This is a genomic window from Paenibacillus sp. Y301, assembly GCF_059445505.1.
In genome coordinates, this window is record NZ_JCAIUL010000020.1 from 1 (window position 1) to 57671 (window position 57671).

Sequence of the window (57671 nt, forward strand, 5' to 3'; positions counted from 1 at the left end):
AGTTGTTCTCGGCGACAACTTCTATATCATATCATGTCCGGTTCGTTTATGCAAGCTTTATTTTCGTTTACGTTTCATTTGAGTTTGGCTTGCCGATTCAATAAATGTATTATTTATTGGCCGGACTAATAATATATCATGTACGAATAATGATTGCAACACTTTTTTAATGATTAAATTTTATATATTTCAATCTTCACTTTAAACAAGAATCCGGCTTAATCTCCAATAAGGAAACTAAGCCGGAACTTGTATCTATTTACTTTGATAAACCAATGACTGAGTCGTTCTTATTTTTCCTTTTGTGTACGCATATGAGGGAAAAGAAGAACGTCACGAATAGATGCTGAATTGGTAAGTAACATTACTAATCGATCTATACCAATACCAAGTCCACCTGTTGGTGGCATACCATATTCCAGTGCACGGATAAAGTCATCATCCATTTCATGTGCTTCATCATTACCTTGTTCACGTTCCACCAGTTGCGATTCAAAACGTTGACGTTGATCAATCGGATCATTCAACTCCGTAAATGCATTCGCATGTTCTCTTGCAACAACAAATAACTCAAACCGATCTGTAAAGCGTGGATCTTCTTCGTTACGCTTCGCAAGCGGCGAGATCTCTACAGGATGTCCAGTAATAAATGTTGGTTGAATTAAAGTCTCTTCTACGAACTGTTCAAAGAAAGCATTTAAGATATGACCAAACTTATTATGTGCTTCCACAGGAACCTTGTGTTCTTTTGCCAAATTACGTGCTTCTTCATCTGTCATATGAACACTAAAGTCTACACCCGTTACTTCCTTGACAGCATCAACCATAGATACTCGACGCCATGATGGTGTTAAATCGACTTCTACACCTTGATAGTCAATAACTGTTGTACCCAGAACTTCTTTAGCTATATGAGCGACCATTGTTTCAGTCAAATTCATGATATCTTTATAGTCCGCATAAGCCTCATACAGTTCTATCATCGTAAATTCCGGATTGTGACGAGTCGAAATACCTTCATTTCGATACACACGTCCAATTTCGTACACCTTTTCAAGTCCACCAACGATTAGACGTTTCAAGTGAAGCTCTATTGCAATACGCATATATAGATCCATATCAAGTGCATTGTGATGTGTTGTAAAAGGTTTCGCAGCAGCACCACCAGCGATGGAGTGCAATGTAGGTGTCTCCACTTCCAAATATCCGAGTGAATCTAAGTAACGACGCATGGATTGAATAATTTTTGAACGCATTATGAATGTCTGTTGTACTTCTGGATTAATCATCAGATCAACATAACGTTGACGGTAACGAAGCTCAACATCCTTAAGACCATGGTATTTATCAGGTAGTGGGTAAAGTGACTTAGAAAGAATCTCTACATCATCAACTTTGATTGTTGTTTCTCCAGTCTTTGTTTTAAACATAAGACCTGTTACACCAATAATGTCTCCTAGATCAAGTAAGCGGAATGCGCTAAATTTCACTTCAGGAACAGAATCCTGACGCACATATATTTGTATTTTTCCACTTAGGTCCTGAATTTGAGCAAAAATAGCCTTACCCATGCCACGTTTAGCCATAATACGGCCTGCAACACTAACCGGAACTGCCATTTCTTCTAATTCATCATGAGTAAACGGATCATACTTTGATACAAGTTCGCCTGCATTATGTGTTCTGTCGTATTTTTTACCAAATGGATCTATACCCATTCCGCGTAGCTCGTCCAATTTGTTGCGACGAATCTGTAGCAATTCACTGAGTTCGTTCTCCTGATTGATTATCTCTTCCGACATGCAACTTCATCTCCTTAGTATCCCTTGCGATTTAACCATTGTGCTTCTTAACTACTTAACTTATCAAAGGTATGTCATCTGTCATTTATATATATTCAAGAGAAACACCATCACCAGCCTTATAAGGCGGTGGTATCTGCTCTGTGAGAAATATAGTTAAAAAGGGTGAAACTTACATCTTACTTATATCTTTAAAAAAGGCTTCCCATTAGGAAGCCTTTTAAACAATCTTCACTCATTATACCTTACTTTTTAATATCAATAATCTTATATTGAATAACACCTGCTGGAACAGTAACATCAACAATGGCACCCCGTTGTTTACCAAGAATGGCTTTACCTACCGGGCTTTCATTCGATATTTTGTTGTTTAGCGGATCAGACTCAGCTGTACCTACAATTAGGTACTCCACTGTATCTCCAAACTCTACATCTTCTACAGTCACCGTAGCACCTACACCTACAGAGTCCGTATTAATGTCGTCATTGTTAATAATGCGAGCATTACGTAACAACTTCTCAAGAGTAATAACGCGCCCTTCAATAAAAGCTTGTTCATTCTTGGCATCTTCATATTCGGAGTTCTCGCTAATATCGCCATAACCAATGGCAACTTTTATCCGTTCCGCAACCTCACGGCGTTTCACGGATTTGAGATGCTCCAGCTCATCCTCTAACTTCTTGAGACCTTCTTGTGTAAGAATGACTTCTTTATCGCCCATTAACCGATTCTCCTGTCATGTGAATAATTTAGAAAGATTACCTATACTTATGAAAACCACTATATGCAAATCTTGAGGAATCAGAACAATCCTCTGCTGTCGAGATTAACCATTGAGTCGAATTTATACTGAAAAAGTATATGGTAACCATTTCAAAAAGTCAATGCAGTTCCCTCGCATGCTATTTCCAATTACTGAACAGAAGCTATCACAGCAGATAAATCGTCATTTGTCTCTTCTTCTTTATCCAATCCTGCGACGAAATCTTCAAGAATTTTCACCATTTCATCTCGTCTGGTCTCTTCCATGATTTCGTCTTTAATTCGAGCAGAACCTCTTAAGCCCTTCAAATACCATGCTAGGTGTTTACGCATTTCACGAACAGCTATGTGCTCACCTCTCATTGCAACCAAGCGATCCATGTGAAGGATAGCAATTTTAATTTTCTCTTCAGCACTTGGATCCGCAACAAGTTCTCCTGTCTGCAAATACTGAATCGTACGGTATAACATCCAAGGATTACCTAGCGCCCCTCGACCAATCATAACGCCATCGCATCCAGTCAACTCCAACATCCGACGCGCATCCTCGGGTGTAACAACATCCCCGTTACCAATAACAGGTATGCCAACAGATTGTTTGACTTCTTTAATAATATTCCAGTCTGCTTGACCCGTATAAAGTTGTTCTCTTGTTCTACCATGCACACTAACTGCTTTGCCACCAGCACGTTCGACCGCCTTGGCATTCTCTATAGCGTAGATATGATCACTATCCCAACCTGTACGCATCTTTACAGTGACAGGCTTGTCTACAGCATCTACAACAGCAGACACCATTTCATAAATTTTATTCGGATCAAGAAGCCAACGAGCGCCTGCATCAACTTTGGTCACTTTCGGAGCAGGACACCCCATATTAATATCAATGATATCAGCGTTTGTCTCACGATCTACAACTTTGGCTGCTTCAATAAGAGAGTTCCGGTCTCCCCCAAATATCTGTAAACTTAGTGGCTTCTCACGTTCATCAACAAAAAGCATTTCTTGCGTACGTTTATTACCATGGACGATAGCTTTACCACTGACCATTTCTGCACACACCAAGCCCGCTCCAAACTCCTTCGCAATCAAACGAAATGCGGGGTTACATACACCCGCCATAGGAGCAAGCACGACTTGGTTCTTCATTTCAATATCGCCTATCTTAAGCATGTGATAATCACCTCCAAGTTTTTATTAGCGCTACTTCCTTGATGTACTTCGATAAAAACTAGCAGCGAAAGCATAATCTTAAGTTTTTATTAGCGCTACTTCCTTGATGCACTTCGATAAAAACCAGCATCGAAAGCATATTCTTAAGTTTTTATAGCACCCATTCTTAATTTCATATAATTATTTCTTATCTAATAAGATATATTCATTAGCTCAGGAATTGAAATTTCCAATACCTCTGCAATTTTATTTAAAATTTGATCTTCTACGTGACGATTACCTCGTTCAATTTCTCCTAAAACGGCAAGTGATATCCCCATCTTAGAAGCTAGTTCTTGTTGGGTATATCCCTTTAGTTTTCTGAAAGCTCGGATTCGGGCTGCCAGTTGCAAGTTCTCCATTGTTGTATCCCTTCCTTTCCGGTCAGTCTCTCAAGTGCTGTCTTAATTACAATATATAAACCAGAATTTTCATCACAGGGTACAATATCATGCATAGGAACAAGGACAAATGCTCGATCCTCCATCCGAGGGTGAGGCAGAATGAGCTCTAGCGTATTCTCAATCTTCCCTTCCATCCATAGAAGATCCAAATCTACCGTACGTGGTCCCCAATGAATATGACGCACGCGGCCAAGTTCTTGTTCAATCCCCTGCATGACTTTCAGAAGAACGTGAGGAGCTAGATCTGTGCTTACAGCTACCACCATATTAAGAAAGTAAGGTTGGTCTATATAGCCAACAGGCTCTGTCTCATATAGATCTGAACATCGGAGTACATGAATCTGTGGATGTGCATGAAGACGAGTTATAGCCTCCAGCAAGGTTCCTTCACGGTCACCTAAATTAGCCCCTAATGCAATATAAGCCTCTGATGACTCAGAGGTGGAATGTAACTTCATCATTAACTCTCACTTTCTTGTTCTGAACAGCTCCACCGTAACCCCTTGAAAATGGATGTCAAATGGGGGATGCGGTTTGGTCACTTTGACCGTTAAGGCATTGATACTAGTATAAGTGTCTAATAACGAGTATGCAATATTTTCTCCTAAAGCTTCGATTAATTGGAACGATTTGGTCTCTACGATATCTTTTACAAGATAATGAATCTCTGCGTAATTTACGGTTTTTGTTAAATCGTCTTGTTCTCCCGCATCCCGGAGGTCCATTTGCAGTTCTAGATCAATATAGTAACGTTGCCCGAGTTTTCTTTCTTCTTCAAAAACACCATGATATCCGTAATACTCCATGCGGTGTAATACCATTTTATCCATTTTTCATTACCACCTATCTACATACACGCTATTTTTAAAACCACATTATTCTCTACGAATGGATCCATATACCATCGCATCGCACATCTGAACTGTTCTCTTTATAGAAGATACATCATGAACTCTTACAATTTGACAGCCTTGTGCAATACCGAAGGCTACCGTTGCTGCTGTTCCTTCAATGACATCATCTACAGGTAGATTCAATGCCGTCCGAATAAATTTCTTGCGAGAGGTAGCGAGTAACACTGGATATCCTAGTTGAACTAGCGCATCAAGCTCTACCATTACGCGCATGTTCTCAACGTAATCTTTTGCAAAACCAATACCAGGATCCAGAATGATATTTTCCCTTTTCACACCTGCTTGAAGCGCTAATTGAACACTTTCTTGCAAATCCTCAATCATGTTGTCAATAAGACTGTTATAGTTTCGATCATGGCGGTTATGCATCAGAATAATAGGAACCGAAAGTTCTGCCGCTGTAGATAACATTTGAGGATCGCCAATCCCCCTCCAAATATCGTTAATAAAATGGGCTCCAGCCTTAATAGCTTGGCGTGCTACTTCTGCTTTGTACGTATCTATGGAGAGAGGGATGTGGGGAGCTACGCGATGAATAGCTTCAATGACAGGGATAACCCGAGCCAATTCTTCTTCCATACCAACTTGTTCAAAACCAGGTCGCGTCGATTCCCCACCAATATCAATGATATCCGCGCCGTCCTCTATCATTTGAAGGGCATGTTGCGCAGCTAGCTCCGTATCTGTAAATTGGCCACCATCAGAGAAGGAATCCGGTGTGACATTTAATATACCCATAATAAGGGTGGAATGGCCCAGACTTAACTCCATTTCCCCTTGAGTATAAGTACGTTCATGAATTGTTATAATCATTTGGTAATGCCTGCTTTCTCTCGATATAATTGCAACAGTCTAGTTGTTATGGGTCCAGCGGTACCCTTTCCTACTGTAATGCAAGAGCCATCCTCCAATAGAAGTGTAGTTATAGGTATTAGCTCCTGAATAGAGCTAGTCATCCATACTTCCTCGGCCTTCACCAAATCTGCCCAAGTATACCAGCCTTCTTCACAGGGCAGACCTTGTTCAATGGAGAGTTCCATTACAAGTCCTCTAGTAATTCCAGGTAAAATGCCCGTATTCACATGAGGTGTGTAGATGGATCCCTTTTGAACGAAGAATAGGTTACTCACAATCCCCTCAGCAACATAATCCTGTCCATCCAGCATGAGCCCCTCAGCCTGATTTCTTGATGCTTTAGGGTAGGACATTAGCTCCCGCTTCGCTAAAATATTATTCATGTAGTGTAGCGACTTAAATCGGACGGTTCCCTCAGGGGTATTACGACGTGTGTATAATCTTTGTAATCCTTTGCCGTTCTGATAAAGGTCAGAATTCACTTGGGGTAGTTCTTTTACGATAAGAAAGTGATTTGGACTGAGATAATCTGTGGTAGGTAACCCCAGTACATTTTCACCCGCACTAACCGTATATCGAATATAAGCCTCGGCTAATCCATTAGCCACCATAACATTGGTTATCCATGTAGAGGTAGCCTCTAGATCGATCTCATATTGTATTCCTAGCGCCAAACAACCTTCAGCAAGCCTTTTAAGATGTTTGTCCAACAAAAAGGGTACACCCTTGTAGGTGCGAAAGGTCTCGAACAGTCCCATCCCATACAGAAATCCATGGTCCATGACTGATACCCGCGCGTTCGGCTCATCTACAACACCAAAATTTAATCCTATATAGTTCATATTTTTTTTAGTTGAGATTGCTTCAAAAAGTTCCGTAACATCTGATGTCCATGATCGGTAATGATAGATTCGGGATGGAATTGCACACCTTCGATTGGATAATCCTTGTGACGAAGTCCCATGATTTCTCCTTCTTCCGTCTCAGCCGTAATCTCCAAACACTCCGGTAAGCTCTCCCGCTCTACTAGCAATGAATGGTATCTAGTTGCCGTGAACGGTGAGGGTAGCCCTTCAAAGACGGAAGTTCCGTGATGATGAATCGGAGATGTTTTACCATGCATTAGACGTTCTGCACGTATAACCTTCCCTCCAAAAGCTTGACCAATCGCTTGATGTCCCAAACATACGCCAAAGATTGGAATGATCCCCTTGAATGTGGTTATAACTTCAAGACTAATTCCTGCTTCATTTGGTGTACAAGGCCCTGGAGAGATCAAGATATGATCTGGTGTAAGTTCCTTAATCCCTGAAATATCGATCTCATCATTGCGATATACCTTTACTTCCTCACCTAATTCACCTAAATACTGAACCAAGTTATACGTAAAAGAATCATAGTTATCGAGTACTAATATCATAAGAACATCCCCCTCGTACGCTGCTATATAAACTGAACTACAGAAGTGCTGACAACCGCTCTCCGAACCAACGTGACAACAATGCTCTCTCTAGTTCATTCTATCTACTTACGGCTGCTTCTTCTTCGCTGCATAACACTGCCTTTATCATTGCCTTAGCTTTATTATGGCACTCGCGATATTCACGATAAGGATCAGAGTCAACGACAATACCTGCTCCTGCTTGAATATATCCTTTGCCGTCCAGCACAGCCAATGTTCGTATAATAATATTTAATTCCATATTACCATTATAGTCAATCCAGCCCATAGACCCCGTATAGGGACCCCTACGAACAGGCTCAAGTTCATCAATAATTTCCATCGTTCTAATCTTTGGAGCGCCCGTAATTGTTCCTCCCGGGAAAAGAGCTGTAATGACCTCATATGTACTTTTTCCAGGCCTCAAGCTGCCTTCTACTTGGGACACAAGGTGCATCACATGTGAATAGTATTCGATTGTCATAAGTTCAGGAACGTGTACTGAACCATAGGCTGCTATGCGGCCAATATCATTTCGTTCCAGATCGACTAGCATGATATGCTCTGCACGTTCTTTCTCGTTCATGTAGAGTTCAGCTGCCATCGCTGCATCTTCTTCTATGGTATTGCCTCTACGTCTTGTACCTGCGATTGGACGAGCACTCACTTGATCACCATGCACCTTTACCAACAGTTCAGGGGACCCACTAACCAAAGAGAATCCCGGTGATCTTAGTAATCCCATATAAGGAGAAGGATTTAATATGCGTAGCCACTCATATATTTGTTCAGGTGAAGAATGTAACTCTTTCTCTTGTCGAAGGGATAGATTGACTTGGAATACGTCTCCTTGTCTAATATATTCTTGAATTTTCAGCACGGCTTGCTCAAAAGACTCTTGCGAAAAATGTGCTGTCATTCCTGGCCTCTGCCCTGGAGAGGAAGCTTTCGCTATCTGCACCCGCTCTTGCTCTTCAAACTTATCCAATTCACGTAAACGGTTATTGCGCTCCGCCTCCCCGTCTGTACTCATGGAGATCCATAACTCCATCATTCCAGCGGCTCTTGCTACAGCATCCTTGTATAACGAGTCTAATGTATTAGCGCTCTTCTCATCTATCGGCATATGAACTGCACAGTATACAACCTGATCCTTATTATCATATATCCATACTTCTTCCATTCTCATCCACATGTAATCAGGAAATGTAGGCTCATCCTCTGCCGATAATGGAAGCTTCTCTAAAGAACGTACAACATCGTATCCCAGAAACCCACAGCATCCCCCCAAGAAAGGCGGATAATCCCCATTAGCCATTTGAGGTGAACGATAAGGTGCCATCCATTGCTCTAATACTTGTAAAGGAGCGCCCTCCATCGTATCTATCACACCAGAAGGGGAATGAACTACGCTCGCTTCGTTCCCTTTTCCCGTAATAACAGATACAGGATGAAGGCCTAAGTACGTATAACGCCCACTCTTACCACTCTCAAGAACTACAGCATACGGTGAAGCAGCCTCCCACGCCTGTGTCCATGAAGGAGGCAATACCCCACTCTTCATCCGTACAAGATAAGGAAGTACACTCCACCCTTCTGTTAACCATTGTTCCCACTGTGCAAGTGAAGTTAACACGTGTTTTGTCACCTTATCCCTCCTAAAGGTCTTTTTATAGCGTTACTTCTTGTCTATTCTTCGTAAAAAGACTTGCATCGGAATCATCATCTTAGTCTTTTTATAGCGTTACCTACTACTTATTCTTCGTAAAAAGACTTGCTTCGGAAGCATCATCTTATTTTATAATACCATCATTACCGCGGTACTCTACTAATGGAATGTTAACTGCTTGTCAGTATACTTTAGTTATAGCTAGTTTGAAAAGAAATTTTGGTCACATGTTACAAGCAGAATCGGTGATTATGAATGGAAACTATAAATCTTTGTATTTCAAAAGACCCCATTGTCCTTAACAGCACAATAGGGTCTCACATTGAGTTTATTCAATTAGATTATACGATTATCCCTCGAAATTATACAATGGTGTGCTAAGGTATCGTTCACCGTTACTAGGAATAATAACAACAATGCGCTTACCCTTACCTAGTTGTTTAGCTACTTTAAGAGCAGCAGATACAGCGGCACCCGAGGAAATTCCAGATAGAATCCCTTCTTCTGTCGCAACCCGACGTGCTACTTCAAACGCTTCGTCGTTCTCAACGTGAATGATTTCATCATAGATATCTCGGTTCAGAATTTCAGGAATGAAGTTAGCTCCTAATCCCTGAATCTTATGAGGACCTGGTTTACCGCCCGCTAAGATTGGCGAAGCAGCAGGTTCTACAGCATAGATTTTAATGTCTGGATATTGTTTTTTCAACACTTCACCAGCACCAGAGATTGTTCCACCCGTACCAATTCCAGCAATAAATGCATCTAACGTACCACCGATCGACTCAATCGCTTCAACGATTTCAGGCCCTGTCGTTTCACGGTGAATTTTCACATTCGCTTGATTCTTGAATTGCTCTGCCATGAAATACCCAGGGTTTTCTCTTACAATGGTTTCAGCTTTTGTTACAGCTCCATTCATACCTTCCGAACCTGGAGTCAGAACAAGCTCAGCGCCATATGCGCGCAATAAATTGCGACGCTCCAAACTCATAGTCTCTGGCATAACGATAACTGCCTTGTACCCCTTAGCAGCAGCAACCATTGCTAACCCAATTCCAGTATTCCCACTAGTTGCTTCTACAATCGTTCCACCCGGTTTAAGAGTTCCATCTTTCTCAGCTTCTTCAACGATACTGATCGCAATACGATCTTTAACACTTGATCCTGGGTTCTGGTACTCAAGTTTAAGATAGATTTCTGCGCTATCATCAGAAACTAGACGGTTCAAACGGACAAGCGGTGTTTCTCCAATTAAATCAGTTACACTATTAACGACCTTTGCCATGAATAAAGACCTCCTAGAATAATGGTTAACTATACTAATAATATGCTAAATATAATTCATCTAGTTGTATGATAAGGAAACCGTGACGGATAGCCTAACCATCATTGTCTATGTTTCCCGATATATCCGAGTGTTTCAGTTGGTTTTTGTATTCCCATCTTATCAAAACTCTACATCCCTTGTCAATATCGAGCAACCAAAAAAAGGATACTTCGCTGGCAACATCCACAAGCCATTTATCAAAGTATCCCCATGTTACCCGCAATTTTATTGACACATTATAGACCACTAGTAGCCACTATTCTAACATCGTATTTATCTCTAAGTATCTTCTCTAACTCGGTAAGTGGCGCGGCTTCATTTAATGCAAGCAATTTATGGATAGATTTACGAATGGTAGCTGTATCCTCTTGTTCTCCCTCAATAATGTCTGTTAGTTGGATCACAACGTAATCTTCGTCCCAACGGAAGGGCCCAGCGATATCATTAATTTGAAGTGCATCCACTGCATCCAGCATTTCCTGAGGTAAGAAGGGATCATCCGATTCTACTGTTCCAATCCTTCCGCCCTTATTACGACTACTTTCATCTGTTGAATATTCACTTGCCACTTCTGTGAAATCGGAGCCTTGTTCGAGCTGATTCAATACATCCTCAGCTTTTCCTTGGCTGGAAACCTTAATAGCCGAAAGTTGGAACTGTTTACGAGGCTCAAATTGATCCTTGTTCTCTTCGAAATAGCTATCAATCTGCTCCTCTGAGATATCAATACCAGAGATGGCAATTTGCTCTAAGGTTAATTTATATTTCATCTCGGACTCCACATCTTCAGGTGAAAGGCCTAATTGTGTCTCCATCTCATGATAATAAGCTTCTTCGGAGTCGTATCCCCTCATATCTTTCTTTACTTGAGTAGTGACCTCTTCGGATGAGATATAAATACCTAATTTTTCTGCTTCCTCAAATACCGCTTTACGGTTTAATAAATGAATAAGTACTTCCTGCCCGTACTTTTGCTTCAATTCTTGTTCCCATTCGCCATTGAGAATCGGCTCATTATTAAAATAGGCTACCGCTATGTCTCCTACTTCCATTGAGTGATTCTGATCTATGGGTCCAAGACCACGAAGTAGAATGAGACAAATCGTGGAAAGGAGCATAATGACTAATATGGCATTGGCAATCCAAAGCGTCCTTTCCCTTCTCCTAATCTTCATCATCCATACCGTTAATTCAAGGTCTGTTTCAGAATTTGTTGAAGTTCCACTTTGTCGAAAGAGTACGCTTCATTACAGAAATGACATACGACCTCTGCCTGACCATCTTCCTCAATGATTTGTTCGATTTCAGATTGACCTAGACTAATAAGTGTCTTTTCAACCCGTTCCTTTGAACATTGACAGTGAAAGTGAAGATCCATTTCATCTAATACTTCCGCATCTGGTAGCAGCCGGTGAAGCATTTCCTCCAAGTCCATCCCTTGATCCATTAATGATGTGATTGGGGGAAGACCACTAACCGCTTTGTCAATAGCTGTAATCTCATCATCAGTTAATCCCGGCATGAGCTGAATGATGAATCCACCTGCTTCCATAACCGCATTATCTGTTCCTACTAGTACGCCTAAACCTACTGCCGAAGGTGTCTGTTCTGAAACTGCGAAATAATAGGTTATATCTTCAGCAATCTCACCCGAAATAATCGGAGTACTACCTGTATAGATATCTTTTAACCCCTGATCCTTAGCCACATTCACAAAACCTGTACGTCCCACAGCTCCTGCAACGTCCAGTTTACCTAGACTATTACTTGGTAAATGAACATGTGGATTCGTTACGTACCCACTGACCTCTCCTCGTGCATTAGCTTCTGCAACAACTTGACCGATCGGGCCATCACCCTTGATTTGAACATTTATTTTTTCTTTACCTTTAAGCATGGCACCCATCATAGCTGCCGCTGTCAGTGTCCGACCCATTGCTGCTGTAGCCGTTGGCCATGTATCGTGTCTTTGACGAAGCTCTTCTACTAGACTTGTTGTGCGCACCACTAAGGCACGCACATGGCCATTCATGGCTGTGCCTCGGATTAATCTGTCTTTTTTGTGATCCATGTTCTTATGGCCTCCTGTCTGTGTTTTGTTGCTAAATCATAAATATATATTATTTCTTACCCACTTATAAGCCTGTTATTGATTACGTTCGTAAATTAAACGAAGGCCCTCGAGCGTAAGCATAGAATTGATCTCCTGGATACATCTCGTCTCGCTTGCGATTAACTCAGCTAATCCGCCTGTTGCAACGACCTTCAGATCCGGAGCTTCCATCTCCAATTTGATACGTTCAACAATACCATCCACTTGGCCGGCATATCCAAAAATAATCCCTGCCTGCATAGCATGAATGGTGTTACGACCGATGACCTTCTTAGGCTTCTCTAATTCAATTCGTGGCAGTTTAGATGCTCGTTGATATAAGGCTTCCGTTGCTATCCCTATACCAGGGACAATGGCTCCCCCAAGATAGTTACCCTTATCATCAATACAGTCAAATGTTGTAGCTGTACCGAAATCAACAACCACTAACGGACCTTTATATTGATTTACAGCAGCCACAGCGTTAACGATCCGATCGGCGCCGATTTCACGCGGATTCTCGTAACGTAAATTCAACCCAGTCTTAATGCCAGGCCCAACCACTAATGGCGTTTTATGAAGGAATTTCTGACACATTTCTTCAAAAACATTAACTAGAGGTGGAACGACAGACGATATGATAACACCCTCAATATCCTTGACAGAAATATCAGACATCCGAAATAAATTAAAGATCATGACTCCGTACTCATCTATTGTAGATTGGCGAGTAGTACTAAGTCGGAAGTGATAAGCCAGTTCACGATTCTGATAAATCCCTAATACGATATTGGTATTTCCTATGTCTACAACAAGAATCATGAAATCTGGCCCTCCTTCTTAGCATTCAGATCTAAACTAATATCTAGGCTTTCAAAAGAATAGGTAAGCTGTCCGACCGATATGATATCGACTCCACATTCAGCAATTCCCCTAATTGTACTTAAAGATACGTTTCCCGATGCCTCTATTTTGACATGAGGGACTTGGTCTCGGATCAATTCAACAGCCTGCTGCATGAGACTATGGCTCATATTATCAAGCATGATAATATCAGCTCCAGCCTGAATCGCTTCATTTACTTGCTCCAGATTCTCTGCCTCTACTTCAATAGTCATCGTATGTGGAATATGAGCCCGAGCGCGACTCACTGCTTGTGTAATACCACCAGCACCCTTGATATGGTTATCTTTAATCATAACTGCGTCATATAAACCGAAACGATGATTCGCACCACCACCTACTCGTACAGCGTACTTCTCAAGCATACGATGTCCAGGTGTTGTTTTACGTGTGTCTACGAGTCGTGTTGGTAACCCCTCTAGCGTATCCATAAATTGATGTGTCTTCGTTGCAATACCCGATAAACGTTGCAACAAATTAAGAGCAAGGCGCTCTCCTGTTAGGATGCTATGTGTACTTCCCTCAACGACGGCAAGCACAGTTCCCTTCGTGACAGAATCCCCCTCTTGTACGTGTGAAATAAAGGAAAGTGAAGGGTCTACTATTTTAAACACTGACTCTGATACAGGAATTCCCGCTATTATTCCGTTCTCTTTCGCATGAATAATCCCTTTAGATTCATGACCTACTGGTATTGTTGAAAGAGAAGTTATATCACCTGAACCTATATCTTCTCTTAGCCAATGGCGAATTGATTCCACCAAGTCTTCATTATATCCATTAAACATCATCACTAACTTCCTCCACTATCCCATGCTCGCGTCGCTGTAACAAATGCTTACGCCAGTTCAGATCATCTCTTTCGGGGTAATCGGACCGATAGTGCGCACCCCGGCTTTCTTTACGCGCCAAGGCTGCCTGCGTAATAAGTAACGAACACGTTAGCATATTTGCAAATTCGAATTCTTCTTTCTTAAATAACGCTGACTGAAAAACAGGTAATTGACGACGTAGATCCTCAAGTCCCTTCGTTAACAAATCTTGATCACGACGTAGACCGACATAGCGAACCATAACCTTCTGCAACTTCAATCGTCTCTCTATCATCGCTTGCATAGGAACGTCTACCCGATTATAGTCTACCACGAGTGAGCCTTCTGACCAATGTAATGGAGGAAGTTCCCGAATCCGATTCACAATCCGGCGACCAAATACGATCGCTTCTGATAACGAGTTACTTGCCAAACGATTAGCACCATGAACTCCAGTCGAGGAAGCTTCCCCACATGCAAACAATCGAGAAATGCTACTTTCTCCACTCTGATCGGTCTGAACACCACCCATCATATAATGTGCAGCTGGTGCAACAGGAATCCAATCACTTGTCATATCTAGACCATAGACCATACAAGTCTCAAAAATAGTTGGGAAACGATGCTTAATCAATTCTGACGTTTCATGTGTAATATCTAAATAGACGAAGGTAGACTTCGTCTCTTCCATTTCACTAACAATGGCCCGGGCAACGATATCTCTGGGTGCAAGCTCAAGCATTTCATGGTATTTGCTCATGAAACGTTCGCCTTTAATATTACGCAGTATAGCCCCTTCTCCACGTACAGCTTCCGATATTAAAAATCGAGGAGCTCCCGGGTAACAAAGAGACGTTGGATGAAACTGAAGAAACTCCATGTCCCTAATCTTAGCTCCTGCACGATAGGCCATAGCAACTCCATCAGCTGTCGCCACATCCGGATTAGTCGTATACCGATACAGTTGACCTGTTCCTCCAGAACAAAGAATCGTGGCTTCACCTTGTACAAAAATACGTTGTCCTCTCGGACCTTGTACTAGCACACCAATACATACATTCTCTTCTGTAATAATATCCAGTACGAAATGATTGTCCCATACTTCAATATTATCATTTTCGATAACTTGCTCGGATAGTGCCCTAACAATCTCGAACCCAGTCGCATCCCCATTAGCATGTAGTATACGTCGGTGACTATGTGCACCTTCCTGTGTAAGGGCTAATTCTCCATTATCCTCATCAAATGCCGTTCCTAAACGAATAAGTTCCTTAACTCCCAAGGGTCCTTCATTCACAAGTATATCCACTGCAGCAGAAGAACAAAGACCAGCCCCCGCTAGCAGAGTATCCTGCCGGTGGAAGGCTGGTGAATCATCCCCTGATATAACAGCAGCAATTCCCCCTTGGGCATAACGGGTGTTACTTTCAAGTAAAGCACTCTTGGTAATCATTAATACTTGACGATCCTTACCAGCGTTAATGGCTGTAAATAATCCGGCAATACCCGAACCAATGACGATAACATCTGTCTTTACTTTTGGAAGAGCATCAAGATCGAAATCTACTAAATACCGTGGAATCATAACCTTGTTCACCTATCTTAAGAGAAAGAGTAGCGCATGCTACTGGACCTGTAACATGCGCTCTAGGGAAATACGTGCTTTATCGGCAATAGCAGGAGGAACATAGATCTGTGGTTTCATCGTCTCCAGACATTTCACCAATTTTTTAAGATTATTAACCTTCATATTAGGACATACTAGAAATTTAGTTGCGAAATGGAATGTCTTGTCTGGACTATCCTGTCGAAGTTGGAATCCTGTTCCATCCTCGGTACCCACAATAAATTGTTTCACATCTGATTTCTTACAATACTCCAATATTGCTGTTGTGCTTCCAACAAAATCACCTAATTCAACCACTTCTGGTCGGCATTCTGGATGAGCAACGAAGGGAGCGTCAGGGTATTTGGCTTTCATTTCATATACATCTTTAACGGTTAACATATCATGTGTATTACAATAACCTTCCCAGATGATCAACTTCTTGTCTGTGTGCTGTTGCACATAATGACCTAAGTTTTTATCAGGTACCCATATAATCTCATCCGAGTCAACGGATTGGATCACTCTGACCGCATTAGCTGAGGTACAACAAATATCTGTCTCTGCTTTAATCTCTGCAGAAGAATTAATATAAGTCACTACTTTAGCATTAGGGTGCTGTGCTTTCAGCTTCCGAAGACCATCCACATTAACCATATCGGCCATGGGGCAACCCGCCCGCTCATCAGGAATCAATACAGTCTTGTTAGGTGCGAGGATTTTGGCACTTTCGCCCATAAAGTGAACACCACAAAACACAATAACTTCAGCATCCGTTTGAGCTGCCTTTTGTGCTAGTAGAAATGAGTCTCCACGGAAATCTGCAACTTCTTGTATTTCATCACGCTGATAGTAATGAGCCAAAATAATAGCATTCCGTTCCTTCTTTAAACGCATAAGCTGTTCGCGTAGTTCTCTATTTTGTTCTGCTTTACGCTCAAGTGCTAGAGCTTCCACTCTTATTTCCCCCTCTATATGTACCGTAATTTATCAATCACAGTTGTCATGTCATACTAATATATTCGTATCCTTAGTGATCGAGTCCAATAAAGGATATCCTTTGCTGTTCAACAACTAATTTACACAACGATCTTCACTCTGTCAATCAACCTGAGACAGGATATAAGAAAAAGAAACCCATATAACACCGAATGTGTTATATGGGTTTCTTGTATGATAAGAAATGCCCTTATCTTATTTGTTTTCTGGAGGTGTTCCGCCTTCATTGCCTGAATCACTTGGATCGCTAGAATCAGAATCCGGTGTATTAGGGGTAGAAGTTGTGTTTGGAATATCCCCCATTGGAGTTGAATTGTTATCATCGCTCTGTGGAAGAATGCGAACCGTAACATCACCTACTGTTTCTACTTTAGCTGTTCCTTCTTCTACAGAAGTAGCAGTTGATTTAGTATCTGCAGTAACTGGGCCTTCTGTAATAGATCCTTTGTCAATCAGCTGTTTAATCTGATCAATTTCCAGAGTTTCTCTTTCCAGGAGGGTACTTGCAATTAGGTGCATTTCCTTGGAGTGTTTAATCAACAAATCCTTACAACGTTCGTAACAATAGTTAGTGAAACTTTGCATTTCTTGATCAATTTCATACGCAATGGAATCACTGTAATTCTGCTCATGTCCAATATCACGGCCAAGGAAGACCTGACCTTGAGATGTGCCGAATTGCATAGGTCCTAGCTTGTCACTCATTCCGTATTCCATAATCATGCTACGGACAATACCTGTGGCTTGTTGAAAGTCACTATATGCACCCGTACCAATTTCACCAATGAAAATTTCTTCTGCCACACGTCCAGCAAGGAGACCTGTAACTCTATCTAACAATTCATTCTTCGTAACAAGCATGCGATCTTCCTTCGGAAGCATGATGACATATCCACCCGCACGACCACGAGGAATGATGGTAACCTTATGCACCATATCCGCATGTTCTAAGAAATATCCTGCAATTGTATGACCGGCCTCATGGTAAGCAACGATTCGTTTCTCGCGCTCACTAATGACACGACTACGTTTCTCTGTACCTACAATAACACGATCAATCGCTTCATCTACTTCGCTCATCGAGATGTCCTTACGATTACGACGGGCTGCAATCAACGCCGATTCATTAAGGAGATTCTCTAAGTCAGCTCCTGTAAATCCAGTTGTACGCTTAGCTATAACATCTAATCTAACGTCGTCAGTCAATGGCTTATTACGTGCATGTACTTTCAATACAGCCTCGCGCCCCTTCACATCTGGTCGATCAACCGTAATTTGACGGTCAAAACGTCCTGGACGTAACAATGCAGGGTCTAATATATCAGCACGGTTTGTTGCAGCAATCATAATAATACCTTCATTACCACCAAAACCGTCCATTTCTACAAGCAATTGGTTGAGTGTCTGTTCACGTTCATCATGTCCGCCACCAAGACCAGCGCCACGTTGACGACCTACAGCATCAATCTCATCAATGAAAATGATACATGGAGCATTCTTCTTCGCATTCTCAAACAAATCGCGAACACGTGAAGCACCCACACCGACAAACATTTCGACAAAGTCAGAACCTGAGATACTGAAGAAGGGTACTCCCGCTTCGCCTGCAACTGCCTTGGCTAACAATGTTTTACCTGTTCCTGGAGGACCTACTAACAGTACCCCTTTAGGAATACGTGCACCAACTGCTGCGAATTTACGAGGATCTTTCAAGAAATCAACGATCTCAACAAGTTCCTGTTTCTCTTCATCAGCACCTGCAACGTCTTCAAAGGTAACTTTCTTCTTCTCTTCATTATATAATCGGGCTTTGCTCTTGCCAAAGTTCATCACTTTGCCGCCACCGCCGCCTTGCGATTGATTGAATATGAAGAAGAAGAGGACAAACATTAGAATCAACGGAATAAATGATGAAAGCAGGGTCAACCAAATGCTTTGACCTTTCATAGGCTTCACATCAAAATCAAAGCCGTTTGTCGCACTGGCTTCAGTCACTTCATCCAATGAAAAATCAGTAGCAGGAATATAAGTCGTGAAGCTATCTGACTTCTCTGCACCTGGCGCCTTCTTATATTTACCAGTCACTAGATAGGCGTAATTATCAAATTGCGCCTCCATCTCAGCAATATTATTAGCTTTAATCTGCTGGCGTAACTCGTTATATTTAGGGGCGTCAGCGGCTTCATTACTATTGCTGAGGAATTGTACAATACCCACCACGACTAAAAATAGAATCAAATAAAAACCAGAATTACGGATGAACCGATTCATCCCCTACCTCCTCTCAAGACACTTAAGTTATTTTACCATAGCCTGTCAGGCTATCTCAATAGAGGCAACTGACAAGGAGTTATGCATGATCTTACGCCATGAAAATTCTGTACTAAGATGTGTATATTTCCGGTTTCAATACCCCGACATAGGGTAGATTCCGGTACTTCTCTGCGTAATCCAAACCATATCCGACGACAAATGCGTCAGGTATTATAAATCCTGCATAATCTGCCTGTAAATCTACCTTACGACCAGATGGTTTGTCAAATAACGTAACCACACGGGTAGATTTCGCATTCCGATTATTCAACATCTCAATTAAATGACTTAAAGTAAGTCCGCTGTCGATAATATCTTCTACAATTAATACATCCCGTCCTTCAACAGGAACATCTAGATCCTTGATGATCTTAACAATGCCAGATGATTTAGTTGCTGCTCCATAACTAGATACTGCCATGAAGTCAAGTTCGCAGTGTACGGTTATTGACTTAACCAAATCTGCCATGAAAATAAACGCGCCTTTTAGAACGCAAATGACCAAAGGATTACGATCTGCATATTCGGCACTTAACTTAGCTCCGAGTTCTGCAACTTTCTCCCGAATTTCTTCTTCGCTGATGAGTACTTCTAGTATATCATTCTGCAACTTACTGAACCCCCTACGTTAAACTATGAAAGTTTTCAACCGACCATTACTATTAACCATTTCTTGAACTTATGCATCTTCAAGAGACATATGAAGAACAGAAGTTGTATGCTGATTGACAGGTGCATGAATAGATCGCCGTAAACCCGGTATCCAAATCATGTAGTTATTACCATCCAGAATCATAGGAATTTGCGAGCGTATAGAAGGCGGTATCTTACCGTCGATAAGAATATCCTTCACTTTCTTGCTGCCGTTTAATCCCATTACCTTCATGGTATCTCCATCCTGCCTACATCGCACGGTCAAAGGAAACACAAGTTGATCGGCGTCAAATACTGCCTCATCTTCATGCAATTCTGCTCTTGACCATGACTTCTGATTTCTTGGAACTACTGTCATTCTCAAGACCTTCCCAATCTCGCCTACCATAAGTTCAGAAACAACTGTATTTAGTTGATATGTATACCTTAATCTCTGCATAAGTGGCTTAGGCTGAAATGTAATGACATCATATTCCCGTATACAGACGAATCCTCCACCTAGGTCTCGGCTCCACGTCGAAGGAGATTTCTCTGACATGCCACCACGAAGGGTTTCGATCTTGACATAATCGGCGAGCTCAGAGTCCACCGACATGTAATTTAATATTAGTTTAATCAACCTCCGTTGTAAAGCGACATGTAGCCGTGTAAAAAAAGGGACCTCAAAGGTGAACCTTCCATCGCTTGTATGTACCGATTCTTGGTACAATTTCTCAGCAGCCTGCTCCATATAATCGTCTTCGGCGGTCATCAAACTTGATAATTGGTTTAAAGCCTGTGTAATCTGTCCATTATATTGCCCTAAAAAAGGGAGTATATCCAAGCGAATCTCGTTACGTCTATACTTTGCTTCTAGATTACTTGGATCAATAGCGAACATAAACTTCTCATTCTCGCATACGTCGACCAAGTCTGTTTTGTATATACGTAGAAGCGGACGAATAAGTTCCACATTTTTTACGGTTCTATTAAATTTCATCCCAACAAGTCCCGTCGGACCGCTGCCACGTAATAAATGAAGAAGGACAGTTTCGGCTTGGTCGTCAGCATGATGACCAAGCGCGATAGAACGCGCTCCAAATTTCAGGGCTGTTCTAATAAGAAATTCATATCTCTTATCTCGTGCTGCTTCTTCTGGACCCTTTCCAGTCTGCTTTATATATGCAGGAACATCAACAGCCTCCATAACGAAAGGAATATCCAATGCGGCTGCGATGTTCTTCACCATCAGAGCCTCTTCATCAGATTCTACACGGAATCCGTGATGAACATGAGCGCATATTAGCTTTAAAGGAATATGGTGTTGTGAAATTTCATGCATAATATGCAAAAGAGCCACAGAGTCCGGACCGCCGGAGACTGCGACTATAATGGTATCGTTAGGGATCCATAGGCCCTGTTCTTCTGCAGTGCGAAGCACATGCTCTACCAAGAGGTGCATTCTCATGTCCGTATGCTCCTTTTCTGCCTTAAACGTTTGTATTCCCTTAAAATCGAACTGCCAAATAAACGACACAACACAACAATAATACCGAAAAGGTAAATGCATATCTCAACCATCGAGGTGTCCTTCTTAGGGGTTTGCTAGTAGAATGCGCAGGTTTATAAATAAGTTGCTTCCAAAGAATAGAAGCTTGATCAGACCCTTCAAACTCTCCTCGGATCGCTTTATTCAACCAGCTCGAATATGGTTTGAGTCTATGGCTTCGTTGAACTAGACCCAACAAATCTGACATGCTACGCGTCTGAGGTAGATGCTGAGAAGCAGCAGCTCTCAAGGCATCTCCATGAATCAAATGAATACACAGTACGGCAAAGGCAAATAAGTCGTACCCTTCATCACTTCCGCGAGTACCTGCGTTCCAATACCCTCTATCATACCATTCTGTAAATTGCTTCACACTTCGGCCTTTAGAACTAACACCACCGTAATCAATTAACTCGACTTCTCCGTATTCGGATACCATCACATTCTCCGGTTTTAGGTCACCGAATACGAACCCTAACTGATGTAATTCACGTAACTTCTCTAGGAGCCTTAACCCCACAATGCCAATCCACTCTTTACCACGTTTTTGGATGAACCAGTTTAACGGCCTTCCTTCTACGTAACGCATAACATAAAAAGGGATCTCTCTATGGCGTACAGAGTAATCGTCCACTTCTAACAAATAGGGACGATGTGTTACGCCTTGCTGCTTATCTTTCCGTTTCCGTTGTGTCTGTAGTGAAGTCAGAACATTGATCTCCGACTGAAGTTCCAGTGTATCATTCCCCATCTTCAAAGCAAACCGCTCCTGGTAACCGTCTTTCTGAACGAGATAAACAGTTCCATTAGCCCCGCTTCCAAGTACACGTTGGATCACAAACCGGCTGTGTTGCCATTTCCCAGTGATCACTGTACCCGTTGAATATTCGGGATTAGACGACGTTATCACCGAGTGTCCTCTCTCCCTCATCGGAATTCCTCCGCAATGCTTGATGTCCTTCTAGTGTACCATAACGAAAGAAATCAATCACCTTCATGATGGCTGGTCCCGTTGGAGTTGTCCCCCTCATTTGAATTCGATTAAACAGAGACTTTAAGCTACCAAGATCCGAAGTCCAGCTCACATTCATAATGGCATCCTCTCCACTATGTCGACCTGGATAGTGAAAAACAGCTAACTCACTAAATCCCTCCCTTGCTTGTAAGCTCAACATTAAATCACGTATAGCTTCCTCTACAGCAGCTAGCTTTGGCTTCATGCTTGCACTTGCATCAATGATCAGCGCTACTTGAATTGGTGTAGTCTCTGTCAATTCGTCAACAACCTCAACGACCTGAGAACGACGATTAGGTGGTAGGTCTTCTAGCGTTGAACCCGCCAATATATGTTTCAATTCTTTATTAACAGCTTGTTGTATCGTCTGCACAACTGTCTTACGTGTCATCATTTGCATGGTTTGAGCCAACTTCTGAGTTCCAACAATACGACTAATTCCTCCGCCGGCCTTGGCAATCTCAGAAATTTCTAAACTACCCATCTCTCCAATCGTACCGTAGTCTATTACACCTACCACGTTGACAGTTATTCCGTCTTCTAGCGCATGTGCTGCTGCTATAACTGGACTAACTCCCATATTTGAACACCCATCTGTTATCAACAAAATTTGCTTCATGATTAATCACCCTCCCAATGGCTATTTATCCTTCTCTCTATCATTTCCAAAAATGAGAGAATTCAAACAAGGAGTGTTCTTACTAACTTACAGTGCGTGGCCGTTCCATTCTCTCCAACCCAGGTACATGCAATGTAGCCCACTGTGGCTGGTATCGTTCTACCTTCCCTACGATGACTGTCATATCATCATGGATTTGGTTCTGTTGATAACATATGACCTTTTCCAATAAACAATCTGCAATATATTGAGGGTCGTCACTTTGAATTTCTTGAATAATACGCTTCATCCATAGCTCCTTATTCACGGCGTACCCCGGAGCATCATATAATCCATCCGTCATCATAATAACAATATCGTCCGGTTGAAGCTGCACGGTAACTAAATCAACTTCAATCTCCTGAATGATACCGATCGGAAGGTTACTAGCAGAGACAAGAATGACCTCATGTCCTCTTTTTATAAAACTTGGGGTTGATCCTATCTTCATAAATGTCGTCTCTGCCGTATATTGATCAATTAAAGCCATATCCACAGTTGCATATATTTCATCTGGAGATCGCAATAAGAGTATCGAATTAACAGATTTAATAGCTAACTTCTCATCCATTCCCGATTGCAGAAGTTGCTCCAATATATTAAGCGCCGTACTACTCTCTTGTCGCGCACGTTCACCATTCCCCATACCATCACTTAGCGCAACTGCAAAGGTTCCATTACCCAGCTCCACTGTGCTAAAGCTATCCCCCGAAAAAACATCTCCTCCCTTAGCAGCTCCAGCAACTCCTGTAATGATCTCAAATGTCTTGGCCGATCCGAATACTACTGTTGCCAGTCCATCACGTGTGTCAGAGGCCTTCTCCTGCATAACAGCGATATGTTCATCTAGAATATTAGAGAGAAGTGGTGCAATAATTTTGCGACATTCATCATATCCTCTCGTATAAGCATGTACAATCTCAATCTCCACTTGCCCTGAATCTAGATTAATGACATCGATTCCATGAATAGATAATCCCATCTTCTCAAGAGCCTCTCTAATCTCCTCTTCCTGTTGATACATGGCTTGTCCTTCCCGTTTAATTTCTCGTGCCAGATCATCCATGACCTGCGATACCCCAGATAATTGTTCAGACACTAAATGACGACTATCGTATATTTGACGTTTCCACTGCATATCATGTTGATAGAGATGGTACTGCTTCTTCATCACTGCAAGCACATCTCCCGTCTTATGACATACTCTATTCCAATCAGATGGAAGCTTATCTGGTGAAAGATCTGGATTCTCTTCTATAGATGTCATCATATCCGTCATATATTTATAGGTTTGATAGAATTTCGTGTCCCAACAGTGCTGGTTCTTGAAGCATCCTGCACACGTACCTTCGGTGACAGCATTCATGAAGTGATCCTTTTCCTCTGTACGCTTACTAACTTCCTCCGCACCTGACACTTGACCAAAACTTTGCGATAATTGCCTAAATACTTGTGAGAATTGGGTAACCCGATCTGCAGTCAAATCGCGGACTCGCTTCGCATATTCATGTTGAGACTTCGTATGATCCTGCGTACCTGGTACATATTTTGAGATCATGCCAATAACGGTCTTTGGTGTAAACATAAAAAGTACAATCGCTGTACAAGTCTCCCAAGTAGAGTTCAAGACATCACCCGGCCCTATGAAATAAATAGAAAGTATAGATGATCCGACGAGCATTCCAAGCGCTACCATAGCTCGGTGACCTTCGCGAAGCATGCCAGCCAACATCCCAGAAAATGCGAGAAGACTCATCTGATAGATCGCAGTAATATCTGCCAAGCTTAGAATAAGGCCTGTCACGACACCAACGGATGCCCCGAGCGATGCACCTCCTACGAGTGCGAATAACAGAATCAAGTATCGAGATAAAATATGTTCAATGGATAACGCATAGATGCTCCAACCTACTGCGCCGGTCATTACGGAAGCTAACAAAATAATTAGACACAGGACCTCTTCATTTTTAAGCTGATAGTTCTTCTTTCGATAGGTGAATACAGGAATCGCTTGGATAAATACCATCGTAAGTACAAAACTCAACACCGCATCTAAAGCTATCATGAGTAGAGCATACCAGGTTAACGATGGGCCAAGTAGAACATGGAATAGATTTACGCAAAAGGTAGATACAAATACCATTACAGGAGCATAGGATAATTCGGCATGTTCAAAGGCCTCTAATCCCTTGTGAATAAGAAAGAATATCAACAACTCTGCAGCAATGATAATCGGTATTGGATAAGGTGCAAATAAACTACCCGCGATAATAGCCACCGTGACGATCGGAAGATAGTCACGACGCATAAATACAATAACAGCAAAAAATGCTAATGCAAAAGGCGATAGTTCGTCCAATATCATGGCCTTTCCTAGTAAGAACCCCATGAATGTTAGCAACAACATCCATTTCTTTGCCGCAAAAATGTGTACTATCCGACGAACGACACTCCCCTGTGTCATTCGCGCGATCCATGAACTCGGTTGATAAGCTGATTTAGCTCTTTCTGCCATGTGCACGCCGGGAAAGTTTACTACATTTCTTTTTTCCATGATTTTGGCACCACCCTTAATATTGTTTGTTGGTACCCATTATAGAGTGAGTGAATCAAGAAAGTTTGTCATAACAGCGGACAAGCACAGAAGAAATTTCCGACAAAAAAGCCTCCGTTGCGGAATGTCGGGAATGTGGTTCAATCGCTTAACACACAACACTTTAAAACTACCTTCATGAATTTTTCTCTTCAGAAAATAGTAGTGACCTCTTCCTTTTTGTCTAGCGATTAAACATGAGATAGTTGGAAATCAGTTGGAAGTTGTCGGCAATTAATTTCAGACGACAAAAAAACCGTAGAGGCTTTCGCCTGCTACGGTTATCTTATGATATTCACTATTACATGCGCTTAGCGCCACGTCCGCCACGTTTGGACTCTGTGTTTTTCTTGATGGACGATATCCGTTCTTCACTATCTTTTAGGAAACGTGACACTTTATCCTCGAATGTAGCTTTGACAGCAGGCTTAAACGAACGCCCGCCCCGTTCACGATTGTAACTACCACCGCCACCGCCGCCACCTTCTCTTCCGCCACTAAATCTTTCTCCGCCGCCTTCTCTTCCGCCAGTACTGCCTCCAGTACTACCGCTACGTTCAGGTCTTGGACTTCTTGGTGGTCTAGCTGCTTCTGGTGGCTTGTCAACAGTTTGTTTGATGGATAGTCCGATCTTGCCGTCCTTGTCGACATTGATCACTTTAACCGTAACGACATCATTGATCTTTAAATGATCATTGACATCCTTAACATAATTATCAGCGATTTCTGAGATGTGAACGAGACCTGTGACACCTCCTGACAGATCCACAAATGCTCCAAAATGGGTTATGCCTGTCACTTTGCCTTCTAACTTGGTGCCTACTTCGATTGCCATAGAATAAAATGATCCTCCCTTAAAAATATACAGCAAAATTTATAAATCTTGGCTGTGGTGATTTGATTATACATAATGCGCAAAGTAAGGTCAACTGAGTAATGACCTGCATCCGCGCCTATATTACGGGCTTGAGACCTCCGGACGAATTGGAATTTCTTCCGGTCTATATAGACCATACTCCTTACGTGCCAGTTGCCCGATATATTCAGGATCCTGCAATCGGTTAACTTCATATTCTAATTGTTGTACAGATTTGTCTGATTCCGCCTTGGTTGCTTGCTTCTTAACCAATTCAGCATTGGTCTCTGCAATTTGTGAGTTCTGATTAAATAGAGTATATCCTGCCCAACTCATAAAAAGAACCATAAAGAGCATCCATAAAGACAATCTTCTGCGCCCGCCTACATATTTTGTTGATTGTTGATTAGTTGTCTGCGAGGCATACTTCCCCATGAATGAACCCTCCTTAGGACCAACGATCCCACAAATTTGCACAAATCTGCTTCACTTTCTGGATCAGCTCAGGAATTCTCAATTTCGTTATTACCGGATAAAGCATCCATTTCAGTAGTCTCCAAAAAGGATGTAAACACCGTAATACAATCCCGAGAATGAACATGATCAAGGTCCACAGGATACCTAATATACTCAGTACCAATCGATATAGAGTTCTAATAGGCCACCAAATGGCGACTATGAATAACCTCTTCAGCAAATATAATACATATTGCACTACCTTTATTAACATTACCACAAATCGTTGGGTTGTAACACTTAAGATTAAAAAATAGCCCCACACACCTATAAATAACCCAACAAATGCATAAAATCGTAATTCTCCATGATTACTAATATAAAGCATTCTAAATATAAATACTGCCATTCCACACCAGTATATTAAATCGAGTAAATGGACGGTCCACTTGGGAAAATGGAACTGGTTGGACAGCACCCGGTAGCTGTCATAAGCCAGTCCCATCGCTGTCCCTGAGAATAACATCCAGAACAGCGTAATCCACTGTACGTAGGGATTCATTTAAATAGTTTGCCCAGCATTCCTTTATTTTTACTATGGTGGGATCCGGGATCCAGATATACTAGGGAATGCATTAGCCCTTCGATGGAAAGGAGACCTTCCTCCAAGCTAAGGTTTTTAATATGTAAATTCTGACCCTTGATGGTCAAATGTCCGAGTTCCGTCTGTAACAGAAACTCCTCGCTGTCAAAACTTTCTACATTCAAAACGCCTGTCATATGAATCTGCCTGCGGTTCTGCATATGAAGATCGTGCACTTTCGGCTTTCCTTGCTCAATCATAGCATGTACCCCTCCTTCTACAGATAGCTTATGGCAAGCATTCGTCCAATAGAACTCCATGAGTCTGACAAATATAATCTATCTAACTTATCCTTTTGTATATTTTTTACAAAAAGAAAGAACGTCCCCTTCAGTTAAGAAAGGAACGCTCCATGATAAATCTAAGTCCTACTACTATTCGAAACCTGTATCCCTAGCGATAGGCTCTTCCTTGACCAAGGTGTAGAGGCTTGTCGCCTCTTCTTTACGGGTGCTCTCAGCAAGTCTCTCGACACGCACGGTAACTAATTTCTGGCCGAATTGAACTGTAATCTCATCGCCCACTTTTACCGCACTACTAGGTTTGGACTCCCGACCGTTGATAAGGACCCGACCTTGATCTGAAATATCCTTCGCTACGGTACGCCGCTTGATTAACCTTGATACTTTCAGGAATTTATCAATTCTCATAACTATTTTACGGCTTCCTTAAGCTTGTTACCTGCTTTGAAAGCTGGAACTGTTGATTCAGGGATTTCAATTGTATTTCCTGTTTGAGGATTGCGACCCGTACGGCCAGCACGTTTGCGAGTTTCGAATGTACCGAAACCGATCAATTGTACTTTATCTCCGCCAGCTAACGCATCTGTTACTTCACCTAGAAAACCATTCAATACAGATTCAACATCTTTCTTAGTCAATCCGCTTTTTTCTGAAATGTTGTTAATAAGGTCTGTCTTGTTCATCATTAGTTCCTCCTAAATATATATAGAAAAGTTGTCATACATCGGTATGGGACTTGGAGTTATTATACCGTCACTACACCGAAATTGCACTATATGGATATTCTTGATTTAGTTACAAATCCCTGCTTTTCTGTTATAGTTTTTATTATTTTCATTCGAATTTTGCTATTTTTTGGCGATTTGCGTTTTAGCAAGTCCCCATATCTCTTCCATTTCCTCCAAATTACTATCTAAAAGAGATCTTCCCTGTGATTGCAAATAATCCTCAATAAATTGAAAACGCTGTACAAATTTGTGATTTGTCTTCGATAATGCCTCTTCTGGATCCGCATGAATAAACCGGGCTACATTAGATGCAGCAAAGAGTAGATCCCCAAGCTCTAGCACTTGCTCTTCATGGCTCTGTCCCTGTTCAATAGCTTCACGTAATTCTGCTAGCTCTTCTTCTATCTTAGCAAATACGCCCTCAATATCATCCCAATCAAATCCTACTTTAGCTGCTTTCTTTTGCAATTTGTATGCCTTCATCAGAGCAGGCAGATCTCGGGGAACGCCATCTAATACAGAAATACTTTCCGGGCTTAGACCTTTTCGACTTTTCTCTTCCACTTTCATTTGATCCCAACTTTGAAGAGCAGCTTCTGCATCTTTCACTACGATATCTCCAAATACATGGGGGTGACGAAAGATCAGCTTATCATTAAGTCCTTGAATGACATCGTAGACGTTAAAGGAACCGTTCTCCTCTTCCATTTGTGAGTGAAGCAAGATTTGTAGTAATAAGTCTCCTAGCTCCTCCTGCATATGCTCAGGGTCATCCTCGTCGATTGTCTCAAGAACCTCGTAGGTCTCTTCAATTAGATTTTTGCGTAATGAAGTATGGGTCTGTTCTCGATCCCAAGGACATCCCTCAGGACTCCGTAGAGTACCTACAATTTCATGTAGACGAGCAAACGTCCGTTGTCGAAGATGATCTTCATCACTTCTAGGCACATATACTAGCGAAAGATTACCATAACCTTCAACACGATCTAACTCATATAGAGGTACATGTTGAATATTCTCTTGTCCTTCTACACCCAAAGCGTGACCCACAATAATTGTATAGTCGTCGGGATATATGTCCATCAGACTTAGCTTCACTTCTGAAGCTGTGTAAACGTCATAGACTTGTCCAATTAAGGTATGTAACTGCGGCTGTATAAGCGTACTATTCAATCCCGCTGCATCTAATAGCTGAAATCCTTCAATCGGATCAAATCCAAGCCTTGTAAAAGCTTCGTCCAGAAAACTCTCTCCGCCTAGTACTTGTAATGTAATGCTGTGTTCTGTGCAACGTTCTCGAAGCAACTGCACCGTAGACTCTGCTACCATGGGGTGACCTGGCACAGCATACACAATCTCTGTACCTGCCTCGCCTGATATAGCCTTCTCGATTAATTGGTTAGCAATCGTGTTATATACCTCAGGGAAAGAATCATGTGTTTCGTATATATCGTCAAATGACTGAAACGCTAAGTTCCATTCCTCTAATACGGACATAACAGGATGTTCTTTCGTTCTAACGTATACACTCGAAGCATTTTGTAATGTCTTCACAATACCTAACGTTAACCGGTCAGGATTACCCGATCCAAGACCTACGACCGTTAATGTTGAACTCATACGTCTACCTCCACTCTATTTCACCATCATTGACAGATGGGCTCTACAATAACCCACCAAAAGCTATATCGACTATTGTAGCGTACATTACTTAACGTAACACGTGTAACTTCTGTAATAAACGTGTTAATCCGTTTCCAATCTTAGGTAACATTCGTAACTCTTCCTCTTCTATTAGCTTAGTAAGCACCACTAAGATAATAAACACAACAGCACCTGCCGTCACACCGCCTAGGCTCTCCACTACGGCGCTCAAGCGACCCGAATGGATGCCTATGGCGGACAGGACGTTTGCCGCCGCCCACTGGGCACCAGCGGCGGCACTGAACATGCCGGCGAGGATAACCGCCGGCTTAACCAGAAGTGCACCGGCGCTTAAGCGCAGACCGGTGCCACGAACTAACAGCGCTACGTTAAGCGCTGCTGCCAAGAAATTTGCGGCTACGCCAGCGATGGCCGCACCAGTAATACCAAGCTGTGGTACCAGCAGCAAGTTGAGTAGCACCTTTACAGCAGCACCAACAAGCAAGTTCACTGCCGGCGCCTTGACGATACCAATTCCCTGGAGTAACGAGGCTGAGATCAGACTAATCGCACTAAATACCGCCGTAAATGCGATCCAACGTATCGTGTCTGTACCTGTTGCATCTTGATATAACATCACATTGATCGGTTCAGCCAACGTGCTTAGACCAACAGATGCCGCAAGACCAATAATCCAGAACCAACGAAGAGACAAACGGCATTGCTTCTGCACTAAGAGGTGATCCCCCTTGAATCTTGCCTCTGCTAACGCAGGGATGAAAAGAACAGATAACGACGTAGCCACCATGGTTACTAGTTGAACCAGCGGAATACCACGATTATAGACCCCAAATTCAATCATGGCACCTGCGTCATTTATGCCATTTGATTTAAGTAGACGCGGGACAGTAAAGGTATCCACTAAATTCATTAGTGGAACAGCCAAGGATGCAAGGCAAATAGGAATGGCGTAAACCGCAACTTTTTTAAAAAGTCTCCATGAACTTTCCGAGCGAGACACATCCGCTTTCAACATGAATGTAGAACCCTCTGTACTGCTCATAATAGCCGTCTCAACACCTGTGACTGATTCTGCTTGTCCTGTTGTCTTGCCTACTCTTGTACGGTATCTAAACCAATATACCAACATCACTAGTAACCCTGCAGCCCCACCCGCAGTAGACCCAAAAAGAGCTCCAGCAGCAATATCCTCCGGTCCGGCTTGCTTTGAAGTTAGATAAAGTAGAAGAAGGATCATTACCGTAACACGTACGCTTTGCTCCACAATCTGTGAGATCGCCGTAGGCATCATATTCTGGTGCCCTTGGAAGAATCCTCGTAATAACGACATCAAGGGTACGAATAAAAAGGCGATCGAAACGTAGCGAATAGCGGATACGACGTGGGAATTATCAATCCACCTCGCAATGAGTGGAGCACCTACATAAGTGCAGATGCCAAGTACGATACCCAATACGCCTATCACTATGGAGGACAACCTTAATATCCGTCTGCTCTCTCTGAAGTTACCTGCAGCATCATTCTCGGCCACAAACTTAGAGATCGCAAGGGGAAAACCAGCTATGGCTAACGTTATAACCAGTAAGTAAAATGGATAAACGGTATTATAGATACCAAATACGATATCGCCGCCCATATTTTGCAGAGGAATCTTCTGCAATGTGCCAATCAACTTCGAGAGAACACTAGCAAAGGTTAAAATGAATGCCCCATGTAGCATTCTTGAGGCTATCGTGACATTAGCTTCCTTCATCATTCACTTCCTTGCGCGGATAATTAAGTTCGTTCACTCTATTATAACCGCGAAGAACTCCACAAGTCGAAACAGCTGCACCGTCCTCTTTCAAAGATGTATTCATTTCAACAAAAAAAACCCGCTTCTTTGCTCCGAGTATCAGGAACTAAAGAATAACGGGAATGGGTTGAAGATCACACTATATTATTGTTCCATTTGCTTGCCTAGAAAGGCAGCAGCTGTTTCAGCCATCTTAATTTCCATCTGACCCATCTTCACAGATTCATCTTTATTCATAAGAATGACGGACCCAATAGGATCACCACCTGAAATAATAGGTGCTACGACATAAGAAGAAAGTGCTTCTTGATGGTCTTTGCTGATTTCATAGCTTCCATTGTTGGTTTCCAACAACGTTTTGCGACTATCCATACAATTCTCAATAAGTATTCCTACTTGTTTGTCTAGATACTCCTTCTTGGAGCCTCCAGCTACAGTAATGAAAGTGTCCCTATCCGAGATAATTGTGATATGTCCTGTTCCTTCATACAATGATTCAGCGTATTCCTTAGCGAAATCGCCAAGCTCTCCGATCGGCGAATATTTCTTCAATATTACTTCACCATCACGGTCGACAAAAATTTCAAGCGGATCACCTTCACGAATTCGTAAGGTGCGTCTAATTTCTTTCGGGATTACAACTCTGCCTAAGTCGTCAATACGGCGTACAATTCCAGTAGCTTTCATTTCACATGTTGCCCCACTTTCTAAAAGAAGATTTTCAACTACTGTTTCAAAAGGGAAAAATAATCCCCCGTTATTAGTGTGATATCTGACCATAGTATTCAACTCTATCCAGTTCCTTATACATATGGCTCAGATAATAATTACACAGCTTCATTCTTGAATTAACCTATTACTTACCTGTATCGGTGCTTGTACCCGTATCAGTACCGGAATTAGTATCCGTAGCAGGTGTTGTTGTGTCTGTCTTTGTTGCATCAGTCCCTGTACCCGTAGAGTCTTGTCCAGGTTCAGGAGTCGTTTTCTCATCAGTTGTTGCTGCAGGTGATTTAGGCAAATTCACCTCTTTAATAATATCTGGCAAGTCATTTTTCATAAAGTCATCAATCATTTTAGAACCCAATGAATTTTTGATCGTGTCCTTTTGAGCTTGCGTTAATTTATCAAAGGTTGTCTCCGTACGTGACTCCACTTTTAACACGTGATATCCATAATCGGTCTCTACAGGATCACTAATGGTATTCATCGGAAGAGTTAGCGCACTTTGTTTAAATGCTTCTACCCACTGACCCACTGGTGTATTCTCATACAAGCCACCATTGTCAACAGAGCCTGGATCCTCGGAATACTTCTTCGCAATCGTTGCAAAATCTGCTCCCTTATCTAACTGGGACTTCACATCTTTTGCAATCTTTAACGCTTCTTCCTTGGTACGCTCTTTCTGGTTAGCATCGGTTAATCCGATTAGAACATGTCTTACGGAAGCTACCGTGTAATCTTGTTTCGTAGCTTCGTATTCTTTCTTCACGTCTTCATCTGTAACCTTACTATTCATATCTTCCATCGAGATCATGACTTGATCCAAATAGCCTTTCAAATCGGTTTCCTTCAGATCTTGTTCATCCAATAGACCTTTAAAAGCCTCATCTCCACCTGCCTGTTGCTTCATTTGAGCCAACTGATCAGCAGATATCTTCTCGCCTGAAGTCTTAGATGCATCGGTAGCGTTGCTACTCAAATATTCAAAGGCCACTTGTTGATTAACAAGATACGTTTTGAATTCATCCATTTCTGCTAGTTGCTCATACTGAGGTGATAAAAAGGTAAGTACATTTTTCTCAATATTATATTCAGCAAGTGTGATCTCTCCACCCTTATATGTAGCAACAACATCGTCACTACTTTTACCACAAGCAGATAACAAAGATAGCGCCAATACCCCTACTAGCGTTACGGACACAATTTTCGACGATTTCCTATTTGACAACATCTTGAAGTTCCCCTTTCGATTTGAACGGCTCTCGGATGGCTTCAAGAAATTGTTCCAGAAGGTCCAACAGCTGCTTTTCTTCTAATCCCTTGCCTTTGATGCGAATGGTCATGACAGACTCTTGTTCAAATTGTACACGTCTTTGAAAGGAATTTCCAATGGATGCAAGCTGGGTATGATTTACTGCCTTCTCTTGCCCTGTGTAAAATTTAAGTGTCACGTCATCTCCACGCTTAACAATGGACTCAACCCCGTACATTTTACCGTACAATTTCAATCGTGCCACAGCAAGTAAATTCACTACAGCTTCAGGTAACTCTCCGAAACGGTCAATGAGCTCGTCTTCAATCTCAGAAACCTCTTCAAAGGAAGCTGTTGCAGCTACCTTTTTATAAATTTCAATCTTTTGAATACTATCGTAAATATAATCAGATGGCAAATACGCATCTATTGCGATATCGATCAGGGTATTCCATACCTTCTCTGGAGGAGCTTCCTCTCCCAGTACGGTTACCTTTCGTTTCTGAATTTCCTCAGCAAGCATCTGCGAATACAGATCAAACCCAACTGAAGCGATAAATCCGTGTTGCTCCGCTCCAAGCAAGTTACCTGCACCCCGAATGGAAAGATCTCTCATAGCAATTTTGAATCCTGATCCCAGTTCGGTAAACTCCTTAATGGACTGAAGGCGTTTCTCCGCAACTTCGGTTAGCACCTTGTCTTTCTGGTATGTGAAATAAGCATAAGCAATTCGATTGGAGCGACCGACACGTCCTCTTAACTGATAGAGCTGGGACAGACCCATTTTATCAGCATCATGTACAATTAGCGTATTTACGTTAGGGATATCTACACCCGTCTCAATAATACTTGTACTCACCAGCACATCATATTCACCATCTAAGAAATCAAGAATGGTCTTTTCAAGCTCTGACTCATTCATTTGCCCGTGTCCTACACCGACTTTAGCATCAGGTACAAGAGCCGAAATCTGGCTGGCCATCTCTTGAATTCCTTGTACTCGATTGTATAAATAATACACTTGCCCGCCCCGAGCTAGCTCCCGTTCCACAGCTTCTCTTACAAGCGTCTGGCTGTGCTCCACAACATAGGTCTGAACAGGAAAACGGTTCTCTGGTGGTGTTTCAATAACGGACAAGTCCCGTACTCCTAGCATCGACATATGGAGTGTCCGTGGAATTGGTGTTGCTGTTAGTGTAAGCACATCCACATTAGTCTTTAACTTCTTCAGTTTCTCTTTGTGAGTAACACCGAATCTTTGTTCTTCATCTACAATAAGAAGGCCAAGGTCCTTAAATATAAGATCTTGTGACAACAATCGATGTGTACCAATAATAATATCGACCGTTCCCGCTCGAATCCCCTTGATAGCTTCGTTTTGCTCCTTGCGAGAACGAAAACGACTCAGCACTTGGATATTTATTGGGTATCCAGAGAAGCGTTCCCTGAATGTCTCATAGTGTTGTTGAGCTAATATCGTTGTTGGAACTAACACAGCGACTTGTTTACCTTCGATTGCAGCTTTAAATGCAGCTCGAATCGCTACTTCTGTCTTACCATATCCGACATCACCACAGAGTAGGCGGTCCATTGGACGGCCCTGTTCCATATCCTTCTTGATCTCCTCAATCGCTCTAATCTGATCTCGAGTTTCATCATAGGGAAACATTTCTTCAAATTCCTGCTGCTCTGTGGAATCCTTCTCAAATCCATACCCTGTCGTCGATTGACGTTCAGCATATAGTTTGATCAGATCATCAGCAATATCCTGTACGGTAGATCGGACTTTGTTCTTAACACGTACCCAGTCATTGCCGCCTAGCTTATAAATCTTCGGTTCTTTATCCTCAGAACCAACGTACTTTTGAATGAGATCAATTTGCTCAATAGGAACAGATAACTTGTCGCCTCCGGCATAAAGAATATGCAAATAATCCTTATGAATACCATTGATATCTAACGTACCAATACCTACGTATTTACCTATCCCGTGATTCTGATGTACGACATAGTCGCCAATTTTGAGCTCGGTATAACTTTTGATGCGTTCTGCATTATCAATATTTTTACTTAGCTTTCTGACCTTGCGTTGCTTCTGAGAGAACATTTCTCCCTCTGTAATGACAGCTAAATGAATCGATGGTAGCTCGAATCCGGTCTGCAAGTTCCCTTGAAGCATAATAGGCTCATCAATTCCGTAATCCAATAAAACACGTCTCATACGTTCCATACGTTCTTCATTACTGGCCAGCATCATGACATTGACGCCAGACTTATGCCAACGTTCCATTTCAGACTTCAGAACATTCATCTGTCCATGGAAATCTTGCATTCCGCGACTAGTAATATTCAGTATGTTTTGAGGTTGTGTGTGCGGAACTTGACGTAAAAAGATGGAGAGAAATAACGTCTGGAAGCGACGTTCATATAACACTTCATCATTATCAATCGATAGTGGCATTTGTGGTAACATCTTGCCATTCTGCAACAAATGTAAATTCCATTCCGATTCGTCCCGTTCCAGTTGCTTAGCCGTCTCGAATAATCTTGTAGGCTCATCTAGAATCAAGATCGTATCCTTCGGCAGATAATCATACAAATGGCATTTTTCCGGGTAAAGCAAGGAAATATATTTATAAATTTCTGGGAAATAAACATGTTCACGTAACATTTCAATCTCTCGGTTTATTTCCTCTTGTAGTCGAAGTTTAGCTTGACGATCTACCATTTTATCGAGCTGGGCTTCTAGCAGAACCGCTACTGCATTTGCTGCTCTGTCTAACCTTACATGGTCCGCAATGATCTCTTTGCAAGGTGTAATTACGACCTTGTTAACCTTATCAATAGATCTTTGGTCTGCTGGATCGAAGGTACGAATAGAGTCAATTTCATCATCAAATAGTTCAACCCGATAAGCGAGTAATGACGTCATGGGGTAGAAGTCGATGATACCACCGCGAATACTCATCTCACCTTTGCTCTCTACCCGTTCAACACGTTCGTAACCCATTTCAATCATGCGCATCAGAAAAGAATCCAGTTGCAATATTCCTCCATACTGGATTGTGATCTGTGCATTCGCCATAACTTCTGGAGCAGGCAACAGTCTACGCACACCAGATACAGGGGCTACAACAACTCCTGTAAATCCTTGTGCACATTTGATTAAAACATCAATACGCTGAGCCAGCGTTTCTGGACTAGAAACGGCAGATTCAGCTGCAACAAGTTCATTGGCAGAATACAACAACACTTGGTCAGGAGAAAGTGCTTCCTGCAAATCTTCGGCCATTTTTTGAGCAGAAAACATATTATGGGTCACAATTAATAACGGACGTTTTACCTCTTCAAACAGTGAAGCCATCATGATCTGCCTTGCTGATCCAGATAATCCCGAAATGAGCTGTTCTTTCATGCCCACCGTGATTCCGGAAGCAATTGATTTTAAATCAGGGTCCTTAGAAAAAGCTTCTATAAGTGCTTGTAGCAAAAGTGGCACCTCTCTTATACTTACTAGTAACGATAGATTTACTTCCAAGTTATTCTTATTTTTACCTTAGCCAAACATACAAAAGAGTGAATTTACTAATCTTGTATGTTACAACCTCTTCTTTCTTATCGTCAAAAGAAGCCTCAGCAAACTGCTAAGGCCATGTAACGGCAGTGAATCTGCCGTCAAGACATTGAAATCAGTCTTTGGCTTCACTCTTATTACTGAAGGGGATTAGAAATCAAGCTCAATTCAGGATGATTTACTAACGCTTCATTACAATATTCACAAGTGACTTTAACTGTCACATCACCACTTAAATCATACGCTATTATATCCCGACGTTCTGCAGGGGTCAAGGAATGCAAACCTAGTTGCATTTCAGTTATCACCGTTGAATCGATCGTTCCTAACAATGAATTACAATGTCGGCAGATGTATTTTATAGCCATATTATGCCTCCTGAGGATCGTTTATACCCTCATTATGCCCTGACTCGTTCCAAGTTAGCCCTGTAATCCTTTTTTTGGGATAGAATCAACGCAGACATTTAGCCATTATACTTGGCCATCGTATGCTCATACGAATGATCGAGACTATATTCAATCGCATCACAACTATGGTCTATCATCTGTTGGACATATTCTTTCTCTTTTTTAGCGAAGGGAGATAATACATAATCTACAACAGCAACGCCTGGATTCGGACGAGATATTCCTAGGCGGATTCGATTAAATGTCTGTGTCCCCGTATGTTGTATAATGGATTTTATTCCATTATGCCCGCCTGCGCTTCCTTGGTATCGAAGCCGTATTCTACCTACTTCTGTATCCAAATCATCATAAACAACAATTAGATCTTCCAGATTGGCTTTATAATAGCTCATAAATGCATGCACAGACTCACCGGAAAGATTCATATAGGTTAACGGTTTAATGAGGACCACCTTCGTTCCTGCAATATTCCCTTCACCCACCAATGCCTTACATTTACTCGGGCCAAATGTAATGCCATGACGTGCAGCTAACGCATCGAGGGTCATGAATCCTATATTGTGGCGCGTCTTATCATAGTTGGAACCTGGGTTCCCCAGTCCTACAATCCATTTCATTGATCGTTATATCCTCCATAAGACATTATTTGTTACAATGATCTCACTCAAACAACCCAAATATCAGAACTGCAGGTGACATTTTCTTGATTGAATTCGGTCAGATTCTAACGCTATTCAGCCATTTCAAGCAACACTACGCATATCGAATTCCCGTTCAAGTTCTCAAACGAGGTATCCATGTGGACATTGGAAATATTCAATCCTTTGATAAGTACTTTGTTGAAATTGAAGGGACTCTTTATAATCAACAATATTATACATTCATTTCGAGACCAGGATATTAAAAAAGGATGCACGATAAGGGTTATATCTCCTCTACCGAGGAGGTATAACCCTTTGTTTACGTTCTACATTCTACTCAATCTCGAAGAGTTTACTAATCGACAATTCTTCGTGAACACGAATGATTGCTTCACCCATCAGAGGAGCTACTGAAAGCACCTTAATCTTGTTACTTGGATTAGGATGTGTAATCGGAATCGTATCCGTTACAATAACTTCTTTCAGTGGAGAGTTCTCAAGTCGTTCCATAGCTGGTCCCGATAATACAGGGTGTGTACAGCATGCATAGACTTCCTTCGCTCCGCCCTCAATAAGTGCATTCGCACCCAATACAATGGTTCCTGCTGTATCGATAATATCATCAATCAATATCGCCGTTTTACCTTCAATATGACCTATGATATTCATAACTTCACTGACATTAGGCTCAGGACGACGCTTATCAATAATCGCAAGCGGCGCATTAAGGAAATCAGCCAATTTTCTTGCACGGACTACGCCGCCATGGTCTGGAGATACCACAACAGGATTCTCAATCTGCATCGAACGGAAGTATTGGGCTATAATCGGAACACCCAGCATATGATCTACAGGAATATCAAAGAATCCTTGAATCTGCATGGCATGTAAATCCATCGTAATTAAGCGATGGGCACCAGCCTTTTCAATCAGATTAGCAACAAGCTTTGCAGTAATAGGATCACGGGAACGAGCCTTACGGTCTTGACGAGCATATCCATAATACGGAATAACGACATTAATACTTTTCGCCGAAGCGCGTTTCAATGCGTCAACCATCACCAATAACTCCATCAGATTATCATTTACCGGACCACAAGTGGACTGTACGATATATACATGACAGCCACGAACACTTTCGGACAACTTGACTTGAATTTCGCCATCACTAAAGCTTGTTGTATGGGAGTCTCCCATAGGAATGCCGATATAATCAGCAATTTGATTAGCCAGCTTTGGATTAGAATTACAAGTAAATATTTTGAGTTTGGAATCACAATAAGTCATAAAATAAAAACCCTCCGTGCGGATTCATTGAATTCATGTCTGTTATTAAACACTGATTAGTTCACCTAGCCAATTGAAGTTCAACATCTGTAAGGGTTTAATTCCCCTTATTCTTCTTTGCTTTGGCTTGATTACGAATCTTCTCTGCATATCCAGGTTTATTCACCTGTCGCTCTCTCGCAATTGCCATTTCATTCTCGCCAACCGAATGAGTTATCGTTGAACCCGCTACAATAAATGCACCTTTACCTACTTTGACAGGAGCAACCAAATTGACATTACTTCCAATAAAGGCGTCATCTTCAATCTCTGTCATAGATTTATTATACCCATCGTAGTTAACAGTTATTGCACCGCAACCCACATTGACATTTTTACCGACAGTAGCATCACCAATATAGCTTAGATGAGATACTTTTGAGCCATTATCAATGACTGCGTTCTTTACTTCTACGAAGTCGCCAATCTTGACATCTTCACCAAGCTTAGATCCTGGACGCAGATAAGCAAAAGGGCCAACCATTGTACGCAAACCTACCTCAGCGTGATCAAGAACAGAATGCTTGACGACGGCATGATTTGCAATAATGGATGAATCTATATCGCTATTAGGTCCAATGGTGCAGTCCTCGCCTATAACAGTATACCCTTTAATGATAGTCCCTGGTAGTAGAACTGTATCTGAACCAATCTTGACATCAGCACCAATGACAGTTGCAGAAGGATCAATAATCGTAACTCCATTCAACATATGACGCTTTGCAATTCTTTCTCTCATAAATTGTTCAGCTTCTGAAAGAGCAAGACGATCATTTACACCAATAGATTCAGCAGTATCATTCGTGATATATCCGAGAACCGTTTCATTAGCCTTCACCAGAATACCAATAACATCTGTCAAATAATATTCTGCTTGAGCATTTTGGTTCGTCACTTTCTCAAGCGCTGCGAATAGTTTAGCATTGTCAAAACAGTACGTACCTGTATTAATTTCGCGTACAGCATCTTCTTGTGGTGTGCAATCCTTTTGTTCCACAATCCGTAGTACGTTACCGTCTTCTCCACGTATAACACGTCCATAACCTTTAGGGTTATCCATTTGGGCAGCCAATACGGTTGCCGCTGCATTATTACTCTCATGCAGTTGCATCAGCCCTTCCAACGTCTCAGGCGTTACTAGAGGCGTGTCTCCACAAATAACAATCGTAGAGCCTGTTTCATCTCTAAGTAAAGGCGCAGCCTGCTTCACAGCATGACCTGTTCCTAACTGTTGTTGTTGAAGCACATATTCTGCGTCGTTCCCAAGATAAGATTGTACGGCTTCCGCACCATGTCCAACAATCACAATCACTCGCTCACTGTTGACCTGTTTAACGGTATCAAGTACATGTCCTACCATTGGTTTCCCACACACAGGATGAAGTACTTTGTATAATTTGGATTTCATCCGCTTGCCCTGACCTGCAGCAAGAACTATAGCCATTCTTTTCAAGGGTCTAACCTCCTGCTCATAAACTCACTACTGAATATATCTTATTCTAGGAAAAAAGAAAAGAGAGCCATGTAATGGCTCTCTTTTCTTTATACCCCGATATTGTAACTTAAGCGCCTTCTTCAATCACTTCTTCTTCATTAGCCGCACGTTCGTATTCTGCCAGTACAGCAGACTGAATCTTCTCCCGAGTACCGGAAGAGATTGGGTGGGCAATGTCACGGAATTCTCCATCAGGAGTACGTTTGCTTGGCATTGCAACAAACATTCCGTTATTTCCATCAATAACCCGAATGTCATGAACAACAAATTCGTTATCAATGGTAATGGATGCGATTGCTTTCATTCTTCCTTCAGAATTAACCCGACGAAGTCTGACATCCGTAATTTGCATGTGTGTGTTCACCACCTTTTTCCATCAGAGACTTGGTGTATAATTCCACACAACACACGAAAATCCTTTTTTTTAACTCAATAAAATATCCTAAAAACAGGAATTTATGAAATAAAAATATATTTCGACAAGCTTCTTGGTTATTCGTTACTAAATGAGCTTTCTTTCGTACTAAAATCGACAAAAAGCACGTCAGCTCGAGACGACTCTAATTTTCGAAATAATTACCAGGACTTACAAATATTTGTTTGCTTTTAAAATCCACTCCGGTTAATGTGGCAAGGGACACATAGTCGTGAAGCAATCGTTCTTCACTATCTACGGAACCCGATTCAACCAAGACACCAACACCAGCTACCTCGGCATTGAATTCAGCTAATAAATCAACCATGCCCTGAATCGTACCTCCAGCTTTCATGAAATCATCCACAATAAGCACTTTGGACTTTTCCTTCAAAGCACGACGTGATAAGGACATCGTATGGATACTTTTGTGCGAACCCGAGACATAATTAATACTTACCGCAGAACCCTCCGTCACCTGATGATCACGACGAACAAGGACAACCGGAAGATTAAGTTGAGCTCCTGTAGCATAGGCTAATGGAATCCCTTTGGTTTCAACGGTCATCACACAATCGATCTCTTTGCCTGAAAAGGCCGTTGCAAAAATTTTACCAGCCTCGTTCATAAGTGAAGGTTCACCTAGTAAATCAGACATATATAAATATCCACCAGGTAAGATTCGATCCACCTGTTCTAATCGCGCACATAAGTCCTGTGCAAAGAGTAAAGCCTGTTTCTTAGTCACCTTAGGAATAAATCTTACTCCACCCGTCGCACCAGCGAACGTCTGAAGTTCTCCCATGCCTTCATCTTCAAATACTTCTTTGATGATGGCCAAGTCCTCACTTATGGACGATTTAGCTGCTCCATAACGATCAGCAAATGTCGTAAGGGGAATTAATGTATGTGGTCTATTCAGTAGGTATTGAGTCATTTCCACTAAACGTGCGCTTCGTTTTAATTTTTTCACGTAATACTCCTCGCTAAATCCGAATATTATATATTGAATATATCATTTTTATACGTATTTACACAAGAGTCTATCCTTTTAGGTCAACAGTCGCACAGCGTAAACTTCGCGGCAGAAACCCCGCAGACCGTTATATATTCTTGGCACTTTTGATTCCTTAGATACTAAGCCAAATACCGTAGGACCACTACCAGACATTAACGTTCCATCTACACCCAACCTCATCATGGCTTCTTTTAATTGTTGAACTTCAGGGTGCAACTTCAATGTAACATCTTCTAGAACGTTCCCAAGTTGGCCACAGACTTCATGGAATCCCCCCGACTCAATTGCAGCAATCATGTTGGAAGCAGATGGATGTTGTTTAATCTGAGTGCTTTTTAGTCGCGTATATACTTCCTGTGTAGATACATTGATAGGAGGCTTAGCCAAAATAACCCAACATTGCGGCGGATTAGGGATAGGTGTTAACAGTTCTCCTCTACCTGTAGCAAGGGCTGTCCCCCCAGTCACACAGAAAGGTACATCAGATCCTAGTTCCGCACCTAGTCGCTGTAAGTCTTGTACCGGTATATCAAGCCCCCATAGTCGATTCAGACCTCTGAGTGTAGCTGCTGCATCGCTACTTCCGCCAGCCAGACCTGCAGCCACAGGAATCTTCTTGTCTAAATGAATATGAACGCCTTTTCTTACATCATAACGATCCTTAATTAATCTCGCAGCTTGGAAGGCGAGATTCTTCTCATCCAGCGGAATATATCCCGCTTGGCTCGATATAATAATTGTATCCCTAGGTAATTCCACCATTTCTAAACGGTCTGCTAAATCAACCATCGTCATTACCATCTCTACTTCATGATAACCATCAGGACGCTTATGTAATACATCCAGCATTAGATTGATTTTAGCTGGTGCTTTCTCATAAATCTTCAAGGCGTTCACCCACCCTTACCTTTTCGCTCATAATAACTTCACACATTATACCAAACTGTCTCATTCAAGTCATTTACGATTATGCTGAATTATGATGATCATACCTTTCTTTAACCAAGATTCAAATAGTTTATCCCTTTTTCAGGATTTTTGTATCATCATTCAGAAATATAAAAAGCGAAGGTCAACCCTCTAGGGGATGACCTCCGCTTTAAAATTGACTAATCTGGATTTCTAGCTGCTGCTTTTTCCGCTAATTCAATTGCTCTTTTGACCATATTTCCTGCATCCTTCGCTCTAATGCCTCCCCATCCATCTTTCTGGACAGTATCATAGAATCCTAAATCCTTTGCAAGTTCATTTTTGAGTTCATCTGACATTACACTACGTCTTTTACGGCTCACGTATAATCCCCCTCAATGAATTGAAATAAATGTCGCTGTTAGTATAACGCGGGTGATCACTTCTCATTCATCAGCCCTTTTGCAGATCACATACCTCTTCTAATTCAAAATATAACAAAAAGGCAATCCTCCAAGAGGACTGCCTCATCTTTATAAATAAATTTACGCTTTAATATACTCAAGCTGCATTTCACTGTTATCCTCGCAAATTGTAACTTCTACCGAAGCAGTAAGAATATCTGCGTAACTGTATGAAACACGTTTAAAAGTTTGTTGTTCTTGATCTAGTTTCACAATAAAAACAGAAGGGTACGTTTCTTCCAAAACACCAGTTCGCTCAACAGTCTTTCTTCGACCACCATTAGCTCGTAACATAATTTTTTGACCTACATGAGCATCGAGACTGTGCTTGATATCTAACAGTGCGTTTTTAGCCATGTCTAACGACCACCTCTTTCCTTGTCCATTATAACGGATAATTCGTAGGTTGTCAACTTAAAACATTAATTATATCAGCACTAAAATTATCTTGTCAACGAATTTTTTTTGAACCTACAAACACTTGCAAAAACCGCCTAAATTCAGCAAATAAACCCCAAATTTAAGGAGACTGTTCGGGGTTTATTTCTTTTTTTGACAACTACTGTATGTCTTAAACCGTGTAGTACGTCGTTATTTAATTTCAACAGAGTTCTGAAAAGACTAAATTGCTGCTGGCGTTACTTTAAGCGTAGATAGATCATACAAGCGTGGTAGACCTATACGATAGCTTCCCCGGGATTCAATCCCGCCTACACCTTCAGTACCACTAATCGTATTTCCTAGGACATCATTCATATTGATAATCTCTTTAATCGACGTGAATGAGGCTTTTGCAGCTACGTACACTGGGTCCAGAGCATGAATTAGAATACGTGCTGGTGAACTAGCAAAGTTCGCTCCTGACTGGAGTAATGCTTCAAAGTGGGACTGACAAGCGCCTGCAATAATCGTAAGCGAATCTAAATGGCGATCGTACTGACGCGCTACTTGAATAGCATTTACGAAATTTTGTGAATTTTTGTAACTGTTCAGACTATAGAGATCCTGATTTCTCCTATATTTCAATACGCCATCATGGCCCGTAATGACCAAAATATCTGGTTGGACCTTTGGTAGGAGTCTATATAGGGCATCCGCCATACCTGATTCTCTGACATAGTGTCCTTCCGCCGGGACACGAAGTTGTTCATAGGCCTGAAGGCTTTTTTTTAGATAATTTGGATCACCATCCAAATGTAGAACTTTACCAGGTACTTCGAAGAAGGTAGGTTCCTTCGTTTGGCCCCAATCTCCACCCGTCTGAGAAAGATTTCGAGCAGATTGTTCTTCACGGTGGCGTTGAAGAGACGATAAAGACTCATTCGCCTTCACTTGGGCACGTTGCGTTTTCTCGCTCACGGGTGCATAGGGAACCTTCAACAAGTCTCTAATGGGGGAATCCGCCAACAGTCGGAAATCCGTCCCCTTCAGGATGGCATAATCCTGCTGTATATCTTCAATACGAAATGCAATATCACCGCCATACGATTGACGGACCACCAAATCTCCCAAATTCATCAGACATCACCCCTACCCCATGGTATGGGCAGTCACCCCTATTGGTTCATGTTTTCGGCATATTTATCACTGAAACTTGTTAAATTCCTTATACAATACCAGCCTCAAGCAATATATTACTAAGCGTTGCAAATTCCTGAAGACTGAGTGTTTCACCACGACGGGAAGGCTCGATACCTGCTTGGATCAACAAGGAATCAATACGTTCGCGCCCTCCTGTTGGAGAGAATCGGCTCTTCAGGTTATTAGAAATAGTTTTCCGACGCTGGGCAAATGATGAATGTACCACATCAAAGAAATGCAGTTCATCCTTTGCATCCACCGGTGGGTGTTCCCGAACCGTAAGACGAATGACGGCAGAATCCACATTCGGTTGGGGTATAAACACAGTGTTCGGCACAGTACAGATCAACTTTGGTTCACTATAATATTGAACAGCAATGCTAAGGCTACCGTAATCCTTGCTTCCTGGTGAGGCTGCCATGCGTATAGCAACTTCTTTTTGAATCATGACAACAATATGCTCAAGTGGGAGTTTACCTTCCAGAAGTTTCATCAAGATAGGTGTCGTAACGTAATAGGGTAGATTAGCTACTACGCTGACCTTAGATACATCTTTAAAGTTCCGCTCAAACAAATCAGGCAAGTCTACTTCGAGTACATCCGCTTGTTCTACCTGAACATGTTCATAAGGCTCCAACACTTCTTCTAATATTGGAATAAGACGTCTGTCAATCTCCACTGCTGTTACCGTACCTGCTGTTTGTGCCAACCTCTCAGTAAGTGCACCGATCCCTGGGCCAATCTCTAGAGCCCCTTTTGTGGGATCCAACTCAGCTGCATCCACAATTTTGTCTAAAATATTCTGATCAATCAGAAAGTTCTGACCTAGACTCTTCTTAAAAGAAAAACCATGACGTCTGATGATATCCTTCGTTCGCCTTGGTGTAGCAATATTGTCTAACTCATTCATATTCTTAACCTCCCTCTTCAATTTGGGCGAGGGCACTCACGAATTCATCACGCGTAATTTGAAATATAGCGAGACGCTTCAGGAACTGCTTGCCGTTACAATACCCAATTCCAAGAATGTTACCCATAGCCATTCTACGAGCAGCTGCATCAGGGTGCACCATCAGACCTGCTTGTACAAGGTCCTCCAGGTCTATCAGGCTCTCCACCCCTTCATAGGACGTATGAACCCGTGCTAATGCATGACGGATCGCTTCTGGCGATGCATTCTCTACACCAATATCACCTTTACGCGTGGCATCAACCTCGGGAATGAACGCATGCTTACATCCCTGCACACGAGATGCAATAATTTTGCGAATCCGCTCACCGGCGTGATCAGGATCGGTAAATATAATAACACCTCTACGTTCTTGTGCTAGGGCAATACGCCGTATCGTACGTGCATTAATTGCTGAACCGCCTGTTTCGATTGTGTCCGCTTCTACAGCCCTCTTAATGGCCGTAGTATCATCGCGACCTTCCACGACAATGATTTCTTTAATCATGATGATTCTTCCCTTCAAAATCCAGTATAACAACAAAAAGAAGAGGAGTTATCCTCTTCTTTAACATGACATCCATATGACCCTAATAGTATAGCATTATAACACCATTGTAAAACGTGTTTAGTTCAATTCCGGCTTGATCGGTCCAATCACATATACCGTTTTTCCGGACTTTCTTCCGAAATTACGTGCATTCTGTAAGGAATCATAATACACGTCAATTTTGTTCCCTTTTATAGCGCCGCCTGTATCTTCTGCACGACGGAAGCCAATACCTTCAATATACACCCACCACCCAATAGGGATAACTTTAGGGTCAACCGCAATGGTGCGCCCTTCTGTAACGCGTGTACCCGAAGCTGTCTTCGTACCTATTCCTGGTTCTTCAGAAGAATAGGCAGTCATAGAAACATTCTTAAGGACTTTCTTATATGTGAAATCGACTCCAGCCTTACTAGTCTTGTTATTCTGACTCACCTTTGTAACAGGGCTCTTCTTGCTGGTTTCTTTCTTAACTACTTTTGGGGATGCTATTACGACTGGCTTAGGTGCTTCTACCTTTGTACCTACAGCAATAACCTTATCTTGCCTGGTACTCCGCACTTCTTTACCAACTACCTTCATCGAGACAAACTGACCATCTTGAAATATCTTCTCGACATGATGGACAATGGCACCTGGCTGTCCATTTTGAACCACCTTAACATTTCCTTTTAGAATCGTAGGGTCTGAAGTCTTGATCACCTGAAAGGGGACTTCCTCTACGCGATCTACAATCTGTTTGTTAATCCGGACAACCTTGATATCCAATTGATTGGTAACTTTAGTTGTCAGTGCAGGAAATACCTTATCCGATTCGTTGAGAGAAACACCCATTTCCCGAATAGCCTCTTTCACCGAACCCTGCGTTGTAAGTATGGGATGGGATTTACCATCAACGGTAACATTAATTTTACTTGCCCGTTGAATTTGAACCTTATCCCCATCTTTAATTGTACCGTTCAATGCCATGGACACCTTATCTTTGGGTCCTAGTATGATGGCTTCTTCCTCAAGCATTTCTCGCAACAACGTATGATTTGTCTCAATGGCTTTAACCTGACCGTCTACCGACACATATACTTGTTTACGCGTTTGAATGCTGATTAATAAAAGAGCCATCAGGGTAATTGCAATTAAAACAATAGCTACAACAGAAATATTACGTACATATTCATGCTTCCAACGCGTTGCGTAAGTCATGCTGGATGATGATGAATCATGGGTTTCTTCATTCAAAATGCCCACTTTCCGATCCTCCTTCATAGCCTCGCCGTCTATGTAACCATATATGTAATCTGCGATTGACGTGACTATTTTAAATTTTTACAGGATACTTAACCACAAGTGTATCCTGCATCCTGTACCAGTCTGCTCGTGATGATTGTCACCCCCTGTTAAACAAGAGTATGATGACAATATTGTCTTTATTCAAAAATAAAAGAAGCCATAAGAAAGAGTTAGAGGAACTCTTTCGTGGCTTCCCGATCATGAATAGACGGAATTTGCATACACGAGGTTGCCTCTCTTCATAACGCTTACGAGGTTAGCTGTCGGGTTTGGACGAAAGAGAGCCGCCCGATCTTAGGTCTACCGCTCATGGCGGATGCCCTTGAATTCACCCCAAAGATCCAATAAAAGAAATCAAATACGTCATCCACCTGATATTTCATCAGTTTTTCTGCTCGTATTGGTTCCCCCGTTCTCCACACAATTGGAGATTTAGCGAGACTGGTTCAGGAAAATAATAAGCAATCAAAAAACGATCTACTCTTATCACTGAAAAGATAATATCGTGTTTTCATGCAAGTTGTAAAGCACTAATCAACCACAAAAATACGAATAAATAGTTAAAATATTGTAATATTATCGCTTTATATCATCATAAAACAAGTATTAGTCGCTTATTCTTCCTCTTTTGCTACATTTCCTCTCGTTTTTAACAAATCCCAAATAGTGACAGTGCATTTTGGGTAGTTATTTGGGCTAATTCTTCAATGTCAACCCCTTTAATCTGAGCAGCCGCTTCTGCCACTAACCTAACATGAGCAGACTCATTTCTCTTCCCACGATAAGGATGGGGAGTAAGATATGGGGAGTCTGTTTCGATCAATAATCGATCCATTGGAACCTGGGCTAATACCTCTTTTGGTTGCTTCGCATTTTTAAATGTGATGGGCCCACCAAATGATAAATGAAATCCCATATCAAGACACATTTTTGCCGTTTCCCAACTGCCTGAGTAGGAGTGCATCACCCCACCAACCTCGTGTGCTTTTTCCTCTCGTAAAATTCTTACCACATCTTCATGTGCATCTCTATTATGAATGACAATAGGCATGTTAATCTCACGAGCAAGTCCAATTTGCTGGCGTAGTACTTGTTGTTGAATATCTTTAGGTGAGGTATCCCAATAATAATCAAGTCCAATTTCACCAATGGCTACAACTTTCTCATGTTTACACAGGGACGCGATCCATTCCAGATCCCCTTCTTTCATCGTAATGGCATCTTGTGGATGCCATCCTACAGCAGCATAGATAAAATCATATTTCTCAGCTAGTGCCATTGTCGTCGGGATTGTCTCCCGATTAAAGCCAACATTTATCATTTTACCTACGCCATTTTTAACTGCACGTGCAATAACCTCTTCGCGGTCCTCGTCGAATTGCGGTGCGTCAAGATGAGTATGTGTGTCGAACAACATCATGGTATAACCCCCTCTTAATCTGGACAAACGCAAGCCTTTTATCAATAATCTTCAAAAATATGGGCAATAGAAGGAGAAAATAGCGATAAAGCCGCCTTCAACTTCTGTTCAGGATAATATAGGTGACATTTACCGCGATGTAGACCACTAATAGATCTTACAATTTCTGACACTTCAGAAATTTCTTTTAATTTTTCTTGTCGATCCAACAATAAAATATGTTTCTGACTCACTCCATCACTAGGATGAAATATATCGTAGGGAAGATCACTTGGGAAATCAATAACAAAGTCATAATTCGGATCTAAACCTGCTTGTATAAATGCCTGTCGAATCTCTTGAATCATGTCATTATTATCCGAATCTAATTCTACATATTTATACAGTCTACGATGCATGAATCGTTCACAGAGCTCACTTAGTATAGGATCCTGCTCCGTCACCCACTGCATAAATACAGTCAGAATGAGAGCCTCATCTAATTTCAAATATTGCTCAACATTCAATTTATCTTCAAATAAGTATATCAATGGCTTCATCATAAACTCAAATTTATATCCATTATTATATAATTCTTTTGCACGTCGAATGATTAAACGTAATACAATTTCTGAACTTCTTGTCACGGGATGAAAATACACTTGCCAGTACATTTGGTATCTTGACATAAGATAATCTTCAACAGCATGCATTCCAGATTCCTTCACCACGATTCGTTCATGATGGGGTCTCAGCATTCTGATAATCCGATCGATATCAATCGTACCGTAATTTACTCCAGTATAGTATGCGTCACGAAGCAGATAATCCATTCGGTCAGCATCAAGTGGACTAGATATGAGATTTACTACAATGGGTTTATCATAAGTTTTTGCAATGACTGAAGCAACCTTTGTCGGTAACTCAGGATCTACCTCAAATAGAATATTATTTATTTCTGTATCACCTAGAACGATGCGACATGTCCAATCCTCATGATTCATATCGAAGGCTTCTTCTATAGAGTGGGAAAAGGGACCATGTCCAACATCATGTAGCAAAGCAGCGCAAAGGGTTAGTAATTTCTCCTCTTTAGGCCATTCTGTATATTCATTTCTCTCAAATGATGAAATGATTTGCCTTGTAATTTCATAGACTCCTAATGAATGTGAGAAACGACTGTGTTCAGCTCCATGAAAAGTGAAAAAGGATGTTCCCAATTGACGTATACGGCGTAGTCGTTGAAACTCAGGCGTATTAATCAACCGCCAGATTGTCACATCTTGCACATAAATGTAATTATGAACTGGATCTTTGAATACCTTTTCTTCATTTAGAGGACACATCATAACATTTTGCCACTCCTTTGTGGGATACATCATTTAAAGGAAACGTTGAACAATGTCGAACTATGTACTATTTTGTTCATTTATGAATGGTTAAATCGACAACTGATGTAATCATTTAATACCCTTATCTTAACCCTTTTATCTTATATATCAACACTTTTTCAATATTTCAACGTCAATTTATTAAAATTTATAGGTTGACTAATTTGGGAAAGGTTGGTATTGTAATATCATTAAAACAAGAATGTTGTCGAATCGTGACATTTAGGATGAGCAATTGAGAGGAGCAAATATAATTATGATGAAATCAACAGGAATTGTAAGAAAAGTAGATGAACTTGGACGGGTTGTTATTCCGATTGAATTGCGTCGTACTCTAGGTATAGGAGAAAAAGACGCTTTAGAAATCTACGTTGATGGAGAGCGTATCATGCTTAAGAAGTATGAACCAGCTTGTATCTTCTGTGGTAATGCAGAAAACGTAATATATTTCAAAGGTAAAATTGTTTGCAACGAATGTATTTCCGAAATTCCTGTACCTGTGACAATTTAATAAAAATAGGTTATAATAGAAATAATTAATTTAGTAATTCAAACCTTTTTCATATCTCCTTAATGTCTTCCTAGCTTTGACTCAAAGCTTATGGAAGACATTTTTTTTGTTTATTTCTATAACATGATTTTAAAGCAATGAATTATAAATATCCCGCTTAGAAACGCCACGATCATTAGCTGTTTTTTTCATCGCATCTTTTTTTGAATCGCCCATTTTTTCGTAATGATTCACATGTTCCTCTATAGATAACTCCTGCCACCATGCTTCTCTCTGTGTCTTCTCTTCTTCCTGACTGGCACCTTCTACAACGATGACATATTCTCCAATAGGTGAATGTTCATCTAACCATACCAAGCAATCCTCAATACTACCCCGAACAATCTCTTCATACCTCTTAGTCAATTCACGAGCAAGAACGACCTGACGATTACCTAGTCCATCTAGAAGGTATCCCAATGTCTTTACAATACGGTGTGGAGACTCATAGAATAACAAGGTTCCTTGTCCATACTGGAGAGAAGACAGCACCATCTGAATATCCTTGCGGTCACGAGGTAGGAATCCAGCAAAAGTGAACCGCTCCGTAGATAATCCAGATACAATTAATGCCGATAGTGCAGCATTAGCCCCCGGAATAGGAATGACCGGAATTCCTTCAGCAATGGCTAACTTCACCAGGTCTGATCCTGGGTCAGAAATGGCCGGAAGACCTGCATCACTGACCAAGGCTAAATTTTTTCCTTCTATTATATACCGAATTAATTCAGGGCCACTCGCGGCCTTATTGTGCTCATGATAACTAAAGAATAATTGTGGTGTTATTTCAAAATGAGTTAATAATTTTCGTGTCTGACGTGTATCTTCAGCTGCAATAATATCGCATTCTTTTAATATTCTAATCGCACGAAACGTGATGTCCTCTAAATTACCTATCGGTGTGCCTACAAGGTATAATGCACCACACGTCCGTGAATCTTCCCCTTGAAAGCTACTTTGCTTGTGTACACTCATATGTCACCCTCTTTTGATCTCATTTGATCCATAGTAAATATCTATTAGCTCCTGGCAATAGTCATTTTGCTCATTATAAACAATCAGTGGAGGGAGAATTCGAACTTCTGGCTTCCCATCTCGTAATGCCTCAATTAATACCATGTTAGCCTCGGAATGTGCACGAGAATGAACAAAACGAATTCGCTTCGGTTCCAGTCTATTCTCCCTCATTAATGTAATTAGTTCACCCAATCGCTGAGGTTTATGCACCATATTCACTTTTCCACCTGTTCGCACTAGACGAGAGCAAGCTTGTATGACCTCCTCAAGCGTACAATGAATCTCATGACGGGCTATCGCTTGATGTTCATTTAGCTTAATATCGCTGCCATTCATCGGCATATAAGGTGGGTTCACTGTAATTGCATCATATACACCATGGCCCGTTTCCTTATATAGCTCACGTAGATCTCCTTCTCTGATTACAATGGAATCGTCTAATCCATTAAGTTGTACGCTGCGACGAGCCATATTAGCCAATCTTGGTTGAATTTCAATACCTTCTATAGAAGCTTGGGTTCGGGAACTTAACAATAGAGGAATAACCCCATTCCCGGTACATAAATCTAATATACGTCCTTTTGGCGGAACGCTTGCGAAACGGGCTAACAGAACGGCATCCATCGAAAAACTGAATACTTCATCACTCTGAATAATCCGTAGATCATGTGTTAATAGATCATCAAGGCGTTCTGATGGCTGTAGAATAACTTCATCTATACTCATATACCCAATCCTTACATCAATTATTATGCTCCATGCTTCAAAAAAACCGTAGGCAATTTCTCCTACGGCTTGTTTGTGCTATTTATTCAAGAATGACAGACAGAAAAGGCAGTCGCCTTCTGTTCGTAAATGCCCATAATAGACATTACAAATATGGAAGCCTTCGTGATACAACCTTGCAAGGTTATCATATCCCTCTCCAACGACATCTTCTGGTACTTCATGAGGAAGATGCGGTGTAGCAGATGCAACTTTTTCTTCCATAAGCTGAGCTTCTCTTTTTAAAATAATCCGAAGCCGCTCATTCTCAAGAATAAGTCGATTATTCTCTTCAAGAAGTTCTTTAACAAGTAGCTTTAACTCACCTAAATCACTGTGCATGTGTTCCATTTGTGCTTCCATTTCCTGCATGCGTAGAAATACATTTTTCTTTTCCATGTTTCCACCCCGAACAGTAACCTCATTGGTCTACTTGATGACAACGTCATCCATTGGAAGTTCCTTAACTTTGCCCAATTCGAACAATTGCACGTGAACGCTGCGACTGCTAGCATTAATTCCTACGACTTTACCATCTCCCAAGGCAGTGACCACCATTTTACCAACGGCAGGCAGTTCCTCTCTTACACTTTCGTAGTTATCATGCTCAAACTTGAGGCAACACATGAGTCTTCCACATAATCCAGAAATTTTGGTCGGATTCAACGACAAGCGTTGATCTTTTGCCATCTTAATTGATACTGGCTCGAAATCTCCGAGCCATGATGAACAACATAGAATTCGCCCGCATGGGCCAATTCCACCCAGCATCTTGGCTTCATCTCTTACGCCAATTTGTCTCAGCTCAATTCTTGTTCTGAAAATGCTTGCAAGATCTTTAACAAGCTCTCGGAAATCTACTCTTCCTTCAGCTGTGAAATAAAAAATAATTTTGTTTCGGTCAAACGTAAATTCTACGTCCACAAGCTTCATTTTGAGTTCGTGGTCCCGAATTTTATTTAAACAGGTAGCAAACGCATCTTTTGCTGCCAATTGATTCTCCTCCACAATGCTAGCGTCGGAATCACTGGCGATACGAATAACCTTCTTCAGTGGTAAGACCACATCTGATTCGTGTACCTCTTTTTTCCCAACAACAACTTTTCCATATTCGATCCCTCGCGCTGTTTCAACGATAACGCTATGATCCTTCATAATAGGGAAGTCCAATGGATCGAAATAATAGATTTTACCGGCTTTTTTAAACCGGACACCCACTACACAGTACAAAAACTAACCCCCTACCATCACATCTTGGTGTTTCCTAAAGAAGCACTGAGTCTAGCAGCTATTAACTTTCTAGTCCCATTAGAAACTGTTCCAGACAGAGTTGTCCATTCACATTGTATCGCAACTTTTTCTTTCCTTCTGCCGCCAGATCCATATAGGAGATCCACTGAGCAGAACTTCGTGAATACGCCTGTGATGACAAATACTCCAGCTGATCTATGAAAACGATACTTTCGTGCCTTTCGTATTGAACATGCAGCATATCTTTAAACCACAAGTGAAACAGGTTAAAGAGAATATCTAGGTGCTCTGAGAGTCCCGCTTTGAACAACTTCGTCCCTGCAGTAATGAGTGACGTGCTGCCTCTGCCCATAGACTCCTTTCCTAATTGTAACACTACGTTTCTAATTTCTGCAAACCAATTCTGCTCAAGAAGTTCCCTACATCCTTCCAATCCAGATGATAGATGCACCGCACAGCGAACTAACGGTGAAGGATAACCTTCATGAATAAGGACCTGAAGCATCATGGTTTCACTTAAAGGGCTAAAGGGTACGCGTTGAGATCGAGATTGAATCGTCGGTAGTAGGGATTGTACATTCTCTGCAATCAGAATGGCAACTGCAGGAATTGGTGGCTCTTCCAGAAACTTAAGCAAGCTATTTGCTGCTTGGTTCGTCATTGTATCCGCTTGATCAATAATATATACCTTCGGATTCTTCGATTCCGAACGATAGGAAAAGACCCGCTGTAATCCGCGGATCTGGTCAATTTTGATGGAAGCTCCGTCAGGATTGATTAGAGTTAGATCCGGATGATTACCATGCTCGACTTTACGGCATTCCAAACAATTTCCACAAGCATCATCTTTACTCTCCGTACAGAATAATGCTTGTGCAAATGCGAGCGCAGTCTTCATCTGACCACTACCTGCTGGACCATTAAATAAGTATGCGTGACTAACAGTATCTTTGCGTAGACCATTCTGAAGCATCTGCTTCGCAGTTTCCTGGCCTAAAATATCATTAAAAGACATAAATCCTCTTTTCCTGGGTGAATACTGTCAAGGTTGCCATCATATTAAAAACATAAGTTAATGAGCATTCCTCGAATTTCGCCCATTTGTTGCAAAAGGTCTATTTTACCTTCTTCACTATCTAATAATTCATCAGCCATGGCTAATAACGCAGCATCTACCTCATCTATCAACTTGTAGCGTTTTCCACGTCCACGTCGATCCCAGCCTTTGGTATCCTTCATCGATACACCACGACGAACTGTATCTTCAAGGAATCGCTTAACCATCGCACGATAGGCCTTTAGCTCACGTATCGTCATTGACCTAGCAAGGCGATCACCCTGCATTTGGATCTCTTTGAGACGTCGACCTAGCTCTTCCTGTGTTGCCTGATGTCCCTGTTGTTGAATAACATCAGAGAACGATCTCTGTTGAATAGGTTTCGCGCCGCTATCTACAATCGGTACTTCACTTTTAATAGGTCTATAACCCGGGTTTATTTTCAAAGGATATCTCCTGCTTTCATGATACTCCCATTAGATTCAATTAATGCTGTTAACCATTGCTTCTTTTTCTAGAAATGCTCAAAGCGCTCTACTGGCATTACAAATACGGTTGCTCCACCCACTTGCACTTCTACTGGAAGCGGCAAATAGGAATCTGTTGTCCCGCTCATTGGAGTGACAGGCGTAACCAATTGCTCTCGAACCTTACAACTCTTATTAATGACGCTCATAACAGCCTCAACCTGACTATCATCAATCCCAATCATAAAAGTTGTATTACCTGCCCGAAGAAATCCTCCTGTACTCGCAAGTTTTGTTGCACGAAAGTTCGCCTTAACCAATTCCCCTGAGAGTCTGTTACTATCTTTATCTTGTACAATCGCAATGATTAATTTCATCTTGCATTCCTCCTCATCTAAATAGAGTTCTTAATCTGTATACTTCTTAACTCCATAACAGAGATCTAAGTGAAGTTACCTTCTCTCATCTTTGAACCATTTAATGTGAATGCGAAACATGACGGATATCATCACTTACTTATTCTTATTTGACAATGACCCATTAAAACCCTTTAAAATACCCTTTTCCATCTTAGAAATAATATCGTTTCTGACTTGAATTAGGCTCTGTTCTGCATTAATTGTAATCACTCTCTCCGGGTATTGTGCCGCAATGATGTGGTAACCCTCGCGGACCTTATGATGAAAATCTATATTTTCCATATCTAGTCGATTCACTTCGCGCTCCTGACTAGCCGCGATTCGTGATAACCCCACTTCAGGATTAATGTCCAAATAGAATGTCACATCGGGCATAAGAGACTCAATAGCGAATTGATTAATACTCCAGACTTCTTCCATCCCTAACCCTCGTGCGTAGCCTTGATAAGCTAGACTGCTATCGACAAATCGATCACAGATAACCGTGATTCCTTCTTCTAGGGACGGTCTTACCTTTTCCACTAAATGTTGCCGACGAGCAGCAGCATACAGTAAAGCTTCTGTTCGTGCATCCATCTTCGTATGCTTCGTATCTAGTATGACATCACGAATCTTCTCTGCTATATCAATGCCACCCGGTTCCCGGGTAAACATATGGGGTATGGAACGACTTTCAAAATAGGTACTTAATTGACTAAGAACGGAGGTCTTACCAGATCCATCTCCACCCTCAAATGTAATAAACTTTCCCTTAAGATTCATGCATTTCCTGCTTTCTGTCCTTCTTAAAGACCATAATACTGTGTAATTCGG

Annotated in this window: 60 protein-coding genes and 1 riboswitch (1 of these 61 running past the window's edge); of the genes, 2 read left to right on the top strand and 58 right to left on the bottom strand. The window is 41.6% G+C overall.

The window, feature by feature from the left end:
- Positions 1-290 precede the first annotated feature (290 nt).
- The 36 genes from lysS to pth all read right to left on the bottom strand — a co-directional run bounded on the left by lysS (position 291) and on the right by pth (position 38524).
- On the bottom strand, positions 291-1802 hold the full coding sequence (lysS, locus tag AC1D69_RS22640; RefSeq protein WP_495458397.1) for a lysine--tRNA ligase: 1512 nt from the start codon (positions 1800-1802) through the stop codon (positions 291-293).
- A gap of 245 nt (positions 1803-2047) precedes the next feature.
- Entirely contained in the window at positions 2048-2524 is a 477-nt protein-coding gene (gene greA / locus AC1D69_RS22645) for a transcription elongation factor GreA (RefSeq protein ID WP_495458398.1), read from the bottom strand.
- A 191-nt stretch (positions 2525-2715) separates the two neighbouring features.
- A complete protein-coding gene (dusB, locus tag AC1D69_RS22650; RefSeq protein ID WP_495458399.1) occupies positions 2716-3738 on the bottom strand; it encodes a tRNA dihydrouridine synthase DusB in 1023 nt (340 codons plus the stop codon).
- A gap of 191 nt (positions 3739-3929) precedes the next feature.
- A complete protein-coding gene (locus AC1D69_RS22655) occupies positions 3930-4139 on the bottom strand; it encodes a helix-turn-helix domain-containing protein (RefSeq protein ID WP_495458400.1) in 210 nt (69 codons plus the stop codon).
- A complete protein-coding gene (folK, locus tag AC1D69_RS22660) occupies positions 4091-4639 on the bottom strand; it encodes a 2-amino-4-hydroxy-6-hydroxymethyldihydropteridine diphosphokinase (RefSeq protein WP_495458459.1) in 549 nt (182 codons plus the stop codon). Before folK ends, AC1D69_RS22655 begins: the two co-directional genes overlap by 49 nt.
- Positions 4640-4648: 9 nt before the next feature.
- Positions 4649-5011: a dihydroneopterin aldolase gene (folB, locus tag AC1D69_RS22665; protein WP_495458401.1), complete on the bottom strand. Its 363-nt coding sequence runs from the start codon at positions 5009-5011 to the stop codon at positions 4649-4651.
- Between the two features lie 45 nt (positions 5012-5056).
- Complete coding sequence (gene folP, locus AC1D69_RS22670; protein ID WP_495458402.1) at positions 5057-5908, bottom strand: dihydropteroate synthase; 852 nt, start codon at positions 5906-5908, stop codon at positions 5057-5059.
- On the bottom strand, positions 5905-6792 hold the full coding sequence (locus AC1D69_RS22675; RefSeq protein ID WP_495458403.1) for an aminotransferase class IV: 888 nt from the start codon (positions 6790-6792) through the stop codon (positions 5905-5907). The genes folP and AC1D69_RS22675 overlap by 4 nt, the downstream gene beginning before the upstream one ends.
- Complete coding sequence (pabA, locus tag AC1D69_RS22680; protein WP_495458404.1) at positions 6789-7370, bottom strand: aminodeoxychorismate/anthranilate synthase component II; 582 nt, start codon at positions 7368-7370, stop codon at positions 6789-6791. The genes AC1D69_RS22675 and pabA overlap by 4 nt, the downstream gene beginning before the upstream one ends.
- A gap of 100 nt (positions 7371-7470) precedes the next feature.
- Positions 7471-9039 (bottom strand): anthranilate synthase component I family protein, encoded by a 1569-nt coding sequence (locus AC1D69_RS22685; RefSeq protein ID WP_495458405.1) that lies wholly within the window; start codon positions 9037-9039, stop codon positions 7471-7473.
- A gap of 370 nt (positions 9040-9409) precedes the next feature.
- A complete protein-coding gene (gene cysK / locus AC1D69_RS22690) occupies positions 9410-10348 on the bottom strand; it encodes a cysteine synthase A (protein ID WP_495458406.1) in 939 nt (312 codons plus the stop codon).
- A 278-nt stretch (positions 10349-10626) separates the two neighbouring features.
- Positions 10627-11568: a peptidyl-prolyl cis-trans isomerase gene (locus AC1D69_RS22695; RefSeq protein ID WP_495458407.1), complete on the bottom strand. Its 942-nt coding sequence runs from the start codon at positions 11566-11568 to the stop codon at positions 10627-10629.
- An 8-nt stretch (positions 11569-11576) separates the two neighbouring features.
- A complete protein-coding gene (gene hslO / locus AC1D69_RS22700; RefSeq protein ID WP_495458408.1) occupies positions 11577-12461 on the bottom strand; it encodes an Hsp33 family molecular chaperone HslO in 885 nt (294 codons plus the stop codon).
- A 75-nt stretch (positions 12462-12536) separates the two neighbouring features.
- A complete protein-coding gene (locus AC1D69_RS22705; RefSeq protein WP_495458409.1) occupies positions 12537-13304 on the bottom strand; it encodes a type III pantothenate kinase in 768 nt (255 codons plus the stop codon).
- Entirely contained in the window at positions 13301-14176 is an 876-nt protein-coding gene (gene nadC / locus AC1D69_RS22710) for a carboxylating nicotinate-nucleotide diphosphorylase (protein WP_495458410.1), read from the bottom strand. Before nadC ends, AC1D69_RS22705 begins: the two co-directional genes overlap by 4 nt.
- Entirely contained in the window at positions 14166-15782 is a 1617-nt protein-coding gene (locus tag AC1D69_RS22715; RefSeq protein WP_495458411.1) for an L-aspartate oxidase, read from the bottom strand. Before AC1D69_RS22715 ends, nadC begins: the two co-directional genes overlap by 11 nt.
- Positions 15783-15821: 39 nt before the next feature.
- Positions 15822-16760 (bottom strand): quinolinate synthase NadA, encoded by a 939-nt coding sequence (gene nadA, locus AC1D69_RS22720; RefSeq protein WP_495458412.1) that lies wholly within the window; start codon positions 16758-16760, stop codon positions 15822-15824.
- A gap of 237 nt (positions 16761-16997) precedes the next feature.
- On the bottom strand, positions 16998-19073 hold the full coding sequence (ftsH, locus tag AC1D69_RS22725; protein ID WP_495458413.1) for an ATP-dependent zinc metalloprotease FtsH: 2076 nt from the start codon (positions 19071-19073) through the stop codon (positions 16998-17000).
- Positions 19074-19185: 112 nt separating this feature from the next.
- Entirely contained in the window at positions 19186-19725 is a 540-nt protein-coding gene (gene hpt / locus AC1D69_RS22730; protein ID WP_495458414.1) for a hypoxanthine phosphoribosyltransferase, read from the bottom strand.
- A 69-nt stretch (positions 19726-19794) separates the two neighbouring features.
- Positions 19795-21216: a tRNA lysidine(34) synthetase TilS gene (gene tilS / locus AC1D69_RS22735; RefSeq protein ID WP_495458415.1), complete on the bottom strand. Its 1422-nt coding sequence runs from the start codon at positions 21214-21216 to the stop codon at positions 19795-19797.
- A gap of 40 nt (positions 21217-21256) precedes the next feature.
- Positions 21257-22207, bottom strand: coding sequence for a protein kinase domain-containing protein (locus tag AC1D69_RS22740; protein ID WP_495458460.1), 951 nt, complete (start codon positions 22205-22207; stop codon positions 21257-21259).
- Positions 22191-22931 carry a vWA domain-containing protein gene (locus AC1D69_RS22745; protein WP_495458416.1) on the bottom strand — a complete coding sequence of 247 codons (741 nt, stop codon included), beginning with the start codon at positions 22929-22931 and terminating at the stop codon, positions 22191-22193. Before AC1D69_RS22745 ends, AC1D69_RS22740 begins: the two co-directional genes overlap by 17 nt.
- 82 nt (positions 22932-23013) lie before the next feature.
- Positions 23014-25434, bottom strand: a complete 2421-nt coding sequence (gene spoIIE / locus AC1D69_RS22750; protein ID WP_495458461.1) for a stage II sporulation protein E — start codon at positions 25432-25434, stop codon at positions 23014-23016.
- Positions 25435-25864: 430 nt separating this feature from the next.
- A complete protein-coding gene (locus AC1D69_RS22755) occupies positions 25865-26398 on the bottom strand; it encodes a S1 domain-containing RNA-binding protein (protein ID WP_495458417.1) in 534 nt (177 codons plus the stop codon).
- Between the two features lie 123 nt (positions 26399-26521).
- The gene (locus AC1D69_RS22760; RefSeq protein ID WP_495458418.1) at positions 26522-26854 is read right to left on the bottom strand and encodes an FtsB family cell division protein; all 333 of its coding nucleotides are present in this window, start codon (positions 26852-26854) and stop codon (positions 26522-26524) included.
- 13 nt (positions 26855-26867) lie between these two features.
- Positions 26868-27437 carry a spore cortex biosynthesis protein YabQ gene (yabQ, locus tag AC1D69_RS22765; protein ID WP_495458419.1) on the bottom strand — a complete coding sequence of 190 codons (570 nt, stop codon included), beginning with the start codon at positions 27435-27437 and terminating at the stop codon, positions 26868-26870.
- On the bottom strand, positions 27434-27718 hold the full coding sequence (gene yabP, locus AC1D69_RS22770; RefSeq protein ID WP_495458420.1) for a sporulation protein YabP: 285 nt from the start codon (positions 27716-27718) through the stop codon (positions 27434-27436). The genes yabQ and yabP overlap by 4 nt, the downstream gene beginning before the upstream one ends.
- A gap of 174 nt (positions 27719-27892) precedes the next feature.
- Positions 27893-28168, bottom strand: coding sequence for an RNA-binding S4 domain-containing protein (locus AC1D69_RS22775; protein ID WP_495458421.1), 276 nt, complete (start codon positions 28166-28168; stop codon positions 27893-27895).
- A 2-nt stretch (positions 28169-28170) separates the two neighbouring features.
- Positions 28171-28443, bottom strand: coding sequence for an HU family DNA-binding protein (locus AC1D69_RS22780; RefSeq protein WP_068532663.1), 273 nt, complete (start codon positions 28441-28443; stop codon positions 28171-28173).
- Between the two features lie 165 nt (positions 28444-28608).
- Positions 28609-30108, bottom strand: coding sequence for a bifunctional methyltransferase/pyrophosphohydrolase YabN (gene yabN / locus AC1D69_RS22785; RefSeq protein WP_495458422.1), 1500 nt, complete (start codon positions 30106-30108; stop codon positions 28609-28611).
- A gap of 91 nt (positions 30109-30199) precedes the next feature.
- A complete protein-coding gene (locus AC1D69_RS22790) occupies positions 30200-31906 on the bottom strand; it encodes a putative polysaccharide biosynthesis protein (protein ID WP_495458423.1) in 1707 nt (568 codons plus the stop codon).
- A gap of 186 nt (positions 31907-32092) precedes the next feature.
- Positions 32093-32635, bottom strand: a complete 543-nt coding sequence (spoVT, locus tag AC1D69_RS22795) for a stage V sporulation protein T (RefSeq protein WP_495458424.1) — start codon at positions 32633-32635, stop codon at positions 32093-32095.
- Between the two features lie 169 nt (positions 32636-32804).
- Complete coding sequence (locus tag AC1D69_RS22800; protein ID WP_495458425.1) at positions 32805-33902, bottom strand: peptidylprolyl isomerase; 1098 nt, start codon at positions 33900-33902, stop codon at positions 32805-32807.
- Positions 33889-37413, bottom strand: a complete 3525-nt coding sequence (gene mfd, locus AC1D69_RS22805; RefSeq protein WP_495458426.1) for a transcription-repair coupling factor — start codon at positions 37411-37413, stop codon at positions 33889-33891. Before mfd ends, AC1D69_RS22800 begins: the two co-directional genes overlap by 14 nt.
- 221 nt (positions 37414-37634) lie before the next feature.
- Positions 37635-37865: an anti-sigma-F factor Fin gene (locus AC1D69_RS22810; RefSeq protein ID WP_495458427.1), complete on the bottom strand. Its 231-nt coding sequence runs from the start codon at positions 37863-37865 to the stop codon at positions 37635-37637.
- A 98-nt stretch (positions 37866-37963) separates the two neighbouring features.
- Positions 37964-38524: an aminoacyl-tRNA hydrolase gene (gene pth / locus AC1D69_RS22815; protein WP_495458428.1), complete on the bottom strand. Its 561-nt coding sequence runs from the start codon at positions 38522-38524 to the stop codon at positions 37964-37966.
- 86 nt (positions 38525-38610) lie between these two features.
- On the opposite strand from pth, the gene AC1D69_RS22820 reads away from it, so the two are divergent.
- Positions 38611-38811 (top strand): hypothetical protein, encoded by a 201-nt coding sequence (locus AC1D69_RS22820; RefSeq protein WP_495458429.1) that lies wholly within the window; start codon positions 38611-38613, stop codon positions 38809-38811.
- A 70-nt stretch (positions 38812-38881) separates the two neighbouring features.
- On the opposite strand, the gene AC1D69_RS22825 is transcribed toward AC1D69_RS22820, so the two are convergent.
- The 13 genes from AC1D69_RS22825 to AC1D69_RS22885 form a co-directional block, all read right to left on the bottom strand.
- Positions 38882-39835: a ribose-phosphate diphosphokinase gene (locus AC1D69_RS22825; protein WP_495458430.1), complete on the bottom strand. Its 954-nt coding sequence runs from the start codon at positions 39833-39835 to the stop codon at positions 38882-38884.
- A 97-nt stretch (positions 39836-39932) separates the two neighbouring features.
- Positions 39933-41327, bottom strand: a complete 1395-nt coding sequence (gene glmU / locus AC1D69_RS22830; protein WP_495458431.1) for a bifunctional UDP-N-acetylglucosamine diphosphorylase/glucosamine-1-phosphate N-acetyltransferase GlmU — start codon at positions 41325-41327, stop codon at positions 39933-39935.
- A gap of 109 nt (positions 41328-41436) precedes the next feature.
- A complete protein-coding gene (spoVG, locus tag AC1D69_RS22835; protein WP_495458432.1) occupies positions 41437-41721 on the bottom strand; it encodes a septation regulator SpoVG in 285 nt (94 codons plus the stop codon).
- 208 nt (positions 41722-41929) lie between these two features.
- Complete coding sequence (purR, locus tag AC1D69_RS22840) at positions 41930-42757, bottom strand: pur operon repressor (RefSeq protein WP_495458433.1); 828 nt, start codon at positions 42755-42757, stop codon at positions 41930-41932.
- Positions 42758-42835: 78 nt separating this feature from the next.
- On the bottom strand, positions 42836-43690 hold the full coding sequence (gene ispE / locus AC1D69_RS22845) for a 4-(cytidine 5'-diphospho)-2-C-methyl-D-erythritol kinase (RefSeq protein WP_495458434.1): 855 nt from the start codon (positions 43688-43690) through the stop codon (positions 42836-42838).
- 221 nt (positions 43691-43911) lie between these two features.
- The gene (locus AC1D69_RS22850; RefSeq protein ID WP_495458435.1) at positions 43912-44094 is read right to left on the bottom strand and encodes a small, acid-soluble spore protein, alpha/beta type; all 183 of its coding nucleotides are present in this window, start codon (positions 44092-44094) and stop codon (positions 43912-43914) included.
- Positions 44095-44256: 162 nt separating this feature from the next.
- Positions 44257-44532 carry a biofilm formation stimulator Veg gene (veg, locus tag AC1D69_RS22855; RefSeq protein ID WP_495458436.1) on the bottom strand — a complete coding sequence of 92 codons (276 nt, stop codon included), beginning with the start codon at positions 44530-44532 and terminating at the stop codon, positions 44257-44259.
- A 264-nt stretch (positions 44533-44796) separates the two neighbouring features.
- Positions 44797-45693, bottom strand: coding sequence for a sporulation peptidase YabG (gene yabG / locus AC1D69_RS22860; protein WP_495458437.1), 897 nt, complete (start codon positions 45691-45693; stop codon positions 44797-44799).
- 88 nt (positions 45694-45781) lie between these two features.
- The gene (gene rsmA / locus AC1D69_RS22865; protein WP_495458438.1) at positions 45782-46666 is read right to left on the bottom strand and encodes a 16S rRNA (adenine(1518)-N(6)/adenine(1519)-N(6))-dimethyltransferase RsmA; all 885 of its coding nucleotides are present in this window, start codon (positions 46664-46666) and stop codon (positions 45782-45784) included.
- 4 nt (positions 46667-46670) lie between these two features.
- Positions 46671-47213: a ribonuclease M5 gene (rnmV, locus tag AC1D69_RS22870; protein WP_495458462.1), complete on the bottom strand. Its 543-nt coding sequence runs from the start codon at positions 47211-47213 to the stop codon at positions 46671-46673.
- A gap of 120 nt (positions 47214-47333) precedes the next feature.
- On the bottom strand, positions 47334-48500 hold the full coding sequence (locus AC1D69_RS22875; RefSeq protein ID WP_495458439.1) for a resuscitation-promoting factor: 1167 nt from the start codon (positions 48498-48500) through the stop codon (positions 47334-47336).
- Positions 48501-48772: 272 nt separating this feature from the next.
- Positions 48773-48990: riboswitch (cyclic di-AMP (ydaO/yuaA leader) on the bottom strand.
- Positions 48991-49191: 201 nt separating this feature from the next.
- A complete protein-coding gene (locus AC1D69_RS22880; RefSeq protein WP_495458440.1) occupies positions 49192-49962 on the bottom strand; it encodes a TatD family hydrolase in 771 nt (256 codons plus the stop codon).
- Positions 49963-50003: 41 nt separating this feature from the next.
- The gene (locus AC1D69_RS22885; protein WP_495458441.1) at positions 50004-51290 is read right to left on the bottom strand and encodes an HD domain-containing protein; all 1287 of its coding nucleotides are present in this window, start codon (positions 51288-51290) and stop codon (positions 50004-50006) included.
- A 298-nt stretch (positions 51291-51588) separates the two neighbouring features.
- On the opposite strand from AC1D69_RS22885, the gene AC1D69_RS22890 reads away from it, so the two are divergent.
- Positions 51589-51843: an AbrB/MazE/SpoVT family DNA-binding domain-containing protein gene (locus AC1D69_RS22890; protein ID WP_429374232.1), complete on the top strand. Its 255-nt coding sequence runs from the start codon at positions 51589-51591 to the stop codon at positions 51841-51843.
- 129 nt (positions 51844-51972) lie between these two features.
- Here AC1D69_RS22890 and rsmI read toward each other — a convergent pair whose 3' ends face one another.
- The 9 genes from rsmI to AC1D69_RS22935 form a co-directional block, all read right to left on the bottom strand.
- Positions 51973-52857 (bottom strand): 16S rRNA (cytidine(1402)-2'-O)-methyltransferase, encoded by an 885-nt coding sequence (gene rsmI / locus AC1D69_RS22895; RefSeq protein WP_495458442.1) that lies wholly within the window; start codon positions 52855-52857, stop codon positions 51973-51975.
- A 3-nt stretch (positions 52858-52860) separates the two neighbouring features.
- A complete protein-coding gene (locus AC1D69_RS22900; RefSeq protein ID WP_495458443.1) occupies positions 52861-53625 on the bottom strand; it encodes a tRNA1(Val) (adenine(37)-N6)-methyltransferase in 765 nt (254 codons plus the stop codon).
- A gap of 78 nt (positions 53626-53703) precedes the next feature.
- Positions 53704-54063: a DNA replication initiation control protein YabA gene (yabA, locus tag AC1D69_RS22905; protein ID WP_495458444.1), complete on the bottom strand. Its 360-nt coding sequence runs from the start codon at positions 54061-54063 to the stop codon at positions 53704-53706.
- Positions 54064-54093: 30 nt separating this feature from the next.
- The gene (locus AC1D69_RS22910) at positions 54094-54894 is read right to left on the bottom strand and encodes a PSP1 domain-containing protein (protein WP_495458445.1); all 801 of its coding nucleotides are present in this window, start codon (positions 54892-54894) and stop codon (positions 54094-54096) included.
- Positions 54895-54955: 61 nt separating this feature from the next.
- Positions 54956-55930: a DNA polymerase III subunit delta' gene (gene holB, locus AC1D69_RS22915; RefSeq protein ID WP_495458446.1), complete on the bottom strand. Its 975-nt coding sequence runs from the start codon at positions 55928-55930 to the stop codon at positions 54956-54958.
- A gap of 44 nt (positions 55931-55974) precedes the next feature.
- Positions 55975-56418: a YaaR family protein gene (locus AC1D69_RS22920; RefSeq protein ID WP_495458447.1), complete on the bottom strand. Its 444-nt coding sequence runs from the start codon at positions 56416-56418 to the stop codon at positions 55975-55977.
- A gap of 68 nt (positions 56419-56486) precedes the next feature.
- Positions 56487-56816 (bottom strand): cyclic di-AMP receptor DarA, encoded by a 330-nt coding sequence (gene darA / locus AC1D69_RS22925; protein WP_495458448.1) that lies wholly within the window; start codon positions 56814-56816, stop codon positions 56487-56489.
- 135 nt (positions 56817-56951) lie between these two features.
- Positions 56952-57620 (bottom strand): dTMP kinase, encoded by a 669-nt coding sequence (gene tmk / locus AC1D69_RS22930; protein WP_495458449.1) that lies wholly within the window; start codon positions 57618-57620, stop codon positions 56952-56954.
- Positions 57610-57671 carry the 3' portion of an aminotransferase class I/II-fold pyridoxal phosphate-dependent enzyme gene (locus tag AC1D69_RS22935; RefSeq protein ID WP_495458450.1) on the bottom strand. It continues 1588 nt past the right edge of the window, so 62 of the gene's 1650 nt are visible here — the last part of the coding sequence; its start codon lies beyond the right edge, outside the window — the gene reads right to left on this strand; the stop codon is at positions 57610-57612. Before AC1D69_RS22935 ends, tmk begins: the two co-directional genes overlap by 11 nt.

Excerpts from the sequence above, each read along its gene's own strand:
- AC1D69_RS22715 (WP_495458411.1), bottom strand. The coding sequence starts at position 15,782 with ATGATTCCACGGTATTTAGTAGATTTCGATCTTGATGCTCTTCCAAAA.
- lysS (WP_495458397.1), bottom strand. The coding sequence starts at position 1,802 with ATGTCGGAAGAGATAATCAATCAGGAGAACGAACTCAGTGAATTGCTA.
- AC1D69_RS22655 (WP_495458400.1), bottom strand. The coding sequence starts at position 4,139 with ATGGAGAACTTGCAACTGGCAGCCCGAATCCGAGCTTTCAGAAAACTA.
- yabQ (WP_495458419.1), bottom strand. The coding sequence starts at position 27,437 with ATGAATCCCTACGTACAGTGGATTACGCTGTTCTGGATGTTATTCTCA.
- rnmV (WP_495458462.1), bottom strand. The coding sequence starts at position 47,213 with ATGATTAAAGAAATCATTGTCGTGGAAGGTCGCGATGATACTACGGCC.
- greA (WP_495458398.1), bottom strand. The coding sequence starts at position 2,524 with ATGGGCGATAAAGAAGTCATTCTTACACAAGAAGGTCTCAAGAAGTTA.
- AC1D69_RS22900 (WP_495458443.1), bottom strand. The coding sequence starts at position 53,625 with ATGAGTATAGATGAAGTTATTCTACAGCCATCAGAACGCCTTGATGAT.
- yabG (WP_495458437.1), bottom strand. The coding sequence starts at position 45,693 with ATGAATTTGGGAGATTTGGTGGTCCGTCAATCGTATGGCGGTGATATT.
- ftsH (WP_495458413.1), bottom strand. The coding sequence starts at position 19,073 with ATGAATCGGTTCATCCGTAATTCTGGTTTTTATTTGATTCTATTTTTA.
- darA (WP_495458448.1), bottom strand. The coding sequence starts at position 56,816 with ATGAAATTAATCATTGCGATTGTACAAGATAAAGATAGTAACAGACTC.
- AC1D69_RS22695 (WP_495458407.1), bottom strand. The coding sequence starts at position 11,568 with ATGATGAAGATTAGGAGAAGGGAAAGGACGCTTTGGATTGCCAATGCC.
- spoVT (WP_495458424.1), bottom strand. The coding sequence starts at position 32,635 with ATGAAAGCTACTGGAATTGTACGCCGTATTGACGACTTAGGCAGAGTT.
- folK (WP_495458459.1), bottom strand. The coding sequence starts at position 4,639 with ATGAAGTTACATTCCACCTCTGAGTCATCAGAGGCTTATATTGCATTA.
- AC1D69_RS22675 (WP_495458403.1), bottom strand. The coding sequence starts at position 6,792 with ATGAACTATATAGGATTAAATTTTGGTGTTGTAGATGAGCCGAACGCG.
- AC1D69_RS22790 (WP_495458423.1), bottom strand. The coding sequence starts at position 31,906 with ATGAAGGAAGCTAATGTCACGATAGCCTCAAGAATGCTACATGGGGCA.
- AC1D69_RS22775 (WP_495458421.1), bottom strand. The coding sequence starts at position 28,168 with ATGAGAATTGATAAATTCCTGAAAGTATCAAGGTTAATCAAGCGGCGT.
- cysK (WP_495458406.1), bottom strand. The coding sequence starts at position 10,348 with ATGGCAAAGGTCGTTAATAGTGTAACTGATTTAATTGGAGAAACACCG.
- AC1D69_RS22890 (WP_429374232.1), top strand. The coding sequence starts at position 51,589 with ATGATGAAATCAACAGGAATTGTAAGAAAAGTAGATGAACTTGGACGG.
- tilS (WP_495458415.1), bottom strand. The coding sequence starts at position 21,216 with ATGAGAATGCACCTCTTGGTAGAGCATGTGCTTCGCACTGCAGAAGAA.
- AC1D69_RS22885 (WP_495458441.1), bottom strand. The coding sequence starts at position 51,290 with ATGATGTGTCCTCTAAATGAAGAAAAGGTATTCAAAGATCCAGTTCAT.
- AC1D69_RS22810 (WP_495458427.1), bottom strand. The coding sequence starts at position 37,865 with ATGGCTATAAAATACATCTGCCGACATTGTAATTCATTGTTAGGAACG.
- spoVG (WP_495458432.1), bottom strand. The coding sequence starts at position 41,721 with ATGCAAATTACGGATGTCAGACTTCGTCGGGTTAATTCTGAAGGAAGA.
- rsmA (WP_495458438.1), bottom strand. The coding sequence starts at position 46,666 with ATGAATGAGTTAGACAATATTGCTACACCAAGGCGAACGAAGGATATC.
- yabP (WP_495458420.1), bottom strand. The coding sequence starts at position 27,718 with ATGATTGAGCAAGGAAAGCCGAAAGTGCACGATCTTCATATGCAGAAC.
- hslO (WP_495458408.1), bottom strand. The coding sequence starts at position 12,461 with ATGGATCACAAAAAAGACAGATTAATCCGAGGCACAGCCATGAATGGC.
- AC1D69_RS22880 (WP_495458440.1), bottom strand. The coding sequence starts at position 49,962 with ATGATGTTGTTCGACACACATACTCATCTTGACGCACCGCAATTCGAC.
- AC1D69_RS22825 (WP_495458430.1), bottom strand. The coding sequence starts at position 39,835 with ATGACTTATTGTGATTCCAAACTCAAAATATTTACTTGTAATTCTAAT.
- AC1D69_RS22760 (WP_495458418.1), bottom strand. The coding sequence starts at position 26,854 with ATGGGGAAGTATGCCTCGCAGACAACTAATCAACAATCAACAAAATAT.
- AC1D69_RS22800 (WP_495458425.1), bottom strand. The coding sequence starts at position 33,902 with ATGTTGTCAAATAGGAAATCGTCGAAAATTGTGTCCGTAACGCTAGTA.
- AC1D69_RS22780 (WP_068532663.1), bottom strand. The coding sequence starts at position 28,443 with ATGAACAAGACAGACCTTATTAACAACATTTCAGAAAAAAGCGGATTG.
- folP (WP_495458402.1), bottom strand. The coding sequence starts at position 5,908 with ATGATTATAACAATTCATGAACGTACTTATACTCAAGGGGAAATGGAG.
- holB (WP_495458446.1), bottom strand. The coding sequence starts at position 55,930 with ATGTCTTTTAATGATATTTTAGGCCAGGAAACTGCGAAGCAGATGCTT.
- tmk (WP_495458449.1), bottom strand. The coding sequence starts at position 57,620 with ATGAATCTTAAGGGAAAGTTTATTACATTTGAGGGTGGAGATGGATCT.
- veg (WP_495458436.1), bottom strand. The coding sequence starts at position 44,532 with ATGGCTAAAAACGCACTGTTAGATATCAAGCACAGTCTCGATGCTCAT.
- rsmI (WP_495458442.1), bottom strand. The coding sequence starts at position 52,857 with ATGAGTGTACACAAGCAAAGTAGCTTTCAAGGGGAAGATTCACGGACG.
- pth (WP_495458428.1), bottom strand. The coding sequence starts at position 38,524 with ATGAAATGGATTGTAGGACTGGGGAACCCAGGTTCCAACTATGATAAG.
- AC1D69_RS22705 (WP_495458409.1), bottom strand. The coding sequence starts at position 13,304 with ATGATTCTTGTTGTAGACATAGGAAATACCAATATCGTATTAGGGATT.
- AC1D69_RS22755 (WP_495458417.1), bottom strand. The coding sequence starts at position 26,398 with ATGGCAATCGAAGTAGGCACCAAGTTAGAAGGCAAAGTGACAGGCATA.
- yabA (WP_495458444.1), bottom strand. The coding sequence starts at position 54,063 with ATGGAAAAGAAAAATGTATTTCTACGCATGCAGGAAATGGAAGCACAA.
- spoIIE (WP_495458461.1), bottom strand. The coding sequence starts at position 25,434 with ATGACACAGGGGAGTGTCGTTCGTCGGATAGTACACATTTTTGCGGCA.
- dusB (WP_495458399.1), bottom strand. The coding sequence starts at position 3,738 with ATGCTTAAGATAGGCGATATTGAAATGAAGAACCAAGTCGTGCTTGCT.
- pabA (WP_495458404.1), bottom strand. The coding sequence starts at position 7,370 with ATGATATTAGTACTCGATAACTATGATTCTTTTACGTATAACTTGGTT.
- yabN (WP_495458422.1), bottom strand. The coding sequence starts at position 30,108 with ATGAGTTCAACATTAACGGTCGTAGGTCTTGGATCGGGTAATCCTGAC.
- folB (WP_495458401.1), bottom strand. The coding sequence starts at position 5,011 with ATGGATAAAATGGTATTACACCGCATGGAGTATTACGGATATCATGGT.
- nadC (WP_495458410.1), bottom strand. The coding sequence starts at position 14,176 with ATGATGTTTAATGGATATAATGAAGACTTGGTGGAATCAATTCGCCAT.
- AC1D69_RS22745 (WP_495458416.1), bottom strand. The coding sequence starts at position 22,931 with ATGAAGCAAATTTTGTTGATAACAGATGGGTGTTCAAATATGGGAGTT.